The organism is Bacteroidota bacterium (assembly GCA_016195025.1).
In the GTDB taxonomy this organism is placed as follows: Bacteria; Bacteroidota; Bacteroidia; order Palsa-948; family Palsa-948; genus Palsa-948.
Map to the genome: position 1 here is coordinate 1 of JACQAL010000077.1, position 57,671 is coordinate 57,671.

A 57,671-nucleotide genomic window follows, 5' to 3' on the forward strand; every position below is an offset into this window, starting at 1 on the left:
CGTAAGGAAGTGTTCCGCCAACTACGTGGCGCAAACAACCCCACAGCCATACCTTGGTTGCCAGACCCAGGCGAGGTTGGTTGCCCCGACTGCTTGGTCTGGTGCCAGACTTCAGACTGGCGCCAATTGAATCTAACTGCACATTGGCGTCATTGGCGCAACAGCCGAAGGAATCCCTATCTTTAATGCGCCAACGAACGCCAATATGCGGTCGTTAAATACAAGCTGCCCGCGCAACAGCCGGACAACTAAGTAATCGGCAGACAATGATAGCAGACAGACAAAATCATATAACATGAAAAATAAAATAGAAAAAATTATTCTTTCAATATGTATTATATGGCTTTTCATTAATGTAATTATATGGTCATTAAGTGGAACAGAGCCAATTCGTCATACTCAAAAAAGCCGTTATTCGACTACTTATAAGTATGAAGAAAGACGCTATTTGTTTTATCCATTTACTCATTGTAAATTTTCAGATGAACTGGTTGATAAAAATTCCGAATATCATTCTTTATTGCAAGTTTATGATTTTACAGAATTTTTAGTTTATGGAATCAGTCCTTTAATATTATTTGGTGTATATAAATTAATTACTAATAAATAACTTTTTCATAGATAATGATTCTATCATTTAGACAACTCTTTTCTCAACAGACAAGTTCTGATTTTGATAACTTAAATAAACTACTCGACCATCTTTCTCGACAACAAAAACAATGGGTTGAATATTCTGAACTAATGACAATAGTTCCCGAACAAGGACAGCTATTAAATTATATGCAAATCTTAGAAGGGGACAAATTCGTTGAAGTAAAACATCAACTTGGGACAGGTGTTTATTATTGGGCGACACAGACTGGACGAAAACATATTTTAAATGGTGGCTACAAACGCTCTGACAGTTTTTTAGAATGGGCAAAAAGCCCAGACAATTTATGGAAAATAATTTTATTTCTCGCTGGGACAGCATGGACAATTATTAAAATATGTAAATAAGAATCAGACAATAAATCAAATAATAGAAGGTGGCATCAATCGCAGACAGACAATTAAACAAAAGACAAATGCAGCGCGGGCAGCCAGTATAACAGCGGCTTGCTTCTATGCGGGCTGACGTGTCCGTTGGACACGTCCGTTGTTTTATTTTATCTTTGTTCTCGCTGACGGCTTCGTGGCAAAAAAAACAACCATAACAGTAAAAAGCAGAAACACAAAATGAACAGAATAATAATAATAGGACTTACGCAAAAACAAAAAGCAATGCCACAAAAGCACAAAAGCACAAAAAAATACACACCAAAGTTTAGTGGGATTTGGTGCTTTAGTGTTTTAGTGGCGAAACTGCGTAAGTCCTCAATAACAATATCAATTATAACAGTTCTTGCAAGTTGCAGCCCGACAACTAAAAAAACAAACAATATGGAAGACAAAAAAAATAAAACAGACAACCCAACTTTATCTGTTGACACAACACCCAAGGTGACAGGAATTGGCGGCATTTTCTTTTATTCAGATAACCTGAAGGAAACGAAAGAATGGTATACCAAAAATTTAGGGATTAAAATAAATGATTGGGGTTCGTCAAGTTTTGAATCCAGAAACATTAACAAACCGGAAGATACAAATTCTCTTCAATGGAAACCTTTCAAAAAAGGAGATGAATATTTTTCCCCATCCAAAAAAGATTTTATGATTAATTACACAGTTCAGAATATGGAAGCGCTTGTGAACAAACTCAAAGAAAACGGAGTAACCATATTGGACAGCATTGCGACTTATGACTATGGAAAATTTGTTCACATAATGGACGCAGAAGGCAACAAGATTGAACTATGGGAGCCCCGTTGACTGAGAAGTTCGCAACCCTTCATCACTGTTCATCGGTCGGACTTGGAATTTATTTGTCATTTGGAATTTGTTTTTTGTATTTTGGAATTTTCGGAAAGCAGAATGCTTTCAGTATACAGTAACAGTTGGTAGTGTATCAGTTTGGCTGTTCTCTGTGTTCTTTGCGTTGTATTTTCTCTGCGCTCTTGCGTTAAATTGTATTTTAACAGCCGTTCACGCAGAGTACGCAAAGAAACAGCCCGCAGAGTACGCAAAGAAAATTCCAAGAGGAAACTGAGACACTACCTAACAGTTAACCGCTGCGGACTCATTATTCTTTTTTTTCTATCTTTGAAAATTATTCCATGAAACTACTTTCAGCAATTTTATTTTTCTTCCTCATCGCAGCGCATTCTTATTCACAGGAAGCAAACCCCTATGGAATTTTTTCAAGCAAGGAGGCGAAAAAAATTCTGAAGAGAGCAAGAAAGGATACTGACTTCGGCAATTTCAAAGACGCAGAAGATAAATATGTTCAACTTGTAAAATCAGATTCCGCCAATGCAGTTTACAACTATGAACTCGCGGTTATACTCTACAATAATTTCGACCAGATAAAATCCATTCCTTATTTCGAGCGCGCCATAAAATATTCGAAAGACACCATTGGCGAAGCGTTTTATTTTCTTGCATCGTCCTATCATCTTGCCAAAAATTTTGACAGCGCAGAAAAAAACTACAGGCAATATCTTTCGCTGGTTGCAAAGCACGGAACCACTCTTTGGCCCGATGAAGAAGGCGAATTAAGAAATGAACTTCTTCATAAAATAGAAATGTGCGATAATGGCAGAAAACTTGTAAAAACTCCGGTAGAAAAAATTACTATTCATGGAAAGACACATTCCTTTCAGATTGTAAATGCGGGAAAAAACATTAATACCAATTTTGACGATTACGATGCCGTGCTTACTTCCGATGATTCATTGATGTATTTCACTTCGCGCAGAGAAGGAACCACAGGCGGAAAAGTGGATTGGGATGATAAATACTTTGAAGATATTTATGTATCGTCAAAACAAAATGATGCATGGTCATTGGCATCCAACCTTGGCGCTCCAATAAATTCAGATAAACACGAAGCGGTAATCAGTGCTTCTGCCGACAAAAAGACAATTTATTTTTATAAAGGCGTGAAGCAGGGAACATTTTATTACAGCGTTAAAAAAAATAATAATGAATGGTCGAACCCGGAAATCCTGAATGAGAAATCAGATTTGAATACCAAAGCATGGGAAACAAGTTTTTTCGGATTCACGCTTGCGAACAATGAATTGTATGTGGTGAGCGACAGGGCAGGAGGCAAAGGCGGAAGAGATATTTATCTTTCAAAACGGCAAACCGATGGAACCTGGGGACCGTTAACAAATATTGGCGAGCCCATCAATTCTGAATTTGACGAAGATGCTCCGTTCCTCACTTCCGATGGAAAGACAATGTATTTTGCTTCTTCGGGACATAACAGCATGGGCGGCTTTGATATTTTTAAATCGGAACGCAATGGAGATAAATGGTCGGAGCCGGTGAATCTGGGAGCGCCCATTAATACTCCGGGCGAAGATATTTTTTTCACCATCGCAAATAAATCTGACCGCGCGTTTTATTCTTCCAATGATAATAAGCCGGGCGGAACCTGCGATATGGATATTTACATGATTGATTTATGCGATGACATTCCCACCACTACTATCAGCGGTCTTGCTATGGGAATTTCAAAAGGAATAGTGGTGGTGTCTGATAAAGCAACGGGAAAGGAAGTTCATTCTTTTGAAATTAAGGACGGAAAATATTCCGGCACCATTGAGCATGGAAAAAATTATTTATTCACGCTGAAAACCGAAGGGCTTGAACCGGCACCGGTGGAAGTTTATATTCCCAGGCAATGCAAGCGCTATGATGTATACCAGGAACTTAATTTTACCAAAGCAGGCGAACCTTTGGCGGTGAAGAATGCTTTCTTCGATATAAAAACTCAGGCAAACGGAATGAACTATTCCGAATTTCTTGCCAAAGCCGACAAAAGCAAATTATCCGGCTACAGCGAAGCCACTGTGAACACTCACCCCATGATGATTGTAATGGTTGATACAATTAAAAAAGTAACCGCTACAAAAGACACTGCTACCGGAAAAATGAAAATTGATACCGCCACTTCCATTAAAACAACCATTGCATTTAACAATGTGCTTTTTGATTTCAATAAATCAAATCTGAAAAAAGAATTTATGCCTGAACTCGACAAAGCGGTTGCGCTTCTGAAAAAAAATTATCCGCAAGTAAAATTTGAAGTGGCAGGTCATACTGATTCCAAAGGCACTGAAAAATATAATTTGAATCTCTCCAAACGCAGGGCAGATGCTGTTGTAAATTATCTTGCTTCGAAAGGAATCAGCCGCAGCAGGATGAAAGTAGCAGGTTACGGTGCCACCAAACCCATCGCATCAAATTCCACCGAAGAAGGAATGGCGAAAAACCGAAGGACTGAGATTGTAATTATCCAGTAGGAAAAAATAACATACCAAACGTATAAGCCGGATTCTGTTCGCTATGATTTCTCATAACGCCCCTATCATTTATCTATGCTGCCTACCAGCAGATTTTCCATTGAAGGAAGACGAGCAATCGTCTGCTATTCGGCATTGCAACTCCTGAGGTTTGCCTTCAATTACAACATTGCTGTTGAAAAAGCGTGAGCTCTTACCTCACGATTTCACCCTTGCTCCTGCGGTAAACGCTGAGCGGTTTAGTTTCTGCGGCACTTTCTGTATTCTGAATTGCTTCGGAATTCTCCTGAACTAAATCAGGACAAGATGCTCTCTGTTGTCCGGACTTTCCTCCCTGCACAATAAATATGCAGAGCGATAGAGCGGTTTGGTATGTTAAAGAACTTCATGCTGATGAATGTCAGCATCTCTACAAAGATACGGATAAATGTTTAACTAATTTCTACTACAATAGCGCCAGCGCCATATTTTTTATAAGGAGCATCGTACTGTTTTGCGCGCTCATATTTTTTCAGCGTGCGGATAATTTCCTGCTTCAGTGTTCCTTTTCCAACTCCGTGAATGAAAATTATTTTTTTGATTCGATGTGCAATTGCAGCATCCATGCATTTTCTGAAATAGTTTAGTTGATAAAGAAGTTTTTCATAGTCGGTTTTTAAATTTTCGGTTTCGTTTCTTAAATGCAAATCAACCTCCCATGCTTCATTGCTCAAAAGTTTTGGCGGACTTACCTTCTTTTCTTCTTTCTCATCAATCTTTCTTTCATCTATTTTGTAAATAGATTCATCTGCCAGCGGAACAATTTCATCTATGGAAACGGAAACTTCAAAACCATCTTCATTCGTTACCAGCACCCGGAAGTTGCTGAGAATGTTTGTGATTATCCCACTGCTTTTGTCATTCAGAAAAGAAACTTTATCTCCTATATTAAATTTCATGATTTAGGTTTTCAATATACGCTCCGTTATCTATTACAGAATAGAAATCAATGTTTAATTCTTCACATTCTTTTTTCCATTTTTTATTTTTCCATTCCGAATTGGAAGAATCAACAATTATTTTTTTAAAGGTGAATTGCTTTTGCAAATCTTTGATTCGGACTTTTGCATTTTTAGAAAGGATAAGATAATCTACTTGCAGTTTTTGTTTTAATTCATTTTTAAAATAAGGCAGGGAATCAATCACAACAATTTTTTTAGAATCAAACTGCATGAAATTATTGTTCATGAAAAATTTTTCTGTATTGTAATTTGCTTTTTCATTCGTTTCAATAAATTTCATATTCTCCATTCCCATATCATCCCAATTATGCTTCACATGAAATTTTACCGCACTTTGATTATACATAAACTTGGAATTCGATATGAAAACATTTTGCTTTCCTGAAATAAAATCATAAGCCGGTGTTTTCGGAATATTATATACAATAAATTTCTTCTGATTTCTCTCGCGGTAGTTTTCATAAACCTGTAGGAAAAGAATCAGAATTAAAATTCCCAAAGCAGGATAAATAAATCGTTGGCGCTTTTGAAAAAGGAAAATCAAAATGCAGATAATCAGAAAATAAATCAGCCATGTTTCCAGAATGGAAATTGAAATTCCTTGCAGCAGCGAGCCGGGAGTTTTTTCCGTGAGGCGAACCGATTCATTCAGCAGCCAGACAATCCATGAAAATATTTTAGAACAGAAAATTCCAACCACTGCAATTTTTCCAACGGCTAAAACAAAGAGTCCATAAACAAGAATCACAGTTGAAATAGGAATCACAATCATATTTGAAAACAAAAAATAATTCGGGAACTGATGGAAATAAAGCAAGCCAAGCGGAAAAGTTACAACCTGCGCAGCAATAGAAACTGAAATCAAAACCCAAATGTGATTCAATAGCCAATTGGTGGGTTGCCATTTTTCATAGAGCCACGGCTGCACGGCAACGATTCCGAGAACTGCCAAATATGAAAGTTGAAATCCAACTTCCATAATTAAATATGGATTCCAAAGCAGTAACGCGAAACATGAAACCGCAAGAGTGTTGAAAATATTTGTATCGTATTTCCATCCTTTCGCAATAATAATTAAACTGAACATGGCGGCAGAGCGAAGAACTGATGGCGACATTCCGGTGAGAATGGAATAAAACCAAACAATAAAAAGCAAAAGAAAAATTTTAATCGGCTTTCCGAATTTTATTTTATCGAGAAAGAGCAAAAGAAAATTTGCAACAATGAAAATAATTCCCACATGCAAACCGGAAACAGAAAGTACATGCAATGCACCGCTGCTTGCATATGCGTTGATTAAATCCTGGTCGAGTTTATCGGTGTAGCCAAGCACCAGCGCAGAGCCAACTGCGTATTCATCGCCTGTAATTTTATTCTCGCGAAAAATATTCAGTAAATATTCTCTGAGATTATACGATGCGCTGAGAATTGGATTGCCTTCATTTCTTCTTATCAATTTCCAATTTTCAGATGGAATGTATGCCTGCTGATAAATAGTATGGAAGGAAAGGAATAATTTATAATTGAACTCCGATGGATTTTGTGGCGGACGAATCTCGGTGAAGTTTGTTTTCATTACCACGCAATCTCCGTAGCGTAATTGTTTTGAGGAAGAATCTTTTTTGAAGTAACACATTGCTTTCCCTGAAACGCCATTCCACTTTCCATTTTTTCTTTCCGCAAGAATCTGCATGACTATTTTATATGACTTTTCTTTTTCTAAATACAGCTCGTTGCATTTTGCATAAATCAAATCGGGATTTTCAATTTTGATGAAATGATTTGCACTGTATTTTTCCGTATGAAGGTTTGTCAGTTGAAAACCGTTCAGGAAAAGGATTGCAAATACAAGCGTACCGAAAATCCAGGAATAAGAATAGGAAACATTTAACTTTTTAATGAAGACAAAAAAAATAATCAAAAAGAAAATTCCAAGAATGATGTAATTAAAGAATTCAAATTGTAATCCCGAATAAACTGCTGTGAGAATTCCTCCGAGAAAAGGAAGCAGCAATCGGAGAAAAGGCATTTGGCTCCATATATTCATTTTCTTTCTCCAAAGATTAGTGAGCCCACACGAATTAAATTACTTCCTTCTTCAATTGCAATTTTATAATCTGAACTCATGCCCATTGAAAGGGTTTCTAGTTTTGAGTTTCTGGTTTTGAGTTTGTCGAAAAATAGTTTTAGCGATTGGAACTCTTTTCTTATTTGATTTTCATTTTCCGTAAGCGTTGCCATTCCCATTAATCCTGCTATGCGAATATTTTTCATTTCTGAAAATTCTTTTGAGTTCAGTATTTCTTCGGCTTCTTCAAAACTTAATCCGAATTTTGTTTCTTCCTGCGCAATGTGAATTTGAAGAAGACAATCAATCACCCGATTTATTTTTTCAGCACATTTATTTATTTCACACAGAAGTTTTATGCTGTCAACCGAATGAATCATGCTTACAAAGGGCGTGATGTATTTTACTTTGTTTGTTTGTAAATGTCCGATTAAATGCCATTCAATATCTTTCGGAAGGTCATAGTATTTCGGAGTGAGTTCCTGAACGCGGTTCTCTCCGAAAATTTTATGTCCGGCATTATATGCTTCAAGAATTTTTTCTGCCGGAAGTGTTTTTGTAACCGCAACTAATTTTACATGCGAAGGGATTTCGCTTTTTATTTTCTGTAAATTTTCCAGAACAGGCATTTGAATTTATTTTATGTCAGACAAAGAATAAATCACCAGTCCGCTTCTCATCTTCGGTTCAACCCATGTTGATTTCGGAGGCATGGTTCCGCCCGAATCGGCAACGTTAATTACATCACGCATAGTTACCGGATATAAACCAAATCCAACCGATGCTTTTCCGCTGTCAACAATTTTTTTCAGTTCACCAATTCCTTTTGTTCCGCTTACAAAAAATATTTTTTTGTCGGTTCGTAAATCATGAATACCGAGCAAGGGAGAAAGAATTAATTCAGTGAGAAGTTCAGCATCTAACTTTCCTTTTGTTTCATTCTTTACAGTGAGTGAATACCATTTTTCTTCAATGTACAAACTAAAATTTCTATGCCTGTTTGGTTTGTAAGGAGTTTCTCCTTTTTCTTCAATGGAAAAATTTGCTGAGAGTTTTCTTAAGAAAGTATCCTTCGAAAGAAAATTCAAGTCCTTTACAATGCGGTTGAACTCATAAATTTTCAGATTACCCTCAGGAAAAAATGCCGCCATGAAAAAATTATAGAGCTCATTTCCGGTATGATTTTTATTTTTTGCTTTCAGCGCTTTGCCGAGCAGGGCAGAGGAAGCGCTGCGATGATGCCCATCGGCAATGTATATCGAAGAAATTTTTCCAAAAGCAGAAATAATATCATTGATTATTTTTTTGTCGCTCACTTTCCAGAGTTTATGTTCGATTTTATCTGTGGTAGTAAAATCATTTTCCGGAATAGTCGAAATAATTTTCGAAATAATTTTTTCCACCATTGTATTATCCGGATAGCAAAGGCAAACCGGCTCTGCATTGAAATCACAAACCTGGAGGTAATTCATCAACTTTTCTTCCCGCTCCGAAATTGTCTGCTCATGAAGTTTAATCACATTATTAAAATAATCCCAGATAGAAGCGCAGGCGATAATTCCTGTGAAGGCATGATTGTCTTTCGTTTGTTGATAGATATAAAAACATTCCTCGGAGTCAGGAACTAAAATTTTTTTACTGATAAATTGTAAAAACTTTTTCTTGATTTTCTGAAGATGTTCGGCTGAACCCGGTTTTGATTTTAAATTTTCCCTGAACTCAGGTTTGATAACATGAAGAAACGTATAGGGATTTTCAGAAAGTTTGCTTGAGAGTTGCGCAGCGTTATATCCATCCACCGAACGCGAAGCCACCAAATGTACTTTATCTTTTGCCGGGCGAATTCCTTTGAAAGGTTTTATAACAGCCATACACACGAAATGAAATAATGGCGAATTTACTAATTCATATATTCGCATATTCAATTATTATGGATTTAGAATTTAACAAGAACGAAGACAAAATGAAGCAACTTATTTCCGCTATGGAAAAAAAGTTGGAAAAAATTTATTTGGGCGGAGGGAAAAATAAAATTGAGAAGCAGCATGAGCAAGGAAAACTTTCTGCACGCGAGCGCATAGAATATTTGCTTGACAAAGATTTACCTCAAATTGAGATTGGCGCTTTTGCAGGTGATGGAATGTATCTTGAAGAAGTTGGTCTCAATCCTGACAAAGTCGGGAGCGGCTGCCCTGCCGGAGGAACGGTTGTTGTGATTGGATATGTGCGGGGAAAACAATGTATCGTAGTTGCGAACGATGCCACGGTAAAAGCAGGCGCATGGTTTCCGATTACCGGAAAGAAAAATTTGCGCGCGCAGGAAATCGCAATGGAAAATCGCTTGCCAATAATTTATTTAGTTGACAGCGCAGGAGTTTTTCTTCCCAAGCAGGATGAAATTTTTCCAGACAAAGAACACTTTGGAAGAATTTTCCGCAACAACGCAATCATGTCGAGTATGGGAATTACACAGATTGCCGCCATCATGGGAAGTTGCGTTGCAGGCGGAGCGTATTTGCCCATCATGAGCGATGAAGCGCTGATTGTAAATAAAACAGGAACTATTTTTCTTGCCGGAAGTTACCTGGTGAAAGCCGCTATAGGAGAAAATATTGACAACGAAACTTTGGGCGGAGCAACCACTCACTGTGAAATTTCAGGAGTGACGGATTATAAATGCAAAGACGATAAAGATTGTTTGGATAAAATAAAAAACATTGTAGATAAAATTGGCGACTATAAAAAAGCCGGATTCAGCAGAGCAGAAGCGAAGCAACCTGAAAAGAAGCCCGAAGAAATTTTCGGAATCATTCCGGATGCAAGCACAAAACAATTCGATATGCGGGAAGTGATAGAAAGATTGGTTGATGCTTCGGCAATGGAAGAATACAAGGAAGATTACGGCATGAGCATCATTTGCTGTTATGCGCGCATAGATGGCTGGGCGGTCGGTATTGTTGCAAATCAACGGAAAGTTGTGAAGAGTAAAAAAGGAGAAATGCAATTTGGCGGTGTGATTTATTCCGATTCGGCAGACAAAGCCACGCGCTTCATCATGAACTGCAATCAGAAAAAAATTCCGCTCGTGTTTCTGCAGGACGTTACAGGATTTATGGTGGGTTCCCGTTCTGAGCACGGAGGAATTATTAAAGATGGCGCAAAGATGGTGAATGCAGTTGCAAATTCCGTAGTGCCGAAGTTTACTGTGATTGCAGGAAATTCATATGGCGCGGGAAATTATGCCATGTGCGGAAAAGCATACGACCCGCGGTTAATTGTTGCATGGCCCACTTCTAAAATTGCCGTGATGGGCGGAGAGCAGGCGGCAAAAGTTTTGGTGCAGATAGAAATTGCAACGCTGAAAGCAAAAGGCGAAAAGATTACTCCTGAAAAAGAAAGTGAACTCTTCAACAAAATAAAAGACCGCTACGATTCGCAAACTTCTCCCTATTATGCGGCAGCACGGCTTTGGGTAGATGCAGTCATCAATCCGCTCGATACGCGTAAATGGATTTCAATGGGAATTGAAATGGCGAATCATGCTCCGGTTAAAAAGAAATTTAATGTGGGAGTAATTCAAACATGAAGATTCAATAGGAACTCCATCGTATTTATTCCATCCGCATAATCCCAAAGTTCCGGAGATTGCGATTGTCCGAACGCTACCGTTGGTCGGGATTTAAAATCCCGACCAGCAACTATGCACTGAATAGTTGACTTTTCTTTTTCTAATCTTTTCAGAAGCTCTTCTTTGCTTTCATACCGCTCGTAAAATAAATTTGCAACAGGCGAAGCAATCCGTTTATCTTCTTTCAGTAATAAAAAATTATTATCGAAAAACTTTTCTTTGTTCAGCAGGTAAATGCTGCGGTAATAAGTATAGTTGTTGTAATATTTATTGTGATGAATCACATCGCTAAAATCAATAATGGCAGAAAAGAATTTATCCAAGTCGTAATTCTGCGGAATAAAAACCTTTGAAACGTTTCTGCATCCCAATCCAAAATACTGAAAAATATCTTCGCCCAGGTTTTGTAAATCTTCTTTCGTTTCCTTTCCGTCAAGTATGGCAACTGCATTTCTGTTTTTCCGAATGATATGAGGAAAGTTGGAAAAGTAATATTCAAAATAGCGCGCACTGTTGTTGCTGCCGGTGGCAATGAAGGCAGATGTCCTTTCCCTGAAGCCGTGCCTGCCGGCAGGCAGGGGAGAATCAGAGGAAACAAATAGTATGTTGTTTTTGAATTCCGGCTCAATCCCAATCACTATTTCTGAAACTGCCGGCAAAAGAAATCTATCTTCCGAAGAAAGTTTCCCCACGCAACTATTTCCGCTCATCAGCACGCATAAAAAATCGTGAAAACCAACCAAAGGAATATTTCCTGCCATGATAACTCCAATGCGATGGTTGATGGTTGATGGTTGATGGTTGATGGAATAGGATGAAATCCATTTTCTGATTTTATCTTCTGCAAGCATTTCCCCGATAGAATTAATAGCAAGCAAAATATTTTCTTCCGTAAACCAGCCGTTATGTTTTTCTGCTTTATGAATTGCCTGTAACAGATTGTCTTCTGGTTTCTTCCTGAGAATTTCTCCAAGTTTTGCAAAAGCGACAATTCTTTTTTCTAAATTCATAGTGCAAAATTATTTTTTAATATCTTTGTTTCACATTTAATAAATTATTAACTTTCAACTATGGCAATTAAAATAACTGAAGAATGCATTAACTGCGGTGCCTGCGAGCCCGAATGTCCGAATAATGCAATTTATGAAAACGGTGCGGAATGGAGATTTTCTGACGGAACAACTTTGAAAGGAAGTTATACCGGAAAAAGTTCAGGACAAACGGTGGACGCGGAAGCGCCTCAGCCGGCTGTTTCGGCTGATTTCTATTTTATAGTAACTGATAAATGCACCGAGTGCAAAGGGTTTCACGATGAGCCGCAATGCGCTGCGGTTTGCCCGGTTGATTGCTGCGTGCCGGATGAAAATCATGTGGAAACCGAAGAGCAGTTGCTGGCGAAAAAAGATTCAATGCACATAGCATAAAAGTGTTTGTAAAATATAATAAGACCGCGAACGTTAATCCGTTTGCGGTTTTTTATTTGCCCCAACCCTAAAGGGAGTATGAAAGGAAAATTTTCAATATTGTTTTTGTTTCTGTACTTTGTATTGTCTAAATACTCAATACTCAATTCTCAGGTCTTTCTTCAAGATTCCGTTTACAATCTTTTTTTGGATTTTGTTCATTCTTCAAACGAAGTAAAAAAAAATGATAACAGCAAGAAATTTTCTGCCGGATTGAAACTCGCTTTGGAAAAAGATGTAAAAGCGGAATTTACTTTCGACTCTTTGAGAAATGCCAGAGTAATGCTTGAGTCGCCCGACAAGCAGGTGAGAATTTTTACCTGGGATGTTCTTGCAGAAGATGGCACGCATACTTTCTACGGATTCATTCATTCTTACAACCGCAAGTCAAAAAAGTTTGAAGTGTATGAACTCAAGGATAAATCGGAAGAGATGAGGGGAAAAGAAATAGAGAACGCCACGCTTGACAATACAAAATGGTATGGTGCTTACTATTTTCAATTGGCTGAATTCAAATACAAAAAGAAAAAACAATACGTGCTTCTCGGCTGGGATGGAAATAATTTAATGTCGAATAAAAAACTGATTGACGTTTTATCTTTCGATTCGAAAGGTTTCCCGAAGTTTGGCGATGCAATTTTTTCCAAAGACAATGGAAAAATTGTGAAGCGAATTATTTTTGAATACAAGGCAGGAATTTACATGTCGCTTCGTTACGAGGAAGAAAAAAACGCAATTGTGTTCGACCATCTTTCGCCTTCCGACCCGAATCTCGAAGGGCAGTATGAATTTTATGGTCCCGATTTTACCTATGATATGCTTCAATTCCAGGATGGAAAATTTATATTTGTTAAAAACGTGGAAGCGCGAAATCCCAAGGACAGGACTGATAAATATTTTCATATTCCTCATTAGTTCGGATAGCGAATCGCTGCGAATCTTCTAAATAGGTAATCATCTTTTTCATTCGCAGATTCGTAAACATTCGTTATCCGCACAATCAGTTTTCTTATTAAATTCGACCTCGCTTAATAACACCTATTTACAATGGAAACAGTTATGGCTGATGTGAAAAAGAAAGTGCACAACTTTAGCGCAGGTCCCGGCATTCTTCCTCAGGAAGTTTTGAAACAGGCGGCAGAAGCATGCATCAATTTTGACAACCTGAATCTTTCGCTTTTAGAAATTTCTCATCGCAGTAAAAATTACGAAGCCGTGATGCAGGAAGCGCGCGCGCTGGCAAAAGAATTACTCGGACTTGATGACGGCTATCAGGCAATTTTTTTGGGCGGAGGCGCAAGCATGCAGTTCTGCATGGTGCCATTCAATTTGCTTCGTGCCGAAGGTTACGCTGCATACGTGAACACAGGGGTGTGGGCGAGCAAAGCAATTAAGGAAGCAAAAATTATCGGCAATACGAAAGTGATTGCATCGTCAGAAGATAAAAAGTTCAATTACATTCCGCGCAACTACCAGATTCCCGGTGATGCAGATTATGTGCACATCACTTCCAACAATACGATTTACGGCACGCAAATAAAAAAATTCCCCATCTCGCGCATCCCTGTGGTGGTCGATATGTCTTCAGATATTTTTTCCCGCAAGATTGACTGCACACAGTTTGATTTGATTTATGCAGGCGCTCAAAAAAATATGGGGCCGGCAGGCGCAACATTAATTGTTGTGAAGGAATCCATTCTTGGCAAAACCGGCAGAACAATTCCTTCCATGCTCGATTATAAAGTTCACATCAAAGGCGAAGCCATGTACAACACTCCGCCTGTGTTTCCGATTTATGTTTCTCTTCTCACCATGCGCTGGCTGAAAAAGAATGGCGGAATAGATTGGATTGAAAAAATAAATAACCAGAAAGCAGAAACGCTTTACTCAGAAATTGACCGCAACTCATTGTTCACCGGCACTGCTGAAAAAGATTCCCGCTCAAATATGAATGTAACTTTCCTTCTCAACAAATCTGAACTCGAGCCCGAGTTTGACAAAATGTGGAAAGAAGCCGGCATCAGCGGCATTCGCGGACATCGTGATGTTGGCGGTTACCGCGCTTCGCTTTACAATGCACTTCCGCTTGAAAGCGTGCAAGTGCTGGTGGATGTAATGAAAGAGTTTGAGAAAAAGTTTGCATAAAAATTTATGGGACGCATTTTTGAAAAGAGAAAACACACCATGTTCGCGCGTTATGCGCGCATGGCAAAAGGTTTTACAAAAATCGGCAGAGAGATTTCCATTGCGGTGAAACAAAATGGACCTAATCCTGATTCCAATTCCCGTTTGCGTATAGTCATTCAGAATGCGAAGGCAATCAACATGCCCAAAGAAAGAATTGATGCTGCTATCAAACGCGCTTCCACCAAAGGCGAGGGAAACTTTGAGGAAATAAATTACGAAGGATACGGTCCCCACGGAGTTGCAATTCTTGCCGAATGCACTTCCGATAATCCCACGCGGACTGTTTCAAATATCCGCATGCATTTTTCCAGGGGCAACGGAACGCTTGGCAAAACCGGCTCGCTCGATTTTATTTTCGAACGCAAAGGAGTTTTCAGAATTTCTGCCGAAGGAAAAAATAAAGAAGATCTTGAACTGGAATTAATCGAACATGGCGCAGAAGAAATTGAAGAAGCCGATAACGAATTAATCATCTATACAAAGTTTTCTAATTTCGGTGCAATGCAAAAAGCGCTCGAAGAAAAAAAAATAAATATTCTCTCCGCAGAAAAACAAAGAATACCAAACACGCAGGTCGAACTGAATGAAGCACAGCAGAAAGATGTGCGTGAATTAATTGAAGCGCTCGAAGAAGACGATGATGTGCAGGCGGTGTTTCACAATATGGCGGAATAAAATATGTAATGTCATTTTCGAACGAAGTGAGGAATCTCATGAGGAGATTCCTCGTTGCACTCGGAATGACAAATCAAAAATAATATGAGCAAGAAGATTTTAGCGAATGACGGAATTGATGACGGAGGAAAATCGCTTCTCGAAAAAGCAGGATTCACAATCGTAACAGAAAAAGTTGCGCAGGAAAATTTAGCGAAAGCAATCAATGAAAATAATTTTATCGGGCTTACTGTGAGAAGCGCAACACAAGTAAAAAAAAATGTGATTGATGCATGCCCGAATTTAAAACTTATCGGAAGAGGAGGCGTTGGGATGGACAATATTGATGTGCAGTACGCGCGCGATAAAGGAATTCATGTGGTGAACACACCTGCAGCATCTTCGGAATCTGTGGCCGAACTTGTTTTCGCCCATCTTTTCGGAATGGTACGTTTTTTACATGACTCAAACAGGGAAATGCCTGCGAATGGAAATACGCAGTTTGACGCGCTGAAAAAAAAATACGCGAAAGGAATTGAACTCAGAGGAAAAACGTTGGGAATAATCGGAATCGGAAGAATAGGGCAGGCGGTAGCGAAAATCGGAATCGGAGTGGGAATGAAAATAATTGCGCACGATCCGTTCGTGAAAGAAGGAAAAATAAATATGGAAGTTGGTGGAAATAAAATTTCTGTTCCGTTCAAAACAATTTCTTTGGATGAACTTTTTGCGCAGAGCGATTTTATTTCTGTTCACGTGCCGGGCGGAAAACTGATTACAAAAAATGAATTCGCTAAAATGAAAAAAGGAGTGGTGCTGGTAAATGCTTCGCGCGGAGGAGTGATTGACGAACATGATTTGCTTGAAGCGCTGAACTCAGGAAAAGTTTCTAATTGCGCGCTGGATGTTTTCGAAAATGAACCTACACCGAAAAAAGAAATTCTCACGCATCCAAAAATTTCTTTGACACCGCATATTGGCGCGGCAACCATGGAAGCGCAGGAAAGAATCGGAATTGAACTGGCAGAAAAAATTATTGAATTGTTAAAATAAGAACGATAGTTCTTTCAAATTTATGTTGAGCAGAAGATTCATTCGCATTAAAGTCATGCAGGCATTGTATGCCTTTTTCCATTCTGAAGACCGCGAAAAAGCCAAGTATGAAAAAGAAATGTTTCAGAGTTTTGAAAAAACATATGACCTCTATCTTCTTCTTCTTCTTTTGCTGATTGAAATCCGTGAGCAGGGCAGAAATCTAATTGCCATCCGAAAAACAAAACATCTTCCTTCTCCCGAAGACTTACGTGCGAATACAAAATTTATTGACAATAAAATCTTCAGCATTCTTTCCATTAACCGCCAGCTTGCGGCTGAATCTAAAAAGAGAAATATTTCATGGGAGAATGACAAAGACATGGCGCGGAAATTATTTTCTAAAATTCAGGAGAGTTCGGCATATAAATCCTACATGAGCAATTCCGAAAGAAGTTTCAAGAATGATAAAAAATTTCTCAGCGAAATTTATATTGAAACCATTGCACCTGATGAATTGCTCCAGTTTTTCTTCGAGGAAAAAAATATTCACTGGGCGGATGATATTGATTTTGTGAATTCACTTGTGCTGAAAACGATTGCTTACATTCCCGAATCGGCTTCGGACAATATGCCTCTGGCACATTTATATAAGGACGAAAAGGAAGACAAAAAATATGCAAAGGAACTTTTTGAAGAAGTAATTACTCATAGCGCAGAAGAAGAAAAAATGATTCAGTCGAAAACCGAAAACTGGGAACTCGAACGGATTGCATTTATGGATGTGCTCCTGATGAAACTTGCAATAACTGAATTTTTATTTTTTCCTACTATTCCTGTAAAAGTTTCTTTGAATGAATACATCGAACTTGCAAAACAATACAGCACGCCAAAGAGCAGCGTGTTTGTGAATGGAATATTAGATAAGCTTCTTGCCGAATTTAAAAAAGACGGACGATTGCAAAAACAAGGGCGAGGACTCGTTGAGAATTAAAAATTTAAAATTAGAAATTAAAAAGTATTTTTGTTTTCAATGCAAAATATATTCTCTTATACCATATACCTTATATCCTTATTCCTTTTCCTTTCCTGCGGACAAAAGCAAACCACCACTACTGATATGGTTAACATTCCCGCAAGTGCAGAGGAAGGAGTGAATAAAGATAAACTTCCCGCTATGAAATTCGAGGAAGAAGTTTTTGATTTCGGAACCATTACGCAGGGAGAAAAAGTTATGCACGATTTCAAATTTAAAAATGAAGGAGCGAGTGATTTAATAATTTCAAACGCATATGGAAGCTGCGGTTGTACTGTTCCTGAAGTTCCGAAGAAACCGGTTCCATCCGGAGAGAAAAATATTATCCGCGTAACTTTCGACAGCGATGGAAAAACCGGAATGGTGACGAAAGAAGTTACGATTCTTACTAATTGCATTCCGAATAAACAAGTAATAAAAATAAAAGCAAATATTTTTGTGCCTGAAACTAAAAACCCAGTAAAACAATAATCCCATGAATTTATCTTCTATTTTTTTAATGCTTGGCGGACAAGACGGGCAAGGCAGTGGAATGACCAGCATAATTTTTCTTATTCTCATTTTCGGAGTGTTCTGGCTTTTCATGATTCGTCCGCAAATGAAAAAACAAAAAGACCAGCAAAAGTTTCGTGAAGCAATTGGCAAAGGCGATAAAATTATAACCATAGGCGGAGTTCACGGAAAAATTGTGGAAGTGCAGGATACAACTTTTATCATTGAAGTGGAAGGCCAAAACCGCTTGAAGATTGAAAAGAGCGCGGTGTCTATGGAATCTTCGCAAGCGATGAACAAAGACAAAGAGAAAAAATAATCGTCTTGAAACGGACCGAAATATTAAAATTTTTTCATCAGCGGCAGGAAATTCATCTTAACAAAAAAGTTTTTGTATTCATTGTCTGCCTTATTATTTCTTTTTTCACATGGATGCAACTCAATCTTTCTAAGGAGCACACCGATATTCTTCCCGTGCGGATTAACTATGTGAATCTTCCGCAGAAAAAATTCGGAACAACTATTCTTCTCGATACGCTCCTCGTGGAAGTAGAATCCAACGGGTGGGGGCTTTGGAAATATGAAATGAAAGATATTCCGATTGATTTCAAAAAACTGAAGCACGATGAATCCGGAGTTTATTATTTCCTTCCGAATAATTTTGCAAAGACAATTGCAAAACAGATGGGAGAAAATTTCAAAGTGCTTCGGGCAACAATTGATACTGTGCAAATCAATCCCCGCAACAAATGAAAATAGTTGGAGTAACCGGAGGAATCGGCAGCGGCAAGACAACCGTTTGTAAAATTTTTGAACTGCTCGGCATTCCGGTTTTTTATGCGGACGATGAAGCAAAAAAATTATATGATGAGAAAAAAATAATTTTGAAAGTGGTGAAACTATTCGGCAAAAAAATTCTTTCAGGAAAAAAAGTTGACAAGAAAAAACTTTCGGCAATTGTTTTCAATCACAAATCATCTCTCGCAAAACTGAATGCAATCATTCATCCCGATGTGAAACGAAAATTCGAAGCATGGAAGAAGAAACAAAAGGGAGCAAAATATGCAATTAAAGAAGCAGCAATTATGATCGAAAGCAATGCTTATAAAGATGTGGATTATTTAGTTTCTATAACTGCTAATAAATCGCTGAGAATAAATAGAATTATTAATAGAGATAAAATAGATAAAATAGAAATTGAAAAACGAATCAGTGAACAGATTTCTGACAAAGAACGCGCAAAATATTCCGATGCAATTATTATTAATGATGGCAAACATTCTTTGATTAAACAAGCGCTGAAAATCCATCGGCAAATTCTTTCAAAATAATTTTTATTTCCTTTTCAAATTTGTTCTACTTTTGACAAACTAAAATATATTTTTCATGGAACAATCTCAACAACCCCCGATTCCGCAAACTCCCATCGGCATGCAGCCGGCTTTACCGAATGCAACTGCCGCACTTGTACTCGGAATTATTTCCATTCCCACTTGTTTTTGTTACGGTATTATTGGAATGGCTTGCGGAATCATCGCTATTATTCTTGGAAGCAAAGCAATAAAACTTTTCAAGGAAAATCCCGGAGTGTACAATCCTTCGTCCTTTAACAATGCAAACGCGGGAAGAATCTGTGGAATAATAGGAACGATTTTATCTGCATTATACCTGGTTTTTATAATTGTTTATTTTATTCTTGTCGGCTCGTTTATCGGAAGCATTCTGTCCAGTTCATCCTGGGAAAAAATGCATTAAAATATTTTGGAAACATTAATTCGCTGGTTAGAATCACATCCGATACATTGTTTTTATAAATCCGTTTTCGGAATTGAATGCCCGGGCTGCGGTGCACAGAGGGCATTTATTTTTTTGCTGAAAGGAAATTTTTCAGAATCATTTTCAACGTATCCTCCGTTACTTTTTTTTCTCTCATTGATTTTTTTTCTCTCGCTGCATTTGGTTTTTAAATTCCGAAACGGAGGAACGTATCTCCTATATGGATTTATTTTTACCGCATTAATTGTATTGACTAACTTTATAGTAAAGTTATTTTCGTAATTCGACCATTCGTAATTAGTAGCAGCAATGAAAATTTTATCCTCAGAAGAAATAAGAAAGGCAGACGCTTATACCATCAAGCATGAGTTAATAAAATCAATTAACCTGATGGAGAGGGCGGCAAAAGAATGTGTGCGGTGGTTAATCAATTCTTCTGTTCGAAAGGAAGACATCAAGATTTTTTGCGGATTGGGAAACAATGGAGGAGACGGATTAGCGATTGCACGTTTGCTCGCAACCCAATGTTATATGGTGGAGATTTATATTGTTCGCTATGCAGATAAATGTTCAGAAGATTTTTTGAGTAATGAAAAGCGGCTGAAGAATAAAAAGAGGATTAAGGTTCATAACATCACTTCTGCAAAACAACTTCAGTCAATAATCATTAATCAATCATCAATACTCATTGATGCCGTCTTTGGTTCGGGCTTAAATAAGCCGGTGGAAGGATTGGCAAAGGAGGCAATTAACTTTATCAATCAGTCAAAATGTTTTGTTGTATCTATAGATATTCCTTCGGGATTATTTTTGGAGGAGAACAAATATGACAAAGATAGTGCTGTTGTTCGCGCAAATCATACCCTCACTTTCCATGTTCCAAAAATGGCTTTCATGTTTCATGAGAGTGAAAAGTATGTAGGAGATTTTTCCATTCTGAATATCGGATTGAATGAAGCATTTATTTCATCCCTTCCTTCAAAAAATTATTTCGCAACCATTGAGGATGTTCGAAAAATTCTCACGCCACGAAATAAATTTTCTCATAAAGGAACGTTTGGTCATGCACTGATTGTTTCGGGAAGTTACGGCAAGATGGGTGCGTGTGTTCTTGCAAGCCGCGCCAGCATTTCTTCGGGTGCAGGATTGGTTACAGCCCATATTCCCAAATGCGGCTATGAAATTTTACAGACAGCAAATCCAGAAGTAATGGTTGAAGTGGATTCTTCGGAGAAAATTATTTCTGATACCTTTCATCCGGAAAAATATAATGCCATCGGAATTGGTCCGGGAATCGGAACAGAAAAAGAAACTCAAAGCGCGTTGAAAGTTCTCATTCAAAATTCAAAAGTCCCTTTAGTGCTTGATGCCGATGCGCTGAATATTCTTTCCGAAAACAAAACTTGGATTTCTTTTCTTCCGAAAAATTCCATTCTTACTCCGCATCCCGGAGAATTAAAAAGATTAATCGGAGAAAGTGAAAATGATTTTCAAAATTTACAAAAGCAAAAAGAATTTTCAATCAAGCATGGAGTTTATGTAGTGCTGAAGCGCGCTTATACTTGCATTACTTGCCCCGATGGAGAAGTTTATTTTAATTCTCCCGGAAATCCGGGAATGGCAACAGCAGGCAGCGGAGATGTTCTCACAGGAATAATTACCGGATTGCTCGCACAAGGTTACGATTCAAAACAGGCAAGTGTGCTCGGAGTTTATTTGCACGGGCTTGCAGGAGATATTGCTGCCGAAAATCTCAGTGAAGAAAGTTTGATTGCACGGCACATTATAGAATTTCTTGGAGAAGCGTTTAAGAAAATAAAAAGTTCTCCTAATTAATAGTCCACGTTTCTCTTCCGCGCAGCAGCGCATCCAAATCACCTTCGCCTTTTGCTTTTTTTGTTTCTGCAATTTGATTTGCCATTGCTTCTTCGTAAGTGGGTTTATTTTCTATATAGAAAATTCCAAACGGGCGTGGCAGATGTCCTTCTTTCTTGGGGTTATCAAAGAAACGTGTGAGCAATGTTGCTTTCATTCCATCGCGCTCATCGTGAATCCATAAATCATTGGGCGAAACATCGGCAACATTTACAATCACGGGTTTGAAACCATCCAACTTAATTCCTTTTTCATTATTTATTCCAAAGATGAGCGGCTTGCCGTGCTCCATGAAAAGTGTTTCTTCTTTCTTACTTGCTTTCTCGGTGAAAATTTCAAAAGCACCATCGTTAAACACATTGCAGTTCTGATATATTTCCACGAAAGAAGTTCCTTTATGTTCGTGTGCTCTTTTTAAAATTGTTCGCTGATGAATCGGGTCTCTGTCCATCGTTCTCGCAATGAAAGTTCCTCCTGCGCCAAGAACTAACGCGAGCGGATTGAACGGATGGTCAATGGAACCGAACGGAGTTGACTTTGTAATATGCCCTTCGTGCGAAGTGGGGGAGTACTGTCCTTTCGTGAGCCCGTAAATTTCATTGTTGAAGAGAAGAATGTTCACATTAATATTTCTTCTCAGAATATGAATGGTGTGGTTTCCTCCTATGGAAAGCCCATCGCCATCGCCTGTAACCACCCACACAGAAAGTTCGGGGCGTGTTGTTTTCAAACCGGAAGCGATTGCTGCCGCGCGCCCGTGAATGCCGTGCAGTCCGTAAGTTTCCATGTAATATGGAAAACGCGATGAGCAGCCAATGCCCGCAACGAACGCGATGTTCTCTCGTGGAATTCCCAAATCAGGCATGATGGTTTGAACCTGCTTGAGAATGGAATAATCTCCGCAGCCGGGGCACCAGCGCACTTCCTGGTCGCTGGTGAAATCTTTTGCGGTGGGTTTTGCAGATGGCGTTGGTGCTGTTTCTGTGCTCATATAAATTATTTATTCACAATTAATTTTTTCGTAATTATTTTTCCGTTTGAATTCATTCTCACAAAATAAATTCCTTCTTCTTTTAAATTCAACACTTCTGTTTTAGCGTTTGGTTTTTCTGAAATTATTTTTTCTCCTACTGCATTATACACTTCTACATTTTCAACATTGAACAATGAACTCTGAATTGTAAATTCCCAGCTGGATGGATTCGGATAAACAGAAATTGTATTATCAATATGCAGCGATGGAACAGAGGTGGTGAGCGGCTGCGATTTAAAATGCATTTCATCTAACTTTAAATCAGAGCCGACAAACGAAACCGCGCTGTCTTGCCAGCTGGATGACTGCGCGTTTATGGATACTGTATCGGGAACGAAAGGAAGATTGTAGGGGATTTCCACATATTTATATACGGAAGATGAGTTAAGCAAAATACCATTATTCCATTGCTGCGTGGTGTTTCTGAAGTTTACGTTTATCTGTGCAGTGTCCATTCCCATTGGAATATATTTATACCAGAAGCAAAGCGTGTCAAACTGATTAGAGAAAGGATACCCTCCGTAAGCAATACAGGGAGCGGGCGGAGGCAGCGGGCAATTCATTCCGCCATTGTTGATTTGTGCCGATTGCGCAGCAGGATTTCCGTTTCTATCGCCAAGGAAAGTTTTTAATTCCACTGCGTAATTGCCTGCAACTTTATCGGTGGTTTGCATTACTCCCTGTGCTTCCCATGGATTAACAAGCCAGTTGTCCAGCCGTATCATATTCTGTGTCGTCCAGTTTTCAAAATCACCGTTGAAGAGTGCTGGCTGGCTGGAAACTCCTGTAAACGAAACGCTGTCTATCTGCAGCATGCTGCCGTTCCTCTGCAAATTATTATTTGTAAAATCGCTCGAACCGGCAGCAAATATTACCGTGTCGGGAGTTGAAGGAAGAGGCGGGTTGAAAGTATATGAAAACATAGTATAGGTACTATGCGTTCCGTAAAAAGAATAAAGATAAATACTCGTATCCACGCCCGAATGTTTGAACATAACTAAAATTCGCCCTGTATCTGGCGATGCTATGGATGATTTATAATATCCGCGTATGCCGGTCGGCTTTTGGTTATAAGCAAACCCTCCGTACCAGGCAGGCGGACCATTTTTATTGCCGCCTTGATTCGGATTTGTGTTGATGAAATATGCCATTAGCGTGTCTTTGGTGGCAGATACAGTAGTGGTAAGTTGAACCGCATAAGCGCCATGATAAAAATCGGTTGATTTAATTTCATTGTTCGGCAGGTTCTCATAAAATGTTTGCGGGTCGGAACATTCAACATAGTTCTGCGGAATGTCATACGTTCCAGTAGTCCAACTTTCAAAGTTTCCGTTGGGAATTGAACCTTGCGAAAATCCAATTGTGCTGATTAATAAACCAGCAATTAATGTGTAGAAGTTGTTTTTCATTTGATTTGTTTTAGATATGAATTAGCACTAATTGGCTAATTCGTGTGTATTTGTGTTAATTAGTGTTTGTTGAGTTCTTGTATTTTATTTTTTAGTTCTCCTGCAGTAAAAGGCATTCCTTTGATTTTATTAAAGCCGATGGCATCAATCAAAAATTTATCGCGAATGATTTTTGAAAACTGCCCGTTGTTCATTTCAGGAATTAATACTTTGTCAAAATTTTTCAGAATGCTGCCTAAATTTTTCGGAAGCGGGCTCATGTATTTCACCTGCGCGTGCGATACTTCAATTCCATCGGCAATGCAATCTTTCACAGCAGTTTTTATTGAACCGTAAGTGGAACCCCATCCGAGAACAAGAATTTTTCCTTTCTCTTTTCCGTTGTCTAACTTTTGTTCAGGAATATAATCGGCAATCTTATCCACTTTCTCTTGTCTGAGTTTCACCATGAACTCATGATTATCGGGGTCGTAAGAAATATTTCCGGTCTCGTGTTCTTTCTCAATTCCTCCAATGCGGTGCTCCAGTCCTTTTGTTCCGGGAATTGCCCATGGGCGAGAAAGTTTTTCATCGCGTAAGTAAGGAAGAAATTTCTCAACCGGCCCAACGCCATTTTGCACTGTTGCATTTTTCTTGGTAGCAAAAGAAATTTTTATTTCCGGAAGGTCTTTTGCATTTGGAAAACGCCACGGTTCTGCACCGTTTGCAATATATCCATCGGAGAGAAACATTACAGGAATCATGTGCTCGAGCGCAATGCGGCATGCTTCAAATGCCATAGTAAAACAATCGGACGGAGAAGAAGCAGCAATCACGCAGAGCGGGCACTCGGAATTTCTTCCGTAGAGCGCCTGCATTAAATCGGCTTGTTCAGTTTTAGTAGGCAATCCGGTGGAAGGTCCTCCGCGCTGAACATCAATTACCACCAGCGGAAGTTCCAGCATTACTGCAAGCCCGACTGCTTCTGCTTTCAAAGCAATGCCGGGACCGGATGAACCCGTTACTCCTAAATTTCCTCCGAACGCTGCGCCAATGGCAGAGCACACGGCAGCAATTTCATCTTCCGCCTGAAAAGTTTTCACTCCAAAGTTTTTATGCTTGGCAAGTTCGTGAAGAATATCAGATGCAGGTGTAATCGGATATGTTCCATAAAATAAAGTGAGCCCTGATTTTTTCGAAGCGGCAATCAATCCCATTGCGGTTGCCTGGTTGCCCATGATGCTTCGGTAAATTCCCTTCGGCATGGGAGCGGCTTTCACTTCGTAGCGGGTTGTGAAAGTTTCTGTGGTTTCTCCGAAATTATATCCTGCTTTCAGAACTTTTGTATTCGTTTCAATTAGTTCGGGTTTCTTTTTGAATTGCTCTTTCAAAAAGTTGAGCGTTGGCTCCATCGAACGGTTATACATCCAAAGAAGAAAACCAAGCACGAACATATTTTTTGAGCGGTCAATGTCTTTCACGCCAAGTCCGGAACCTTCGAGACAGGCGCGCGTGAGTTTTGTAACATCAATATTGTAAACGGTGTATTTGCTGAGCGAATCATCCGTGAGCGGATTTGCTCCTTTGGGATAATGCGCGAGTTCAAGATTTTTTGCACCGAAGCCATCGGTATTCGCAATAATTATTCCGCCCTGCTTGAGCGCCTTGAGATTTGCTTTCAGCGCAGCAGCATTCATCACAACAAGAACATCGGCAGTGTCGCCTGCAGTATAAATATTCACACTTCCGAAATGCAATTGAAATCCTGAAACTCCTGCAAGCGTTCCCTGGGGCGCGCGGATTTCTGCGGGGAAGTTCGGAAAAGTGCTGATGTCATTTCCCGAAAGTGCGCTCGTGTTGGTGAACTGCGTTCCGGTTAACTGAATTCCATCGCCTGAGTCGCCCGCGAAAAGAATGACAACATTTTTTAATTCCTTGCTTTCAACTTTCTTTTTGAGTTCTGCTGTTTCTGCTGACATATATTTTATAATAAAAGATGGACGAAGTTAATAAAAAATTTGCCCCAATACTAAAAGGTGTTAAGAAAAAATGAAAAGAAGATAAATGATATTTTTGCTTTTAGGGAAGGAACTTCTAATTCACATTATCCCCTCTCAACCTTCTGAATCTTTTTCTCGCTTCCACCGTGTATAAACTTCCGGGAAATCTGGTAAGAAGGTCTTCGTAGTATTCTTTTGCTTTGTCAACGTTATTCAGGTAAAGTTCGTTCAACTCGGCAAGTTTGAAGAGCGCGTCATCACCTAAAATATCGAATCCGTAGTTGTCTAAAAGTTTTTGCAATTGCTCTCCGGCTTCCGGAAATTTCCCCTGTTTCATTTTGATTTGATATTTTTTATAGAGAATATCATCGGCAAGCGAAGTGTTTGGAAATTTTTTCTGAATGGAATCAAGCGTGAGTAACGATTTTTCCAATTCATTTCTGAAGACAAGCAAATCCGCGCGCGAGAATAGGGCAAGCGCAAGTGAGTCGCCATCGTTTTTCAGATTATCGCTGATGGTGAGCGAAAGTTCCATCGCGTCATTGGCAATTAATTTTTCCGTGGAGCCCTTCAGCACATCGAGCTGCGCCTGCGACCATTTGAACTCTCCGCTGTAATAAGAAAGTTTCGCGTTGCGGAGTTTTGCTTCATCGCCCATCGGTTCATGTTTGAAATCCAGTTGCACTTGCGAATACAAAAGCGAAGCATCCCAGATTTCTCCTTTCATTAAAAGAATATCTCCGAGTTCGAGTTTGCATTCCGCCTGCGTGGTTGGATTTATTCCCTGAAGTTTAATCGCGTCATTCAGCAAATCAGAAGCTTCCTTTGTTTTTCCCATGAAAAATCCCTGAAGGTGAGCGAGATTTTTTACAAGAATGGCAGTGCCCGAACTTTTTCCGAGTTCATTCAAGGTGATGTTGAAATTTTTTTCGAGTTCAATCAAATCATTCTGCGTGTAAGAAAATTTTGTCGTTACTTTTTTATACTGCGCATTCAAAAGTTCCATCCGCGCGTTGATGTAATTATAATTGTCTTTTCCTTTTTCAATCACATACTGAAAACATTTCGCAGCTGTTTCATATTCTTCGTTTGAAACGCAGAGTTGACCGAGCGCCATTAAACGTTGTCCGTCTTCACGCAGGCGTTTATCCAGCGCTTTCGACTGAATAAATGCTCCGTTAAAATTTTTTTCCTGGATGAAAAACCAAATCAGCAGTTCGGTGTAAACAGTTTTCTCCGGGCTTGCCTGAACTTTTTTCAGCAATTCTTCTTTAATGATTTCATTTTTCTTTTCGTCTTTGTCCTCTCCAAACGATGGCTGTAATCCATTCTGCACTGTTTGCAACTGGTCATCTCCATAGTCGAGCAGCGAAAGATATTCGCTCACCATGCCATGTATGTCACCTTTCTTTTCATACACAGCGGCAATTTCAGAATTGAAAGGATAAAATCCATTCAGCAATTTTCTGCCGCGCTTGTACGTTTCCACTGCGTAATCCCATTCCTGCAATTGCATAAAAGAAGTTGCCAGATCAAAAATCTGTTTCTGGTCGGCAGATAATTGTTTCAGCGCTTTTTCATACTGCGAATTTCCTTTTTCAGTTTCATTTTCGTCTTTGTAAAGCGTGCCGAGGTGAACCACATAAGTTAAATTCTGCGGATACTGCTTGATAACTTTCTTAATCATTTTTTCCGCCTTGTCATATTGCTGAAGTTTTGTGAGGCAAAGCAGGTAAGGATTGTAATAAGCGATTCCATCTTTTTTATTGAAAAACTTTTCGTAATAAACAATTGCCTTGTCAAATTCTTTGTTCTGCAAATATTGAAATGCGAGTTGCTCGTCAGTAGTTGGCTGCGCAAATGTGCTAATGACAAATGACAAATGACAAATGACAAATGACAAAATCCTATTTCGTATTTTTCGTATCATTTCGTTTTTTGTTTCATCCCTATTTATCGCGGACGAAGATTTAAACTGTCGGCTAAAAATGTGATTTGTGTTTTCATCGAATCCAATTTTGCTGAAGCAATTTTTGCTTTTTCAATTGTGCGCTGAATTACATTTGAAATTTTTCCTGCCGCATTCATTTCGTTAACGATATACTCCTGCGATTTATTTTTCTCAATCAAATCTTCTTTTAAGTCGTGTTTCAAATCGCTGATTCGGTGCTCCGATTCTTTTATTGCTCTTTCCAAATATTTTTTATTATCTAACAAGTTAAGAATATTTCCTGAACATTCAGAAGCATCCGACAAAAACATTGCCGTTTTTTTGTTTATGGTGTCCTTCGCCAGTTTTTCATAGATGGAATGAAGCTGCAGGAAGGAAGAATTATAATTTGCACGAAAAGAATTTGTATCGGCAGATTCTAAAACTTTTTCTGTTTCAGCTAAAATATTATTTGCGCTATCGATCCGTGAAATTTCTTTGGAGTAATCAGTTTTTTGTTTACAGGAAATAAAAAATGCAAGTAGGCAGTAGGCAGTAAGCAGTAGGCAAAAAGAAAAACGAATCGGTGTAATCACTTTTGAGAAATCGGTGGAATCAAAAATTTAATTCGCTACTAATTTTTTCAGTTTTGAAATTCCCTGATCAACCGTATCGGCAACGGTGAAAACGGTGTTGAGTTTTGTGATGACAAGAAGTTCTTTAATTCTTTTTCCAACGTTGGCAATCACCGCTTCGCCACCGGCTTTGCGTGCTTTAGTGAGAATCTGAATGAGAATGGTGAGGCCGGAACTGTTCAGATATTTTAATCCGCCAAGGTCAACCACAAAGTGAATGTGATTGTTGGTAATGGTTTCATTGACTTCCTCAATGAGTTTGTCTGCTTGATTTTTATCAATCAAATCTCCTTTGAGAGTAAGGATATGAATGTTTCCTTGTTTTGCGGAAGTGTAAGTGAAAAACATTTTCTTGGATTTAGTATTAATTTTTTTTGAAGTCACATTTTCCTTTCTCTGCAAGTTTTCTGCAATGCGCATACAAATTTAATGAATGTGATGAAACATTGAACTCTAAAATATCTCCCATCTTATTTCTTATCTGCTGGATGCGCGGGTCGCAGAATTCCACAATCTTTCCGCAATCCTGGCAAATCAAATGGTCGTGCTGCTTGTACTCGTATGCTTTTTCAAACAGCGAAATATTTTTTCCGAAGTGATGCTTCACCACTAAATCGCAATCGAGCAGAAGTTCAATCGTGTTGTAAACGGTTGCGCGGCTCACGGAAATTTTTTTGCTTTTCATTTTTTCATATAGCGATTCCACATCGAAATGCCCGTTGCCGGAATAAATTTCTTCAAGAACGGCATAACGCTCGCCTGTCTTGCGGTGACCGTGCTCCTCTAAATAATTGGTGAAAATATTTTTGACAGTTGCTTTCGTTTCTGACATTGAGCGAAGATAATTAATTTGTATCGAAACGGGAAACTCCCTGCACGCCAGGAACTTTTTTCAGTTTACTCATGAGTTCCAGCAGGTGTTTAGTATCGTGTACGAACAACATAATTTTTCCTTCGAACACGCCATCGTTGCTGTCGAAACTGATTGAGCGCATGTTGATGTTATGTTCATTGGAAATAACTTTTGTAATGTTGTTCACCACGCCAAGCCGGTCAGTTCCTGTTACACGAATTCCCGCAAGGAAAGAAATTAATTCACGGTTCATCCATTTTGCTTTTACAACTCTGTAAGCATAGTTCGCGAGCATTTTAGTTGCGTTCGGACAATTCACGCGGTGAATTTTTATTCCTTCATTGATTGTGATGAAACCAAACACATCATCTCCGGGAATGGGATGGCAGCAAGGCGCGAGTTTATAATCAATCTTGTCCATATTATCGCCAAGCACAAGCAAATCAGATTTTCCGCGCACGTTGCTTACTAATTGTTCAAGGGAAATATTTTCTTTTTTTGTTTCGTGCGTTGGCTTCGTTTTGTCTTTGCGGAAATCTTTTATCTCGGTTGGTTTAATATTTCCTATGGCAAGACGATAATATAATTCCTGCGCATTTGGAAGTTTGAAAAGAGAAACTACTTTATTAATATTCTCTGGCGTTAGTTGAAGTTTAAGATTTCTGAAACGTTTCTGCAAAAGTTCGCTTCCTTTCTCCGAAATTTTTCTTTTCTCTTCCTTCAGCGCTGCTTTTATTTTTGATTTCGCTTTTGCTGTTACTACATAACTCAGCCATTCCTGCTTGGGATTTTGCTTTGCCGATGTAAGAATTTCTACCTGGTCACCGCTTTTGAGTTCGTGGCTGAGCGGAACCAATTTATGATTCACTTTTGCGCCAATGCATTGCTCGCCCACTTTTGAATGAATGTCGAATGCAAAATCAAGCGCGGTGGAATGATTAGGAATTGTTTTCATTTCTCCTTTCGGAGTGAAGACAAAAATTTCTTCCGCAAAAAGATTTAGTTTGAAATCATCGAGGAAGTCCAGCGCATTTTCATCTGCGCTATCGAGCATCTGACGGATTCGCTTCAACCATTCATCGAGTTGAGATTCTTTGTCAACGGCATCTTCTGTTCCGGTTTTGTAACGCCAGTGTGCGGCAAAACCGCGCTCGGCAATTTCATCCATTCGCTCCGTGCGAATCTGAACTTCCACCCATTTTCCTTCAGGACCCATCACTGTGGTGTGAAGCGCTTCGTAGCCGTTCGCTTTCGGAGTGGAAATCCAGTCGCGCAAACGTTCGGGACTTGGATAATAAAAATCAGTAACTACGGAATAAACTCTCCAGCAATCTGCTTTTTCCGATTCATCTTTTGCATCAATAATAATTCGGATTGCAAAAATATCATACACTTCTTCATAGGGAAGATTCTTCGTGCGCATTTTATTGTAGATGGAAAAAATACTTTTCGGTCTTCCGAAAATCCGGAATTTAAATCCGTTTTCAATCAACGCTTCGAGAACGGGTTCAATAAATTTTGTTATATATTTTTTTCGCTCGGGCTCGGTCTCTCTTAATTTTGTTTCAATATCGTGATAAACTTCCGGCTCGGTGTATTTCAAACCTAAATCTTCGAGTTCAGTTTTAATTGCGTTCAATCCTAAACGATGTGCGAGCGGTGCATACAGATATAAAGTTTCCGAAGCAATTTTCCGCTGCTGATGTTCGCTCATTGAACCGAGCGTGCGCATGTTGTGTAATCTATCCGCAAGTTTTATTAGTATAACGCGAACATCATCTGAAAGAGTCAAAAGCATCTTGCGGAAATTTTCCGCCTGGATGGAAAAGTTTGTGGGGTCAATTACTTCTACGCCTTTTATTTTTGTGAGCCCGTCAATGATGGCGGCAACTTTATCTCCGAACATTCCGCGCATGTCTTCGAGCGTCATGTCTGTGTCTTCCACCACATCGTGTAGCAGTGCGCAGATAACCGATGTAGGACCAAGCCCGATTTCTTCTGCGCAGATTTGCGCTACGGCAATGGGATGATAAATGTAGGGTTCGCCAGATTTGCGCCTCGCATTCTGATGGGCTTCCATTGCCACATTAAACGCCTTGCGGATTTGTTCTTTATCGTTCTTCTCTAATTTTCTGCGGCACGATTTAAGCAAGCCGCGGTAACGCCTGAGAAGTTCTTTTTTTTCTTCTTCCTTATCTATAGTGAGGGTTTGGATTTCTTTCGCCATAATCTACTAAATTACTAATCGGCACTAATGCACGAATAGTAATTTGCTTTACAAAGTTAGGAATTTATTAAGCGTATTTACAATTGGAATTGCAAATAAGTTATTTTCTTTCCCTGCGCAGTGAATAATTTTTCATAGTGTGTTTTTATCATTTTAACTTCATCTCTTTCAGAATTTGAATTCCCATATAAATCGATTGTTGAATCCAGAAGTTTTAATTTATTTTCTGCTATTACTTCTAAAGTAAACTCATAAAGCTCTGTGCTGTCTGTCTTTAAATGAATAATTCCATTAGGTTTCAAAATATTTTTGTAGCGGTTTAAAAAGATAGGATGTGTGAGCCGTTTCTTTTCTTTGTTTGGCTGAGGATCAGGAAATGTAATCCAGATTTCGTTTACTTCATCTTTTGAAAAACAACTTTCAATAAATTCAATTTGTGTTCTGAGAAAACAAACATTGGAAAGTTTTTTCTCCTGTGCGTTTTTCGAACCTCTCCATATCCGCGCTCCTTTTATATCAATCCCAATAAAGTTTTTTTTGGGATATTTTTCCGCCAAGCCAATAGAGTATTCTCCTTTCCCGCAGCCAAGTTCCAGCACAATCGGATTTTCATTTTTGAAATATTCCGAATTCCATTTTCCTTTCAACTTAAAATCAGTAAGACGTTCCGTAAATAAAAATTCAAACACATTCTCAAATGTTTTCAGTTCAGCAAACCGTTGGAGTTTATTTTTTGGCATAAGCGCGAATCTACGAATCAAAGACATTCCTAATTCGTAGATTCGCAGAGATTAGTTATCCGCACCATGAGAATTTTAGTCGCACCGCTTGATTGGGGACTCGGACATGCCACACGCTGCATTCCGATTATAAAATATTTATTGGGAAAAAAATGTGAAGTGATTATCAGTGCAGACGGAAGGATGCTTCAACTTTTGCAAAAAGAATTCCCTTCGTGCCAATTCGTGATAATTAGCGGCTATAATATTTCTTATCCGAAGAATGGCTCCATGGTTTTGAAAATGGCTGCGCAGATTCCAAAAATACTTTCAGGAATAAAACGCGAGCATGAACAACTGAAAAAAATAATCAAAGAAAAAAAAATAGATGCAGTGATTTCGGATAACCGGTTTGGATTGTGGAGCAGGGAAGTGCCATGTGTTTTTATTACACATCAACTCATGGTTAAATCTCCTTTTGGAGAAAAATTAATTTATAGGTTGAATAAAAAATATATTTCAAAATATTCTGATTGTTGGATTCCGGATGTGCCAGAAAAAAATAATCTATCAGGAGATTTATCTCATAAATTTTCTTTGCCGAAGAATGCAAAATACATTGGAATACTTTCCAGATTTGCCTCATCAAAAAAAAGATTTCTTGACTCCTCTCGAAATGACATTCTTATAATATTAACCGGTCCTGAGCCACAGCGAACTTTATTTGAGAAAAAAATAATCGAACAAGTTTCGTCTATGAAAAAAAGTGTTCTGATTGTTCAGGGGATTACTGAGAAGAATGAACGAAAGAAAATATCTGAAAATGTTTCAATAGTTTCTTATTTCGCAACTGAAGAATTACAAAAAGAAATTTTTTCATCTGAAATTATTTTATCGCGCCCGGGATATTCTACTATTATGGATTTAGCAGTGCTCGGCAAGAAAGCAATCTTTGTTCCCACTCCCGGACAAACCGAACAGGAATATCTTGCCAAGTATTTTTCAGAAACGAAAATTGCGTATTCGGTTTCGCAGAAGAAGTTTGATTTGGAAGTTGCATTGAAAGAATCTGAAAAGTATTCCGGCTTTATAGAAAATTACTTGGGCGAAGAATTTAAAAATGCAGTGGATGAATTCATCCTTTCTTTAAAGTGAAAGAAAAAACCGAGCCCGCGCCTTCCGTGCTCATTACATCAATAGTTTGCCCGTGCGCTTCGAGAATGTGTTTTACGATTGATAGTCCAAGTCCTGTCCCGCCTTGTTCGCGCGAGCGGGATTTATCCACTCTGTAAAATCGTTCAAACACTCTTGGTAAATGTTCTTTCGGAATTCCAATCCCTGAATCGGCAATCTCTACAATTATTTTTTCTCCGGCATCAGAAATTTTTATTGTGGTCTTTCCGTTTTCTTTTCCGTAGCGGATGGAATTCACTATGAGATTAGCAATCACCTGCCGTATTCTGAATTTATCTGCAAGAACAAAAATCTGCTGAGTGGAATCATTTGCCAGTTCAATGGAAATTTTTTTCTCTTTTGCTTTCATTTCTTCAGAATCAATTGCGTCTTTTGTCAATGCTATTATATCAAATCTTTCTTCTTCAATTTCTAATTCTCCTTTTTCTAATTGAGTAATGGTTTGCAAATCTTCCACAATGGCAATCATTCGGTCCACACTCTTCATAGAGCGCACAAGATAATCAAGGTTGATGGTTTTGTCTTCAAGACCTCCATCTAATAAAGTAGAAATATATCCTTGAATATTGAAGATGGGAGTTTTTAATTCGTGCGAAACATTTCCTAAAAATTCCTTGCGATAATTTTCCAACTCATTGAGCCGTTCAATTTCTTCTTTTCGCTGAGATTTGATTTGTTCGGATTCCTTTTTTATTTTTTCGATTACAAATATTTTTATAATAAACCATACAATCACTATGGAACTAATTGCAGTTAATAAAATGACGATAATCGTATACATAGCAGAAATTAAAACTCAAATTTATATCCAACTCCTTTCACCGTTTGAAAATATTCTTCACCCAATTTTTCTCTTAGCTTGCGGATGTGAACATCAATGGTGCGGTCACCCACAACAACTTCATTTCCCCAAACCCTTTCTAAAATTTCTTCTCTTCGAAAAACTCTTCCGGGTTTTGAAGTGAGCAATGCGAGCAATTCAAATTCTTTTTTCGGAAGAGAAAATTCTTTTCCATTCTTGCCGACTAAATATTTTTCCCGGTCAATTTTTATTCCTCCGATCTCATCAACAGAGGAAGAAGCAGCCCTTCTCAACAATGCTTTCACACGGCTGATGAAAACGCTTGGCTTGATTGGCTTCGTAATATAATCATCCGCTCCCGAATCAAATCCTGAAATCTGCGAGTAATCTTCATTGCGCGCGGTGAGAAAAGCAATCAGAGTGTCTTTTAGCTTTTGATTCTTGCGGAGTTCGCGGCAAACTTCCATACCATTCATTTCAGGCATCATTACATCCAGCACGATGAGTTGTGGAATTTCTTTTCCCGCTATGGATATTGCTTCTTTTCCGTTAGAAGAGGTAAGTACAAAATAATTTTCTTTTCTCAGGTTGTAGGAAAGAAATTCTAAAATGTCGGGCTCATCGTCCACCAGCAATATTTTATACTCAGAATTCACGCAACAAAAATAAACTCATTCCTGAATACAAGAGGAAATAATAAATTCTTAACAATAATTTAATTTATCTCGCAGCTATCATATTTTTTTGTGAAGAAGCGGTAGAGAATATAAATGAATATGATTCCGGCAGCGCTTGAAATTATTTTCAAGTCAATGGTGCTGTTATAAAACATGGCAAGGCCTATTTGCGCGAGGAATAAAATTATTCCTGAAATCGTTTTTATCATAGTTAGAAAAATTTAGTTAATGTTTCCGTTAATAATCCCGCACCGATTCCAAAAATAAAAGTGACTGCGATTAAAATCAACGGCACTTTCAATCCTCCTAACTTTTCTTTTGTGAGAACGAGCGTGAATAATCCAAACGATGGCGCAGTGAAAACCATAGCTGCAATGGCTCCGTTTGAAAACCCAAGATGAAGTAAAATAGTTCCGAGAAGAATTTCAAACATCACGGGAATGGAAAGCAATGTTCCGATGAAGGAAATAATTCCGATGACAATAATTGAATTGTAAGATGTGATGTGCTGAAGAAATTCATTCGGAAAAATTACGCGGAAGATGGCGGTGAGCAGCGTGCCGAGCAACATCAGTGGAATTAATTTCCAGGCGATACTTCCGACAGCAATCAGCCAGTCCTCCGTTGATTTAATTATTGTTTGCGCGAAAGATTTTTCCGGAAAGTAGCAGGAGATTTGATTAAAGAGCGGGCTTTGCACTACTTTTTCTTCCGAAGGTTTTTTTACCCAGCGTGCAATAAACGGCACAACAATTAAAATCATTATCGCGCTGAAAACAATTCTTGAAATCACAACAGCGGGATGAAACAATCCGAACATAGTTACAATGCCGATGAAGTTGAGCAATGCTCCGCCTAAAATTATTCCGAGCGTTGCTTCCGCGCTTCCGTTTTGCGAAGTCATACTCACGCTTGTAACCGCAGAACAATTCGCGCACATATTCAGCGGCATTCCGAAAATGCTTCCAAGTGCTGCGCCTTTAATTCCTTTCAGCGATAAAATTTTCTCGAACTTTTTCCATGAAAGCAAAAGCGAAAGCGCTGCTCCTCCGATTATAATTGCGAAAGTCATTCCGGTTGCGTTTGCTTCCCAGAAGTTCGCGCAGCTTTTCACTGTGCAAATTGCAAAATTGTCGTCAGATAAAATATGAAACCGTTCGTGATAATTTAATTCCCCGTGCTCATCGGGTTTAGAGCATTTCCCTTCGCTGCATTCTGCTTTCAAACCTTCCGCGTGAAAACGGCTTCCGGTGAGAAATAAAACCAGGAAACCAAGCAGTATAAATAGTTTGATGCTATTTTCTTTATTCATAATAAATAATTTAAAAGTTAAAAATGAAAAATACAATTCGTGCCGGTAAAAAATTCCGGTTAACTAACAGAATGGAGGAGCGCGAAGAGAAATGAAAGTCAGCGGTGGTCCGCCACGGCAATTAAATTCAGGAAGGACAAAAAAATCAGAAATATAAATAGGTTTTACATTTTGAAAATTATTTTCTGCTATGAAAACTTTCTGTGATGAAATTTTAATAAATGAATTATCCGACTTGGTCGTTTGCGCGTTTTTCAGGAAATCATAGCAGATATAATGATTGGGATATAAATTTCTCCCTGAAGATTTTTTAATGTGCGCCTGACAATCACCGTGAAATCTTTCCCCGCTGGGATAAAAGCAGTAATGAGTTTTGAAGGTGAAAGAATAAACTCCGAAAACAAAAATCAGCAATATGGATTTGAATGCTCTCATCATTACGTATATAAAGGTACAATTTTTTTATAAAAGAAATCTTAACATTTCCTTAACACAAGAATTCAGTTATTAATCCACCTTTACAAAAAATAAATCAAATGAAAAAGAAAATTTACTCCTCTCTTATTTTACTTTCAGCATTATTGCAACTTAAAGCGCAAGACACGACAAAGGCAAAAGAAGAATTTAAACCATCGGGAAAATTTTCCGGGCAGGTGTTCGGTGATTTCCAATACAAAGCATCGAGCCCTGATTCAACCAACCTGCGCACCTATCCCAGCAAAGCGCAATATGCGTTCGCGAATGGCTATGACAATAAATATTCTTCCTTTGAGTTCCGCAGAATTTATTTAGGATACGATTATAACTTCACGGAAAAATTCAGCGCGCAGTTTTTGTTATCACACGAAAGCAACACAGGACTTGATGCGGCAGGGCAGCGCACTGTTTATATTAAGGCAGCAAACATCCGCTGGAAAAATATTTTCAAAGGAACGGATGCAGTGTTCGGACAGCAGGCAACTCCAACCTGGGGAACTTTCACCGAAGCAATTTACGGGCATCGCTGGGTGGAGAAAACAATTTCCGATATGAGAGGATTGGCTTCTTCAAATGATTTCGGACTTTCTCTGCAGGGAAAATATAAGGATGGAAAAGTTGGTTATGAAGCAATGATGGGAAATGATAACGGTGGAAAGCCCGAGAACGACAACTTCAAACGCTTTTACGGAAATCTGTGGGCGAAATTTTTAAACAAGCGTTTGATTTTAGATTTGTACAGTGATTATGAGCTGACGCAATTATCTCCGAATGGCCCGGGATTAGAGCACAGCACAAAAAGTAAAATGCTCACGAAAGCATTTATTGCGTGGCAGCAGGAAAAATTTTTGATTGGCGCTGAAGTGATTGCAGGCGAATGGAAAAATTATTCTTTTCACCAGGATACTGCAAAAGTTCCCGACCCAAGCAAAAAAGATACGGTTAGCGTGAAGCCGTTTGGAATTTCTTTTTTCGCAAAAGCAAATCTTCTTTCGAAAAAAGTGAATGATAAAAATGTTCCGCTGCTTGGCGTATTTGTGCGATACGATTCATATAATCCTGATAAAAATTTTAATTCCGCTCTGAAATATACCAGCACTTCCTATCACGTTTCAGAAACCTTTTTCATAGTTGGAATAGATTATTCTCCCATTCCGCAGTTTCATATTATGCCGAACATTTGGATAAACAGCTATAAAGAAAATGCTCCGCTGACAACAAGCGCGAATCCGGCAGGCAAAGGAGTGCAGGCGAGCGGAAGCGATATGGATTACCGCGTAACAATGTTCTGGAAGTTTTAATATTTAACATTCGCTTAACACGGAGAACAAAATAAATCAATTCATTTGTAACAGAAAATAAAAATTAAATAATTATGGCAAACTTCCTTCAATTTCTTATCCCTCAGGAAAAAAGATTTTTCACGTTGTTTGAAAAATCATCAGAGAATCTTGTACACATTGCCAAAGCGCTGAACAGCGCGCTCACGCAAACCAATCATGAAAAAAGAAAAGAGCATTTCAAAGAAGTGGAGCGCTTCGAGCATGTTGGAGATAATCTCACGCACGATATTTTCAACGACCTGAACTCTACCTTCATTACTCCCTTTGACAGGGAGGATATTCACTCGCTTGCTTCCGCGCTCGATGACATTGCGGATTTTATTCACGGAGCTTCCAAGCGGATTGATTTATACAATGTGGAGGAAATCACAACACCAATGATAAAATTATCCGAACTTATTATGCAGGGAGTTCAGGAACTGCACGCAGCTATTATTGTTTTAAGAAACATGAAAGGAGTAAGCAAAATAAAGGAAGCATGTGTGAAAATAAACAGCATTGAAAATCACGCGGACGATATTTTTGACATGACCATTGCGCGTTTGTTCGAAGAAGAAAAAGATGCAGTTAAACTTATCAAACTGAAAGAAGTTCTTCACGCACTGGAAGCCGCCACTGATAAATGCGAAGATGCGGCAAATGTGCTCGAACAAATTGTGGTAAAAAATAATTAATCGTTCAGCAGCCAAGATAAACTAATGCAAACAATGCGAACAGATGCGAATACCGCGAATAAAAATATTAGCATCATTCGCATACATTTGTGTTTTGGCATTATTTTATCTGTGCAAAAAAAATTTATCTGACTGTAATTTATATTAACTAATAATTTATGCACATTGAATTTCTATACATAGTCATCGCAATTGCCTTCATATTTGATTTCATTAACGGATTTCACGATGCTGCAAATTCCATTGCAACAGTTGTATCTACAAAAGTTCTTTCGCCATTGCAGGCGGTAATTTGGGCAGCGGTTTTTAATTTTGCTGCGTTCTGGTTATTCAAATTACATGTTGCCGATTCTGTTTCTAAAATTGTAAAATCTGATTCTGTAAATTTAACCGTCATCGCTTCCGGTTTATCTGCTGCCATCATCTGGAATTTATTTACCTGGTGGAAAGGAATTCCTTCTTCTTCATCGCACACGCTCATAGGAGGATTTGCAGGAGCAGGAATTGCGCTTGGAGGATTTAATGCCATCAACCTTGATAAAGTTCTTCCACCGATAGCGTTTATCGTTCTTGCTCCGGTCATCGGGATGATAATTTCCGCTCTCATCTCAGTAATTACAATGCACATTTGTAAAAGATTCAGTCCATCGAAAGTGGATAAAGTTTTTAAACGTTTTCAACTTTTATCTGCCGCTGCATATAGTTTGGGACATGGAGGAAACGATGCGCAGAAAGTTATGGGTGTTATTGCTGCAGCGCTCATCTCGCAAAAATTAATTCCGGATATAGCGCATCTTCCCGATTGGGTGCCGCTTGGATGTTACACTGCAATTTCTTTTGGAACACTTTTCGGTGGATGGCGAATTATAAAAACGATGGGACAAAAAATTACCAAGATGCGGCAGTTCGAAGGATTTTCTGCTAACACTGCAGGCGCCATTACTCTTTTCGGAACAGGCGCGCTGGGAATTCCTGTCAGCACCACGCACGTTATCACCGGTTCGATTATCGGAGTGGGCGCAATCAAAAGATTATCCGCAGTGAAATGGGGAGTGACGCGTGAACTTCTTTGGGCATGGATACTCACGATTCCTGTTACCGGAATTTTAGCCGCTGGAATATTTTATATCATGAACTCTGTCCTCTGAGTTTTCTAAATTATTTTTGCATTCGTTGATTATGAAAAAGATTCTTTTCGTCTGCGTAGAAAATTCCAACCGAAGCCAGATGGCTGAAGCGTTTGCACGCCTCTCCCTAACCCTCTCCGAAGGAGAGGGGACAATACAAGTCTTTAGTGCGGGATCAAAACCTTCTGGTAAAATAAACCCTAAAGCGATTGAGGCAATGAAAGAAATCGGATACGACCTCACTACTCACAAATCAAAATCTTTAGAAGAGGTTATGAACTCCCTCTCCTTCGGAGAGGGTCAGGGTGAGGCCTTTGAATATGTAATCACCATGGGCTGCGGAGATGATTGTCCTTTTATTCCTGCAAAGCACCGCCTTGACTGGCAAATTCCTCAGCCGAAGGATATGGATAAGGATGAGTTCAGGAAGGTGAGGGATATGATTGAGGAGAAGGTGAAGCGCTTAATGGAAAATGTATAAGGTCAGATTGTACTTCGCTTTAGAGGGAAATACATCTGCCATTGTCCATCTTACATCTTCCATAGTCATTGTGTCATACCTTATTAATATCACCTCCCGCCTGTCATATTTCTGACCATTATCATGTCATAATATCCTGAAAAGTTTCTCCTTTGAGCGGTGGCAAAGTAGTTGACTTGCCATCTACCAAATACGAATCATTACTAATGTACCAATGAAAACAAAAACTCTAAATACAAAAACCAAAATGGCTGTTATTAGTAAATTAGTACTGATTGGTAATTTAGTAGGGAAAATAGAAACACAAAACAATTAAAAATTATAATTATGGGAAAGATTATCGGAATTGACCTTGGAACAACCAACTCGTGCGTAGCCGTTATGGAAGGCAGCGACCCTGTTGTGATTCCTAACAGCGAAGGGAAACGAACAACTCCTTCGATTGTGGCGTTCATGAAAGACGGGGAGCGCAAAGTGGGCGACCCTGCAAAACGCCAGGCAGTAACAAATCCAAAACATACCGTGTATTCCATCAAGCGTTTCATTGGCCACAACATGGCAGAAATTAATGAAGCGATGAAACATATTCCTTATAAAGTTGTGGCGGGAGATAACGGAGTTCCGCGCGTGGTGATTGACGACCGCAAATTTTCTCCGCAGGAAGTTTCTGCGCTCATTCTTCAGAAGATGAAGAAGACCGCTGAAGATTATCTGGGGCAGACAGTCACCGAAGCGGTGATCACCGTTCCCGCGTACTTCAACGATTCGCAACGGCAGGCAACGAAAGAAGCCGGAGAAATTGCAGGACTGAAAGTAATGCGCATCATCAACGAGCCCACAGCCGCAGCGCTTGCATACGGACTCGACAAGAAAAATAAAGACAGCAAGATTGCCGTGTTCGATTTGGGAGGAGGAACTTTTGATATTTCCATTCTCGAATTAGGAGACGGAGTGTTTGAAGTGAAATCCACCAACGGAGATACTTTTTTGGGCGGAGATGACTTCGACCAGAAAATAGTGGAATGGCTTGCCGATGAATTCAAAAAAGACGAAGGACTGGACCTGCGCAAAGACCCGATGGCGCTTCAGCGTTTGAAAGAAGCGGCAGAGCGCGCGAAGATCGAACTGTCCTCTTCAACGCAGGCAGAAATAAATTTACCGTACATCATGCCCGTGGATGGTGTGCCGAAGCACTTAGTAAAAACTCTTACCCGCGCAAAGTTCGAGCAGATGTGCGATGACCTTTTGAAGCGCGCACTCGAGCCCTGCAAAAAAGCCATGGCGGATGCAGGAGTAAAAAATACCGACATCAACGAAGTGATTCTTGTTGGCGGAATGACCCGCATGCCCAAGGTGCAGGAGATGGTTAAGAATTTCTTCGGAAGGGAACCGCACAAAGGCGTGAACCCTGACGAGGTGGTAGCGGTGGGCGCAGCGATTCAAGGCGGAGTATTAACAGGAGATGTAAAGGATGTTCTCCTGCTCGATGTTACTCCATTAACTCTCGGAATTGAGACCATGGGAAGTGTGATGACAAAACTGATAGAAGCAAACACAACCATACCCAGCAAAAAGTCAGAAACATTTTCTACAGCGGCAGATAGTCAGCCATCTGTTGAGATACATATTCTGCAAGGCGAGCGCCCGATGGCGAAAGACAACCGCACACTCGGAAGATTTATTCTGGACGGAATTCCGCCCGCACCCCGCGGAGTGCCGCAGATAGAAGTAACGTTTGATATTGACGCGAACGGAATTTTGGCGGTAACTGCAAAAGACAAAGCCACCGGAAAATCTCAGAACATACGCATTGAAGCAAAGAGCGGACTGAGCGATGCCGAAATTAAAAAGATGAAGCAGGAAGCAGAAGCCAACGCGGAGAGCGACAAGAAAGCAAAAGAAGAAGTGGAAAAAGTGAACGCTGCCGATGCAATGATTTTCCAGACAGAAAAACAAATGAAAGAGTTTGGAGAAAAGATACCTGCCGATAAAAAAGAAGCCATACAAAAAGCCCTGAGCGATTTGAAAGACGCGCACAAGGAAAAAGATTTGGCTAAGATTGAAACCACTCTTGCCGCGCTCAACACCGCCTGGCATGCCGCAAGTGAAGACATATATAAGGCACAACAACAGGGACAAGGGACAGGGGACAAGGGAACAAGTGAACAGTCGCATACGAACGGACAAACCAACGGTGAAACAAAAAAAGATGAGGCGGTAACCGATGTAGATTTCGAAGAAGTGAAGGATGATAAGAAGAAATAAATTCTAACAACAGAAACCCCTCTAGTGATAGTGGGGTTTTTAATTTTTTGTGTTCAAAATGGATAAAGAAAAAGCTATTCAAGATTTTTCACAAGGAGATGCTCGGACATATTCTCTTGAGGAGCAGATTCACATTATAAAGAAAATTCCAGATGTAAAACTCTTGGAAAGTAAAGACCAAAAATTAACTTTTACTGGACTAACTAGCTATTTACGAACCGTAAAAGAAATACTTGACGGGATTGATGAGGAAAATATAAAAAATATACCTAAAGAAATCTTGAATGAATTTACTGGAATTTTTTCTGGTTTATTTAATCTATTGTTACGCATTAAACAAACTACTTTAAATGTTAATGAAACGCCACAAAGACAAATGCAGAACATTGTTAATGATTTTGCAGCACATATAAACTCTGGCAGAAAAATTCTTATAGATGCAATACCATTAATAAAAGCTTACGCTCCACAAAATATAGATACAGATTCAAAAAAAGAAGCTGACAAAAAAATAGAAGCACTTCTTCAAGAGCTTGAAAAGCATAAAAAGAATGCAGAGATACGCGCAGCTCAAGTAGAAAAAAGCGCAAAGAGTATTGAGCAATTGGAAAGTAATTTAAGTGACGCTGATAAAAAGTTAAAAGATTTGCTTTCGAGAACAGATATTAGGCAGAAGCAATTTGAATTTTCTGATGAAGCGCTAAATAATAAGAGAAGAGCGAACTATTGGTTGTATTGCGGTATTGTCCCATTAAGTATTATTCTTTTAGGAATTATTGGTCATATATTTTATTGCTTCAAAGGGGAATTTATTGATGTTACATATAATGCTTTTGCTGATAAAAAATTAATTGTAACTGATAGTTTTTCACATACTGTATTGTTGTTTGAGTTTATTAAATCTATATCCATTCGTGTGCTTTTTATTTCATTACTAATTTACTTTTTAGTTCTTGCTGTAAAAAATTATAATGCTCAAATGCATAATTATATTGTAAATACTCATAAGACAAATTCTTTATCGTCTATTGTTGGATTAATTGGAAAAATAACTAGTCCAGCAAATCAGGAGAAGTTTATCGTTCAAGCATCACAAATAATTTATTCTCATCAAAAGAGTGGTTATTCAGGAAAAGAAGTTGGTCCAGGAATATTCAATAAAATAGTAGAGAAGGTTTCTAATTAACCCAGTCCACGCTAATCCCGCTATGGCAGGCAAGAGTGCGGGAGAAGCGCTTTTTTTCACTAAAAACAAGGTTTCTGTGATTTCTCAGCACTGAGAAATAATTTCTCAGCATCGCGGAATGCTTTCTCAGCACTGGGGAACCATTTCTCAGCATCGCGGAATGCTTCCCCAGCATCGCGGAATGCTTTCTCAGCATCGCGGAATGCTTCCCCAGCATCGCGGAATGCTTTCTCAGCATCGCGGAACGATTTCTCAGCATCGCGGAATGCTTCCCCAGCATCGCGGAACGATTTCTCAGCATCGCGGAATGATTCCCCATTATCGCGGAATTCTTCCCCGGCATCGCGGAACGATTCCCCAGCATCGCGGAATGCTTCCCCGGCATCGCGGAACGATTTCTCAGCATCGCGGAATGATTCCCCATTATCGCGGAATTCTTCCCCGGCATCGCGGAACGATTCCCCAGCATCGCGGAACGATTCCCCAGCATCGCGGAATGCTGGGGAAGTGCTTTTTTTCACTAAAAACAAGGTTTCTGTGATTTAGTGACGGGACTAAATGATTTAGTCCTTGGACTGAATGGCTTAGTCCATGGATTAAATGACTCAATCTCTGGACTGAATTGCTGAGTCCTTTGATTAAATGATTCAGTCCATGCAATGAATCCTTTATTCGGTGGACTGAACGGTTTAATCCATTAAATCAATGACTCAGTCCGGATACTGAATGATTTAGTCCCAGTCCGCGCTAAGCTCCTGCTTAGTGCGGGAGAGAAATAATTTTAAGTTTTATTTTGTATCTTTGTTTTAAATTCTTTTACAATGACAACCACAGCCATCCGCAAAAAAGTGCATCAATATGTTGATGAAGCGGAAGAAAATGTTTTGGAAGTAATTTATAAAATGCTCAAACTTTATTCTGGCGATGAGAGTGAAAGCTTAATGTCGGATGAGCAAAAAAAAGAAATGGACAGGCGCAGCAAACTTTTCCGCCAGGGAAAGTTAAAAACATCTTCGTGGGAAGAAGTGAAACAGAGAACCCGCGCAGGAAGGTAAGATGTATCATCTTTTTATTACTGAAAAAGCAGAAGACGAATACTCCAATGCATATTGGTATTACGAAGAAAAACAAATTGGGCTTGGTGTATCATTTGAGAATGAGGCAGACCAATTGCTCAAGACAATAAAAAAGAATCCATTTCTTTTCCAGCGCAAGTATAAAAAGTTCAGGGAAGTATTGCTTAACAGGTTTCCGTTTCTTATCGTATATGAAATTGTAAAAGACAAAATAGTTATTCATTCTTTCTTTCACACAAGCAGAAATCCTAAGAAGAAATATAAACAAACTCCAATCGTATCAACGCTCAACGAGCCCATGGAGCCATACGGCAAGAAAAAATAAGATGGCAAAAGTGAAAGTAAATAGTAAAGGAAAAATTCTTGAGATTGAAAAGGACGGCAAGAAACATGATTTTGAAATCAAAAAAGTTTCTGAGCGTTTATCTATAAAAATTAACACTTATGAAAAAGAAAACTTCCGGCAAAGAAAAAAATCTCACTCAGATGGAAATGGCAGAAATACTTGTGAGCGTATTAGGAATTGAAAAAACAGAAAAGCTCCTTGCGTTTATGAAAAAGCGCAACTTAAAATCAATAAACTTTGGCGAACTACATGAGCATATCCTCAAGAGGAGGAAAAACTCTGCCTCCTCACAAACTTGATTCCTTTTACCGCACTTCTAATTCCCAGTACGCGCTAAGTTCTGCTTAGTGCGGTAGTAAATTGCTCCAAGACCTAAAGCAAGTTTCTTTTTCCATTTACTCTCTTCCCTCGTTTATTATACTTACATTACCAAAAATCAAATAAATCTTTTAATCAAAAAATCAATGAACAATTTATTTTCAGTCGTTTCAATTCTATCGGCATTCGCATGGGGGCTTGGATATTTCCATTATCACGAAGGGCGCTTCATCCATATTTTTCTTGTAATGGCAATTCTTACTGCATCTGTAAGAATTATTCAGGAAATATATTATATGAAAAGACGGTTTGCAAAACGCGCTTTGGTGAAAGCAGCCAGGTAATTTTTAAAAGCAATGAGATTAGAGTTTATAAAAAATATAAACGGCTATGATGAGCATGCTATCCGGCTTTCGGATTTTAACTCTTCGCAGGCAGTAATGTTTTTTGGAATCATCAACCGCATGGTAAGGCATTCCGATTCTCCCATTGACTTAAGTTCCCTTGGTTTTATTCACCCGGTAAATTGTAATCTCATCTTGCGCTCTTCTGCAGATGACGCAGGAATATCCACGGCAGATAATGTAAATTTTTTTTGCGACCTCACCGCAAAAACATACAAGACGATCGAAGGATTAGTGGAACCGTTTTGCAGGAAAGAATCAAAAGGATACCAATGGCTGTATGATATTGATACGCCAATTGGTTTTTTATTCTCTTCCGGAAAAGATATGCCAGCAGAAAAATGAAACATAATTAAAATATAAAAAATGAAAAAAGGAAAACTGAAATTCTATAACCGCTTTAAAGGGTTCGGGCTGATTACCGATTTTGAAACAGGCGCTGAGTATAATGTGAGCCCTTCCGGAATAGGAGATAGTAGTATAAAAGATGGCGACAATGTTATTTTTGAAGTTACCGAAGGAAGGAACGGGCAGAACGCAGTAGAAATACGGCCCGATGTTTTCACGCTGAATACATAGTTGCCTATTGGGCATCTTAAAATACCTGTTCACAATTTATGTTGTATATTTGCCCATTAATTATTAATCGCTAAAATTTATTTTTATGGAAAAAGGAACAGTAAAGTTTTACAATGAAGCAAAAGGTTTTGGCTTCATTAAAAGAGAAAATGGACAAGATATATTTGTTCACTCTTCAGGCATCATAGATAAAATCCACGAGAACGACAATGTAACGTTTGAAGTTGCCGAAGGCAAGAAAGGACCCAACGCAGTGAATGTAAAACTGGCGTAGGTCAATACTGCCGTTATGCAAAATGAAAATAGAGACCAGTACCGCAGAGGTTTTCTTAAAGGAAGAAAACCTGATTGTGGTAAAGTACAAGCCCGATGCTAAAGTTGAGATGAAAGATATGCTTGCCATTCACACGGCTGAAAAAAAACTTTCCGGCAAAAAACACCTGGCGCTTTTAGACGCGCGCGGTTTCATCAGCGTATCGGAGGAGGCGAGAAAATTCGGAGCATCCGAAACGCCCAAACAGTACAGGGCAGCAGCGGCACTTCTGGTTGATTCTCTTGGCGTGAAGATGCTTGGAAATTTCTATCTCAGGTTCAACAAGCCGAAAGTTCCCACCAAAATGTTTTCAAACGAGAAGAAAGCAATTGCCTGGCTCAAGAGCAAGTAAGATTTCTTTTTCAGAAATTAATTTTTGTTTCTCTCTGCCGTTGCCTGAAAACTATTTTCCTCTTGCATTGTTATTAAGTTACCTTTACGAAATTAACCACATATACTATGGCTCTGAATAATATTAAACGAAATCACACGCGCGGAGGAAACAGGGGAAGACCGCCCACAAAACCCGCAGTATTAAAAGACGGATTTTACTTTGAAGTTCGCAACCGCGCCACTGACCCGGGTTCGGGAATAAAAATATGGAAAGCCACCCATGAAGAAATGCTGGAAGCAGCCGAACAATACCGTAAAACCAAACTGGTAATTATTCTTGGCGCTTACAAAAACGGTGCTCCTGTCGCAGAGAAAAGGAAAAAGGCGGCTTAGATTTATTTTTGCATTTTTATCTCTAAAGGTTCGTTTTGCTTTGTGTAAATATTTTTACAAGTATTTTTTTTCAATCATTATTTTGTTTACCTTACTGTAACTTTAAACTAAAAATAATTTTTTATGCAGACAATACAATTCGAAAGAGATAAATCGCAGTTCATGTCCACTCTCCGGAAAAATGTAAATGAATATTTTAAATCAAAAGGAATATCTACAAAAGGAAACTGGAAAACAGTTCTCAAAACAGCAGCAATGCTCGCCATTTATCTTACTCCATTTATTTTAATGTTCACAGTAAATATGTTTGGATGGATGATTTTTCCGCTCGCGGTGATTATGGGAATCGGAATGGCAGGAACCGGAATGGCAGTGATGCACGATGGGCTTCACGGCTCTTCTTCAAAAAAGAACTGGCTGAATAATTTATCCGGCAGCACCATTTATATGCTGGGCTCCACTTCCATAAATTGGAAAGTGCAGCACAACATGCTTCATCACACATTTACAAACATTCATGAAATGGATGAAGACATTGAATCAAAATCAGCCCTGCGTTTATCGGTGCATGCACCATTGAAAAAAATTCATCGTTACCAATACATCTACGCTTTTTTTCTTTACAGCTTAATGATTGTGCGAAAACTTGTAAATGATTTTGCCCAGTTTGCCCGGTACCGAAGGCAAGGATTCATACAGCAGCAAAATGCGAAACCGAAATTGGAATATGCAAAACTCATCAGCTCAAAACTTATTTTCTTTTTCACTGCAATTGGTCTGCCGCTTTTATTTTCCGGCTTCGCTTGGTGGCTGGTCATTCTCGGGTTCATCACCATGCTTTGCACAGGCGGATTTATTATGGCAATAGTTTTTCAAATGGCGCATGTGGTGGAAGCAACGGAGCAGCCGCTTCCGACTTCCGAAGGAAACATGGAAAACGAATGGGCTATTCACCAGTTGATGACTACTTCAAACTTTTCCAGAAATAGTTCCGTGCTGAATTGGTTTCTCGGAGGATTAAATTTTCAGATTGAACACCATTTGTTTCCGAACATCTGCCATATTCATTACCGGAAAATTTCTTACATCGTGGAGCGCACTGCGCTGGAATTTGGTCTTCCTTATAATATGATACCGTCTTTTGCAGGCGCCATTGCTTCCCATACGCGCATGTTGAAAATGCTCGGAAGAAAAAAATAATTTCTCCTGCGTGGATAATAAGAGTATCTTTGCTTGCTTTCTTTGAAGATTGTCCGTAGGAGTCCTACGGAGCGGATTTTTCCCAATCTCTTGTGTTCCTCCCTGACAAAGTAGTTCACATTACAATTTTCTTGAAAAGTTTGGTTCGGATAACGAATCATCTACGAATTTTCGAATAACAACTCTTTGTATTCATTCGCAGATTCGAATTCAATTCGCTATCCGTACAATAAAAAAGTTTAATATGAACAATAAACAAAAAACAAAAAATGACATTTGAAAATTTGAATCTCATCCCGCAAATCCTTCATGCGCTGAAGGCAAAGGGATACACCGTGCCCACTGCCATCCAGCACAAAGCAATTCCGCATATACTGGAAGGAAAAGATATTTTCGGCTCGGCACAAACAGGAACAGGAAAGACAGCAGCATTTGCAGTTCCCATTCTTCAGCAACTTTATTTAAGCAAAGAAAAAAATCAGCGCGGAATAAAAACTCTCATTCTCGCTCCCACGCGCGAACTTGCGCAGCAAATCAGCGATAGCTTTCGTGATTACGGAAAAGGATTGCACCTGCGCCATACTGTAATTTACGGAGGAGTGAGCCAGCGCCCGCAAACCGAAGCGCTACGCTCGGGAGTTGATATTGTGATTGCAACCCCGGGACGATTGCTCGATTTAATGAATCAGGGCTACGTGCGCCTTGACCTTGTAAAATTTTTCGTGCTCGATGAAGTGGATAGAATGCTCGATATGGGTTTCATCAACGATATCAAAAAAATAATTACAAAACTCCCGCAGAAAAAACAAACATTATTTTTCTCTGCCACGCTTCCTGCGGAAATAAAAAAACTTGCCGATGGTCTTTTGCATCAGCCGGTAACTGTGCAAACCGATCCTGTATCTTCCACCGCGGTAAATGTGAAACAGTTTGTTTATTTCGTTCCGAAAGAACAAAAGAAACCGCTGCTCACAACCATTCTCGCCAAAGAACCGCAGCATCACACGCTTATTTTCACGCGTACAAAACGCGGAGCCGACCGTTTGGTGAAAAATCTTTTGGCAGATGGAATGAGAGCCGAATCCATTCACGGAGATAAATCACAGGGCGCAAGGCAAAGAGCATTACAGCAATTCAAGACAAGAAAAATAAATCTGCTCGTTGCAACTGATGTGGCTTCGCGCGGATTGGATATTACAGACATCACGCACGTAATTAATTTTGATTTGCCCGAAGAAGCCGAAGTATATGTGCACCGCATTGGCAGAACGGGCAGGGCAGGAGCAACAGGAACAGCAATTTCTTTTTGCGCGCACGATGAACGTTATTTGATGAAAGACATCAATAAATTATCCGGAAATAAAATTGAAACGCTGCATACTCCTAAACTGGAAATATCTCACAGCCCGCAGAAGGTTTATTCTACATCCGTCCATCATACTTCTTATACTCACGAAAAGCCGGAACATTCTCATAGCAGCCATTCTCATGGTCAGAGAAGCCATCATCCGAAAGAAAAAATACATTCTCATAACGAAGATTCACAACACAGCACTCATCAGAAAGAAGGAGTGCATTCATCCGGTGAAAACAATCATGAGAAAAAGAAATTCTTCCGTCCAAGAAAAAAGAAATGGCATAACAAGTGGCAGGGAAAGCGCAGCAGCCACGCACCACGTTAGGAGGAAAACAAATTTTTATCTTTATCTTCCATGTTCAAACTTTACGAAGATAAATCGCATAACATTGTTGACATAGTTTTGTTTCTTCTCCTGATTTTTGCTAACAGTTGGGCGAGTATGAATTTTCCAAACAGGATTGGCTGGCAGCACAACAGCCATGATGTAAGCGAATTTAAAGGATGGGCACTGTTTGCAATTTTTTTTGGCGCTGTGCCGGGATTTTTATGTTTCTTTTTTCATTCAAGGGGCTCGGCTGTTACGGCAAAAACATGGCTCGGTAATTTTTCAAGAGCAGTAGAGTTGATAGGAATATTTGTAATGGCATTCACAATTTCAGTAATGTGTGTGCTGTGTTTGATGTGTGTTGTTTTCATGATAGTTCCCGCCAAAGGATTTGATACCGCTTTAATTTTTATTTTTATTGCCGGCTTTCTTTCCATATTTATTTTGCCATTCTGGCTAATCAAAATTTATTTAAGTGCTGATAAGAGCACCGTACGGGAAATTAATCCTTCGCTTCGCTATCTCATGCTTGTGCCTGCTATCTTTCTCACTTCTGCCATGTGGAACGCAAATGCCCTTGGAATCTTTCCGGACTCTTATGACGGAACTGCAAAGGGCTGGTTTATTTTTGCAGGCGGAAAAGTTGTCAACTACCTGGTTTTTTATTCTGCTCCGCGTATGTTTGCTACCGGCAAGCCCATTGAATTGAATAATTCCGCCAGTTGGGCAATCGGAAGTGTTTTATATTTTACCGGATTGAGTTATTAAAACAACGTTGCGCAATCTTTTCTTAAATTTGTGCATACATGGTTGAAACAGAAATTTACAAACCCAAAAACAAGCTTCGCATAGTTACTGCTGCTTCGCTTTTTGACGGGCACGATGCCGCTATTAATATCATGCGAAGAATTATCCAGGCGAGCGGAGCCGAAGTAATTCATCTCGGGCACGACCGCAGTGTGAAAGAAATTGTGGACTGCGCCATTCAAGAGGATGCCCAGGCAATCGCTATCACTTCTTACCAGGGCGGGCACATGGAATTTTTCAAGTATATGTTTGACTTGCTGAAACAAGCAGGATGCGGACACATAAAAATTTTTGGTGGCGGAGGCGGAACAATTCTTCCCAAAGAAATTGCAGAACTTCACAAATACGGAATCACAAGAATATATTCTCCGGATGACGGGCGCTCAATGGGTTTGCAGGGAATGATTAACGATATGCTGATGAAATGTGATTTTCCCACTGGCGCAAATGTGAATGGAGAAATCAAAACACTTTCAAAAAAAGAAATCACTTCTATCGCAAAAATAATTTCTGCTGCTGAAAATTTTCCAACGGAAGCAAAACTTATTCTGAAAGAAGTTTCGGAATTGGCAGTGAAGAAAAAAATTCCTGTACTTGGCATTACCGGAACCGGAGGCGCAGGAAAATCTTCTTTGATTGATGAAATCGTTCGGAGATTCCTGATGGACTTTAAAGATAAAACCATTGCAATAATTTCCGTTGACCCCTCGAAAAGAAAAACCGGAGGCGCACTTCTCGGTGACAGAATCAGAATGAATTCTATTTCCAATGACAGAGTTTACATGCGTTCGCTTGCAACGCGCCAAAGTAATCTCGCGCTTTCAAAATATGTTCAGGAAGCAGTCAATGTTGTGAAAGCTGCCGGATACGATTTAATCATACTTGAAACTTCCGGAATTGGTCAGAGCGATACCGAAATTCTTGACCACTCGGATGTTTCGCTTTATGTGATGACTCCCGAATACGGAGCGGCAACGCAACTCGAAAAAATTGACATGCTCGATTTTGCCGACATAGTTGCGCTGAATAAATTCGACAAGCGAGGAGCGCAGGATGCGTTGCGCGATGTGAAAAAACAATACCGAAGAAATCGCCAGCAGTTTAATTTATCGGATGACAAAACCCCCGTGTTCGGAACAATCGCTTCGCAGTTCAATGACCCCGGAATGAATTCACTTTATATGGCGCTGATGAAAAAAGTTTCGGAGAAAACAGGAATAAAATTTGAAACGCACATCGGACATACCGATGAGATGAGCGAAAAGATTTACATCATTCCTCCCGCGCGGATTCGTTATCTCTCCGAGATTTCTGAGAACAACCGCAACTACGATACATGGGCAAACAAACAGGCAGAAATCGCGAACAAACTTTTCGGAATTCATTTATCAATTGAAATGCTGAAGGAAAATAAAAAGCAAAACAATCTTTCCGTCATAAAACAGCTTCAGAAATTATATGATGAGGTTGAATCAAAACTTGACAAGCAATGCAAAAAAAATCTGGATGGATGGAAGAAAAAAATAAAACAATATCAGGATGAGTTCTATATTTTCAAAGTCCGCGACAAGGAAATAAAAATTAAAACGCATACTGAATCTCTTTCACACACAAAAATTCCGAAAGTTGCTGTTCCACGCTACGAAGCATGGGGAGAAATTTTAAGATGGGTGTTGGAAGAAAATTTTCCCGGAGAGTTTCCGTATGCAGCCGGAGTTTATCCGTTCAAGCGCACCGAAGAAGATCCTGCGCGAATGTTTGCCGGTGAAGGCGGACCGGAAAGAACAAATAAAAGATTTCATTATGTATCGCGCGGTTTGCCTGCGAAAAGATTGTCAACTGCTTTCGACAGTGTAACTTTATATGGAAGAGATCCTGACTTGCGCCCGGATATTTACGGAAAAGTTGGCAACAGCGGAGTTTCTATTTGTTGTTTGGATGACGCGAAAAAACTTTACTCAGGATTTAATCTCGCTGACCCGAAAACATCTGTTTCAATGACAATCAATGGTCCCGCTCCCACGCTCACCGCATTTTTTATGAATGCATCCATTGACCAGCAATGCGAGTTATATATAAAGAAGAATGGATTGGAAGAAAAAGTCAAACACGAGTTATCACAAATTTTCACGAAGAAAAAAATCAAACAACCGCAATATCAAGGCGCTTTGCCAGAGGGAAATGACGGGCTAGGATTATTTTTACTTGGAGTTACTGGCGACCAGGTTCTGCCGAAAGATGTTTACGAAAAAATAAAAACCGAAACACTGAAGCAAGTTCGCGGAACAGTGCAGGCGGATATTTTAAAAGAAGACCAGGCGCAGAACACTTGTATTTTCTCTACCGAATTTTCTTTGCGCGTGATGGGAGATGTTCAGCAATATTTCATTGAGAAAAATGTAAGAAACTTTTATTCAGTTTCGATTTCCGGTTATCACATTGCTGAAGCAGGAGCAAATCCGATTACGCAACTTGCTTTCACACTTGCGAACGGATTTACTTACGTTGAATATTATTTATCGCGCGGAATGAAGATTGATGACTTCGCTCCGAATCTTTCTTTTTTCTTTTCGAACGGAATTGATCCCGAATATGCTGTCATCGGAAGAGTAGCGCGAAGAATCTGGGCGAAGGCGATGAAAAATAAATACAAAGGCAACGAGCGTTCGCAGATGTTGAAATATCATATTCAAACTTCGGGAAGAAGTTTGCACGCGCAGGAAATTGATTTCAATGACATCCGCACAACCTTGCAGGCGCTATATGCGATTTATGATAATTGCAATTCACTTCACACAAATGCGTATGATGAAGCCATCACCACTCCAACAGAAGAAAGTGTTCGCAGAGCAATGGCGATTCAATTAATTATCAACAAAGAATTAGGACAAGCCAAAAATGAAAATCCTCTTCAAGGTTCTTTTCTTATAGACGAGTTAACAGAATTAGTTGAAGAAGCAGTGCTGAGTGAGTTTGATAAAATCACAGAGCGCGGAGGAGTTTTGGGTGCTATGGAAACCATGTATCAGCGTGGAAAAATTCAGGAAGAAAGTTTGTATTACGAAACGCTCAAGCACACAGGAGAATTTCCAATCATTGGTGTGAATACTTTTCTTTCTTCCAAAGGTTCTCCTACGATTCTTCCGAAAGAAGTTATCCGCGCAACAGAAGAAGAAAAGAAATATCAGATTTCCATGTTGGGAGAACTTCATATAGGAAATTCTGAAAAAGCAAAAGAACTTCTGCGCGAACTTCAGCTAACCGCTATTCAGAACAAAAATATTTTTGAATCATTGATGGAAGCAAGCAAGTATTGTTCGCTCGGACAAATAACTTCTGCTTTGTTTGAAGTGGGCGGACAGTACAGGAGAAATATGTAAAACAAAATTCAGAATGAAAAAAATATTTATACTATTTATTTTATTTCTGTTTGTGAAAAATCTTTTAGCGCAAACCGATTCATTGCCTAATGCGAAAAGAAAATTTATGCCCGCAATAAAAATAGGAGGAAACTATGTTGGTTTTTTTACAGGCGAAGCCGGATTTCTTTTCGGCATGACAAGAAAAAATTTACACGAAGCATCCAAAGTCACTTCCACAACATGCCATGGGCCTGCAATTAGTTGCGAAATTGGAAAGCCGGGAAACGATTTACTGATTGCTCCCAAATTATCGTATGAATATTATTCCATTTTTTATGGCGCAAGAATTTCTGTAGTGGATTATATGAATGGCAGCACTCACAATATTTATATATGTCCTGAAGCGGGAATTTCAGGAGGTGCTTCCTTTACTATTTTTGCCGGAGCAAACATTCCTGTTTCAGGAGGAATAGGTGAAGTGAAAACGTTTCGCGCTTCGTTAGTGATTAATTTATTCTCCTATCTTTTTAAAAAAGATAAATCCAAAAACTGATTCTTATTAATCCTTCCGAATCAGTGTTCAAAAAACTCATCAACACAGGCGTTCACGAAGGATTAACTTTCAAGGAGCAAAGCAAAATCCGGATTTTTAATTCTTCGCTTCTTACTGTTGCCGCTATTCTTACACTTTATACAGGAATTGGGCTGCTTCAAAAACTTTATTTTACCACTGCGCTCACGGTTGTGGAACTTTTATTCATTGCTGTTAACTTTCAGTTTACACATGCGCGCAAATACAATCTCTCTTTTCATTTCGGAATTTTAAATGGACTGTTTTTCATTTTCGGATTTGTATTTCTCCTGGGCGAAGTAAATCAAACACATCTTTATTTTCTTTTCATGCCCATGGCGGCCATGATTGTTTTTGACAGCAAGAAAACCGTATTAATTTATTTTGCTCTTTCAATGGCAATCCTGCTTTTTTCATTTTACATTTTCAAAAATTATCTTCCTGTTTACAATGTTGCCGATGCAGCCGGCACGTTCAGGTTGATGAATCCCCTATTCACAGGACTGCTTATATTTCTCGGCATAAAACTTTTTAAGAATGAAAACCTTGAGTTCAACGATAAAATAAACCAGCAGAAAAAACTGCTTGAAGAAAAAAATAAAGACATCACCGATTCCATTCAATACGCAAAACGGATTCAAAGTGCGCTGATGGCTTCGGATAATTTGCTGAAGAAAAATCTACCCGAGCATTTTGTTTTATACAAACCAAAAGATATTGTCAGCGGTGATTTTTACTGGGCAGAAAAGTTTGAAAATAAATTTTTGCTTGCCGTTTGCGATTGTACAGGTCATGGAGTTCCGGGTGCATTCATGAGTTTGCTCGGGATTTCATTTCTGAATGAGATTACCAAAGAAAAAAATATTACGCAGCCCGATTTGGTTTTCAATGCTCTTCGTGCAAATATTATTAATGCGTTGAATCCCGAATGGACTATGGAAGAAGGAAAAGACGGAATGGATGCGGTGCTTTGCAATTTTGATTTCACAAAAAAAGAGGTGCAGTTTACTTGTTCAAATAATCCGCTTTGGATTCTTCGCAACAATCAATGGCTCGAATTCAAGCCCGACAAATTTCCCATTGGGCTGCATGGCGAAATAAAACCTTTTACTCTTCGTTCGGAACAACTTCAGAAGGGAGATTTAATGTATATGTTCACCGATGGCTATGCAGATCAGTTTGGCGGTGTGAAAGGAAAAAAATTCAAGTACAAAAATATTCAGAAAGTTCTTCTTGAAAATTCTCCAAAGAGTATGGAAGAGCAGAAAAAAATATTAGACGATGCCATTGAAAAATGGAAAGGAAATTTAGAGCAAGTGGACGATATTTTAATTATTGGAATAAGGATATAGAGAATGGCAGATGTAAAATGTTCCGAAGGGATTGAGACCAAGCAGATGGCAGATGGATGGAAAAAGATTTTATTCTTCTTTCTAATTTTCTCGCTTTCTCACTTTCTTACCTGCTTTTCACAGGAAAACATCTTCACAGCAGGATTCCAATATAAACCAATTTTCCCCAGCGCTTTTTTCAGTACGGCAACAAATTCTGTTTCGCAAAATGGAATTGATTTTTCAATTTCTCAAAAATTCGGTTATTGTGCGGGAATGGTTCTGCGAAGAGGTATCACAAAAAGATTTTCTTTTGAAACGGGAATTAATTATGTGAAGAGAAATTATTCACTCAGCATTACCGACACAACTTTTACGGGAAACTCCGATTTTGCAATCATAGGATATGAAATTCCGCTGCAAGGATTAATTTTTATTCAACTCGGAAAAAAACTTTACATGAATTCTTCTGCAGGAATTTCATGGGATATGTACCCGTCAAACGTTAAAACGGCAGATTCTTACTTCAATCATTATGCTGCGCGGCATTTTCTTTTTCAAAGTTCAGTGCTCGCAAATGTGGGCTATGAATTCCGCACAGTGAAGAGCGGTTACTTTTATATAGGCGGCTCTTACCATCTTCCGTTTTCTTATTTTTATTTATCGGCAATTGAATACACTCCGCAGAAAGAAATTACGCACATGAAACTGCGCGGCAATTATCTTACTCTTGACTTCCGGTATTTTTTTCACGAAGACCCGCTGAAACCGAAGAAGAAAAAGAAATCATAACGGAGTTGCGAATTTTATACATTTGCGAAAAATTAATTCCATGAAAAAAATTATTTCTTCTCTTTTAGTTTCATTCCTGATTTCTTATTCTTTATTTCTTACCAGTTGCGGCAGCGGCAAGGAAGAAGCCGAAAAAGCGCGTGAAGACAGTTTGAGAAATGTAGCTCAGAATCTGGGCGGACAAGTGGTGGCAAAAGATTCCGCCATCTTTGGTTTCATCAGAGCTTTCAAT

General features: G+C 39.1%; 62 protein-coding genes and 1 other RNA gene (1 of these 63 running past the window's edge). 42 read left to right on the forward strand and 21 right to left on the reverse strand.

What is annotated here, in order from left to right; genetic code table 11:
- The first annotated feature begins 295 nt into the window (after positions 1-295).
- The 4 genes from HY063_14840 to HY063_14855 all read left to right on the forward strand — a co-directional run bounded on the left by HY063_14840 (position 296) and on the right by HY063_14855 (position 4,394).
- The gene (locus HY063_14840; protein MBI3503061.1) at positions 296-610 is read left to right on the forward strand and encodes a hypothetical protein; all 315 of its coding nucleotides are present in this window, start codon (positions 296-298) and stop codon (positions 608-610) included.
- Between the two features lie 14 nt (positions 611-624).
- The gene (locus HY063_14845) at positions 625-1,002 is read left to right on the forward strand and encodes a hypothetical protein (protein ID MBI3503062.1); all 378 of its coding nucleotides are present in this window, start codon (positions 625-627) and stop codon (positions 1,000-1,002) included.
- Positions 1,003-1,425: 423 nt separating this feature from the next.
- Positions 1,426-1,854, forward strand: coding sequence for a VOC family protein (locus HY063_14850; GenBank protein MBI3503063.1), 429 nt, complete (start codon positions 1,426-1,428; stop codon positions 1,852-1,854).
- Between the two features lie 344 nt (positions 1,855-2,198).
- The gene (locus HY063_14855) at positions 2,199-4,394 is read left to right on the forward strand and encodes an OmpA family protein (GenBank protein MBI3503064.1); all 2,196 of its coding nucleotides are present in this window, start codon (positions 2,199-2,201) and stop codon (positions 4,392-4,394) included.
- 7 nt (positions 4,395-4,401) lie between these two features.
- Here HY063_14855 and rnpB read toward each other — a convergent pair.
- The 5 genes from rnpB to HY063_14880 form a co-directional block, all read right to left on the reverse strand.
- Positions 4,402-4,768: RNase P RNA component class A (rnpB, locus tag HY063_14860), an RNA gene on the reverse strand.
- 57 nt (positions 4,769-4,825) lie between these two features.
- Positions 4,826-5,332: a Smr/MutS family protein gene (locus HY063_14865; GenBank protein ID MBI3503065.1), complete on the reverse strand. Its 507-nt coding sequence runs from the start codon at positions 5,330-5,332 to the stop codon at positions 4,826-4,828.
- Entirely contained in the window at positions 5,322-7,424 is a 2,103-nt protein-coding gene (locus tag HY063_14870) for a ComEC/Rec2 family competence protein (GenBank protein MBI3503066.1), read from the reverse strand. The genes HY063_14865 and HY063_14870 overlap by 11 nt, the downstream gene beginning before the upstream one ends.
- Positions 7,425-7,438: 14 nt before the next feature.
- Entirely contained in the window at positions 7,439-8,092 is a 654-nt protein-coding gene (locus tag HY063_14875) for a YggS family pyridoxal phosphate-dependent enzyme (protein MBI3503067.1), read from the reverse strand.
- 6 nt (positions 8,093-8,098) lie between these two features.
- Positions 8,099-9,334 (reverse strand): DUF1015 domain-containing protein, encoded by a 1,236-nt coding sequence (locus HY063_14880; protein ID MBI3503068.1) that lies wholly within the window; start codon positions 9,332-9,334, stop codon positions 8,099-8,101.
- A 59-nt stretch (positions 9,335-9,393) separates the two neighbouring features.
- On the opposite strand from HY063_14880, the gene HY063_14885 reads away from it, so the two are divergent.
- Complete coding sequence (locus tag HY063_14885) at positions 9,394-11,049, forward strand: acyl-CoA carboxylase subunit beta (GenBank protein ID MBI3503069.1); 1,656 nt, start codon at positions 9,394-9,396, stop codon at positions 11,047-11,049.
- Here the strand turns inward: HY063_14885 and HY063_14890 are convergent.
- Positions 11,040-12,101, reverse strand: coding sequence for an acyl-CoA reductase (locus HY063_14890; protein ID MBI3503070.1), 1,062 nt, complete (start codon positions 12,099-12,101; stop codon positions 11,040-11,042). The genes HY063_14885 and HY063_14890 overlap by 10 nt on opposite strands.
- Before the next feature lie 60 nt (positions 12,102-12,161).
- Here HY063_14890 and HY063_14895 point away from each other — a divergent pair, with 60 nt between their 5' ends.
- The 13 genes from HY063_14895 to HY063_14955 all read left to right on the forward strand — a co-directional run bounded on the left by HY063_14895 (position 12,162) and on the right by HY063_14955 (position 21,567).
- The gene (locus HY063_14895; GenBank protein MBI3503071.1) at positions 12,162-12,515 is read left to right on the forward strand and encodes a 4Fe-4S binding protein; all 354 of its coding nucleotides are present in this window, start codon (positions 12,162-12,164) and stop codon (positions 12,513-12,515) included.
- 186 nt (positions 12,516-12,701) lie between these two features.
- Positions 12,702-13,469: a hypothetical protein gene (locus HY063_14900; GenBank protein MBI3503072.1), complete on the forward strand. Its 768-nt coding sequence runs from the start codon at positions 12,702-12,704 to the stop codon at positions 13,467-13,469.
- 144 nt (positions 13,470-13,613) lie between these two features.
- Positions 13,614-14,699: a 3-phosphoserine/phosphohydroxythreonine transaminase gene (serC, locus tag HY063_14905; GenBank protein MBI3503073.1), complete on the forward strand. Its 1,086-nt coding sequence runs from the start codon at positions 13,614-13,616 to the stop codon at positions 14,697-14,699.
- Between the two features lie 6 nt (positions 14,700-14,705).
- On the forward strand, positions 14,706-15,416 hold the full coding sequence (locus tag HY063_14910) for a YebC/PmpR family DNA-binding transcriptional regulator (GenBank protein ID MBI3503074.1): 711 nt from the start codon (positions 14,706-14,708) through the stop codon (positions 15,414-15,416).
- Between the two features lie 84 nt (positions 15,417-15,500).
- Positions 15,501-16,448 carry a D-2-hydroxyacid dehydrogenase gene (locus tag HY063_14915; GenBank protein ID MBI3503075.1) on the forward strand — a complete coding sequence of 316 codons (948 nt, stop codon included), beginning with the start codon at positions 15,501-15,503 and terminating at the stop codon, positions 16,446-16,448.
- 22 nt (positions 16,449-16,470) lie between these two features.
- Positions 16,471-17,421, forward strand: coding sequence for a transcription antitermination factor NusB (gene nusB, locus HY063_14920; GenBank protein MBI3503076.1), 951 nt, complete (start codon positions 16,471-16,473; stop codon positions 17,419-17,421).
- A gap of 39 nt (positions 17,422-17,460) precedes the next feature.
- Complete coding sequence (locus HY063_14925) at positions 17,461-17,934, forward strand: DUF1573 domain-containing protein (GenBank protein ID MBI3503077.1); 474 nt, start codon at positions 17,461-17,463, stop codon at positions 17,932-17,934.
- Between the two features lie 4 nt (positions 17,935-17,938).
- Positions 17,939-18,274 (forward strand): preprotein translocase subunit YajC, encoded by a 336-nt coding sequence (gene yajC, locus HY063_14930; protein ID MBI3503078.1) that lies wholly within the window; start codon positions 17,939-17,941, stop codon positions 18,272-18,274.
- 5 nt (positions 18,275-18,279) lie between these two features.
- Positions 18,280-18,708 carry a hypothetical protein gene (locus tag HY063_14935; GenBank protein ID MBI3503079.1) on the forward strand — a complete coding sequence of 143 codons (429 nt, stop codon included), beginning with the start codon at positions 18,280-18,282 and terminating at the stop codon, positions 18,706-18,708.
- A complete protein-coding gene (locus tag HY063_14940; protein ID MBI3503080.1) occupies positions 18,705-19,286 on the forward strand; it encodes a dephospho-CoA kinase in 582 nt (193 codons plus the stop codon). Before HY063_14935 ends, HY063_14940 begins: the two co-directional genes overlap by 4 nt.
- A gap of 55 nt (positions 19,287-19,341) precedes the next feature.
- Complete coding sequence (locus tag HY063_14945) at positions 19,342-19,710, forward strand: hypothetical protein (protein MBI3503081.1); 369 nt, start codon at positions 19,342-19,344, stop codon at positions 19,708-19,710.
- A gap of 6 nt (positions 19,711-19,716) precedes the next feature.
- Positions 19,717-20,013 carry a DUF2752 domain-containing protein gene (locus tag HY063_14950; protein ID MBI3503082.1) on the forward strand — a complete coding sequence of 99 codons (297 nt, stop codon included), beginning with the start codon at positions 19,717-19,719 and terminating at the stop codon, positions 20,011-20,013.
- A gap of 27 nt (positions 20,014-20,040) precedes the next feature.
- Positions 20,041-21,567 carry an NAD(P)H-hydrate dehydratase gene (locus HY063_14955; GenBank protein ID MBI3503083.1) on the forward strand — a complete coding sequence of 509 codons (1,527 nt, stop codon included), beginning with the start codon at positions 20,041-20,043 and terminating at the stop codon, positions 21,565-21,567.
- Here the strand turns inward: HY063_14955 and HY063_14960 are convergent.
- The 9 genes from HY063_14960 to trmB form a co-directional block, all read right to left on the reverse strand.
- Positions 21,560-22,597, reverse strand: a complete 1,038-nt coding sequence (locus HY063_14960; GenBank protein ID MBI3503084.1) for a 2-oxoacid:ferredoxin oxidoreductase subunit beta — start codon at positions 22,595-22,597, stop codon at positions 21,560-21,562. The two genes, HY063_14955 and HY063_14960, sit on opposite strands and share 8 nt — an antisense overlap.
- A 5-nt stretch (positions 22,598-22,602) precedes the next feature.
- Positions 22,603-24,048 carry a T9SS type A sorting domain-containing protein gene (locus HY063_14965; GenBank protein MBI3503085.1) on the reverse strand — a complete coding sequence of 482 codons (1,446 nt, stop codon included), beginning with the start codon at positions 24,046-24,048 and terminating at the stop codon, positions 22,603-22,605.
- Between the two features lie 59 nt (positions 24,049-24,107).
- Positions 24,108-26,006: a 2-oxoacid:acceptor oxidoreductase subunit alpha gene (locus tag HY063_14970; GenBank protein ID MBI3503086.1), complete on the reverse strand. Its 1,899-nt coding sequence runs from the start codon at positions 26,004-26,006 to the stop codon at positions 24,108-24,110.
- 115 nt (positions 26,007-26,121) lie between these two features.
- Complete coding sequence (locus HY063_14975) at positions 26,122-27,909, reverse strand: tetratricopeptide repeat protein (protein MBI3503087.1); 1,788 nt, start codon at positions 27,907-27,909, stop codon at positions 26,122-26,124.
- A gap of 71 nt (positions 27,910-27,980) precedes the next feature.
- Positions 27,981-28,553 (reverse strand): hypothetical protein, encoded by a 573-nt coding sequence (locus HY063_14980; protein MBI3503088.1) that lies wholly within the window; start codon positions 28,551-28,553, stop codon positions 27,981-27,983.
- 27 nt (positions 28,554-28,580) lie between these two features.
- Positions 28,581-28,940, reverse strand: coding sequence for an STAS domain-containing protein (locus HY063_14985; GenBank protein ID MBI3503089.1), 360 nt, complete (start codon positions 28,938-28,940; stop codon positions 28,581-28,583).
- Positions 28,941-28,956: 16 nt separating this feature from the next.
- Positions 28,957-29,424, reverse strand: coding sequence for a transcriptional repressor (locus HY063_14990; protein MBI3503090.1), 468 nt, complete (start codon positions 29,422-29,424; stop codon positions 28,957-28,959).
- Positions 29,425-29,437: 13 nt separating this feature from the next.
- Positions 29,438-31,660: a bifunctional (p)ppGpp synthetase/guanosine-3',5'-bis(diphosphate) 3'-pyrophosphohydrolase gene (locus tag HY063_14995; GenBank protein ID MBI3503091.1), complete on the reverse strand. Its 2,223-nt coding sequence runs from the start codon at positions 31,658-31,660 to the stop codon at positions 29,438-29,440.
- Positions 31,661-31,749: 89 nt separating this feature from the next.
- Entirely contained in the window at positions 31,750-32,412 is a 663-nt protein-coding gene (trmB, locus tag HY063_15000; GenBank protein ID MBI3503092.1) for a tRNA (guanosine(46)-N7)-methyltransferase TrmB, read from the reverse strand.
- Positions 32,413-32,478: 66 nt separating this feature from the next.
- Here trmB and HY063_15005 point away from each other — a divergent pair, with 66 nt between their 5' ends.
- Entirely contained in the window at positions 32,479-33,546 is a 1,068-nt protein-coding gene (locus tag HY063_15005) for a glycosyltransferase (protein ID MBI3503093.1), read from the forward strand.
- Here HY063_15005 and HY063_15010 read toward each other — a convergent pair.
- From HY063_15010 to HY063_15030, 5 genes are all read right to left on the reverse strand, one after another.
- Positions 33,527-34,366, reverse strand: a complete 840-nt coding sequence (locus HY063_15010) for a sensor histidine kinase (protein ID MBI3503094.1) — start codon at positions 34,364-34,366, stop codon at positions 33,527-33,529. The two genes, HY063_15005 and HY063_15010, sit on opposite strands and share 20 nt — an antisense overlap.
- An 8-nt stretch (positions 34,367-34,374) precedes the next feature.
- Positions 34,375-35,043, reverse strand: coding sequence for a response regulator transcription factor (locus tag HY063_15015; GenBank protein ID MBI3503095.1), 669 nt, complete (start codon positions 35,041-35,043; stop codon positions 34,375-34,377).
- 59 nt (positions 35,044-35,102) lie between these two features.
- Positions 35,103-35,273, reverse strand: coding sequence for a hypothetical protein (locus HY063_15020; GenBank protein MBI3503096.1), 171 nt, complete (start codon positions 35,271-35,273; stop codon positions 35,103-35,105).
- Between the two features lie 2 nt (positions 35,274-35,275).
- Positions 35,276-36,376: a permease gene (locus HY063_15025; protein ID MBI3503097.1), complete on the reverse strand. Its 1,101-nt coding sequence runs from the start codon at positions 36,374-36,376 to the stop codon at positions 35,276-35,278.
- Between the two features lie 63 nt (positions 36,377-36,439).
- The gene (locus HY063_15030; GenBank protein MBI3503098.1) at positions 36,440-36,814 is read right to left on the reverse strand and encodes a hypothetical protein; all 375 of its coding nucleotides are present in this window, start codon (positions 36,812-36,814) and stop codon (positions 36,440-36,442) included.
- Between the two features lie 98 nt (positions 36,815-36,912).
- On the opposite strand from HY063_15030, the gene HY063_15035 reads away from it, so the two are divergent.
- The 6 genes from HY063_15035 (at position 36,913) to HY063_15060 (ending at position 43,929) form a co-directional block, all read left to right on the forward strand.
- Positions 36,913-38,154, forward strand: a complete 1,242-nt coding sequence (locus HY063_15035) for a hypothetical protein (protein MBI3503099.1) — start codon at positions 36,913-36,915, stop codon at positions 38,152-38,154.
- A 74-nt stretch (positions 38,155-38,228) separates the two neighbouring features.
- On the forward strand, positions 38,229-38,870 hold the full coding sequence (locus HY063_15040; GenBank protein ID MBI3503100.1) for a DUF47 domain-containing protein: 642 nt from the start codon (positions 38,229-38,231) through the stop codon (positions 38,868-38,870).
- A gap of 164 nt (positions 38,871-39,034) precedes the next feature.
- Positions 39,035-40,018: an inorganic phosphate transporter gene (locus HY063_15045; GenBank protein MBI3503101.1), complete on the forward strand. Its 984-nt coding sequence runs from the start codon at positions 39,035-39,037 to the stop codon at positions 40,016-40,018.
- 31 nt (positions 40,019-40,049) lie between these two features.
- The gene (locus HY063_15050) at positions 40,050-40,478 is read left to right on the forward strand and encodes an arsenate reductase ArsC (protein MBI3503102.1); all 429 of its coding nucleotides are present in this window, start codon (positions 40,050-40,052) and stop codon (positions 40,476-40,478) included.
- 327 nt (positions 40,479-40,805) lie between these two features.
- Entirely contained in the window at positions 40,806-42,743 is a 1,938-nt protein-coding gene (dnaK, locus tag HY063_15055; protein MBI3503103.1) for a molecular chaperone DnaK, read from the forward strand.
- Positions 42,744-42,801: 58 nt separating this feature from the next.
- Entirely contained in the window at positions 42,802-43,929 is a 1,128-nt protein-coding gene (locus HY063_15060; protein ID MBI3503104.1) for a hypothetical protein, read from the forward strand.
- 59 nt (positions 43,930-43,988) lie between these two features.
- On the opposite strand, the gene HY063_15065 is transcribed toward HY063_15060, so the two are convergent.
- Complete coding sequence (locus HY063_15065; GenBank protein MBI3503105.1) at positions 43,989-44,450, reverse strand: hypothetical protein; 462 nt, start codon at positions 44,448-44,450, stop codon at positions 43,989-43,991.
- Positions 44,451-44,750: 300 nt separating this feature from the next.
- Between HY063_15065 and HY063_15070 the strand changes: the two genes are divergently transcribed.
- The 17 genes from HY063_15070 to HY063_15150 all read left to right on the forward strand — a co-directional run.
- Positions 44,751-44,984: an addiction module protein gene (locus HY063_15070; protein MBI3503106.1), complete on the forward strand. Its 234-nt coding sequence runs from the start codon at positions 44,751-44,753 to the stop codon at positions 44,982-44,984.
- Between the two features lies 1 nt (position 44,985).
- Entirely contained in the window at positions 44,986-45,330 is a 345-nt protein-coding gene (locus tag HY063_15075; GenBank protein MBI3503107.1) for a type II toxin-antitoxin system RelE/ParE family toxin, read from the forward strand.
- A gap of 119 nt (positions 45,331-45,449) precedes the next feature.
- A complete protein-coding gene (locus HY063_15080) occupies positions 45,450-45,650 on the forward strand; it encodes a hypothetical protein (GenBank protein ID MBI3503108.1) in 201 nt (66 codons plus the stop codon).
- Positions 45,651-45,815: 165 nt separating this feature from the next.
- Positions 45,816-46,013 carry a hypothetical protein gene (locus HY063_15085; GenBank protein MBI3503109.1) on the forward strand — a complete coding sequence of 66 codons (198 nt, stop codon included), beginning with the start codon at positions 45,816-45,818 and terminating at the stop codon, positions 46,011-46,013.
- 12 nt (positions 46,014-46,025) lie between these two features.
- Positions 46,026-46,418: a hypothetical protein gene (locus HY063_15090; protein ID MBI3503110.1), complete on the forward strand. Its 393-nt coding sequence runs from the start codon at positions 46,026-46,028 to the stop codon at positions 46,416-46,418.
- Positions 46,419-46,439: 21 nt separating this feature from the next.
- On the forward strand, positions 46,440-46,652 hold the full coding sequence (locus HY063_15095; GenBank protein ID MBI3503111.1) for a cold-shock protein: 213 nt from the start codon (positions 46,440-46,442) through the stop codon (positions 46,650-46,652).
- An 85-nt stretch (positions 46,653-46,737) separates the two neighbouring features.
- On the forward strand, positions 46,738-46,926 hold the full coding sequence (locus tag HY063_15100) for a cold-shock protein (GenBank protein ID MBI3503112.1): 189 nt from the start codon (positions 46,738-46,740) through the stop codon (positions 46,924-46,926).
- A gap of 22 nt (positions 46,927-46,948) precedes the next feature.
- Positions 46,949-47,317 (forward strand): hypothetical protein, encoded by a 369-nt coding sequence (locus HY063_15105; protein MBI3503113.1) that lies wholly within the window; start codon positions 46,949-46,951, stop codon positions 47,315-47,317.
- A gap of 107 nt (positions 47,318-47,424) precedes the next feature.
- On the forward strand, positions 47,425-47,691 hold the full coding sequence (locus tag HY063_15110; protein ID MBI3503114.1) for a hypothetical protein: 267 nt from the start codon (positions 47,425-47,427) through the stop codon (positions 47,689-47,691).
- A gap of 123 nt (positions 47,692-47,814) precedes the next feature.
- Positions 47,815-48,891: an acyl-CoA desaturase gene (locus tag HY063_15115; protein ID MBI3503115.1), complete on the forward strand. Its 1,077-nt coding sequence runs from the start codon at positions 47,815-47,817 to the stop codon at positions 48,889-48,891.
- Between the two features lie 269 nt (positions 48,892-49,160).
- Complete coding sequence (locus HY063_15120) at positions 49,161-50,573, forward strand: DEAD/DEAH box helicase (protein MBI3503116.1); 1,413 nt, start codon at positions 49,161-49,163, stop codon at positions 50,571-50,573.
- A gap of 30 nt (positions 50,574-50,603) precedes the next feature.
- Positions 50,604-51,344 (forward strand): hypothetical protein, encoded by a 741-nt coding sequence (locus HY063_15125; GenBank protein ID MBI3503117.1) that lies wholly within the window; start codon positions 50,604-50,606, stop codon positions 51,342-51,344.
- Positions 51,345-51,382: 38 nt separating this feature from the next.
- Positions 51,383-54,763 carry a methylmalonyl-CoA mutase family protein gene (locus HY063_15130; protein ID MBI3503118.1) on the forward strand — a complete coding sequence of 1,127 codons (3,381 nt, stop codon included), beginning with the start codon at positions 51,383-51,385 and terminating at the stop codon, positions 54,761-54,763.
- Positions 54,764-54,776: 13 nt separating this feature from the next.
- Positions 54,777-55,298: a hypothetical protein gene (locus HY063_15135; GenBank protein ID MBI3503119.1), complete on the forward strand. Its 522-nt coding sequence runs from the start codon at positions 54,777-54,779 to the stop codon at positions 55,296-55,298.
- 23 nt (positions 55,299-55,321) lie between these two features.
- Positions 55,322-56,668, forward strand: a complete 1,347-nt coding sequence (locus HY063_15140; protein ID MBI3503120.1) for a SpoIIE family protein phosphatase — start codon at positions 55,322-55,324, stop codon at positions 56,666-56,668.
- Between the two features lie 3 nt (positions 56,669-56,671).
- The gene (locus tag HY063_15145) at positions 56,672-57,439 is read left to right on the forward strand and encodes a hypothetical protein (GenBank protein ID MBI3503121.1); all 768 of its coding nucleotides are present in this window, start codon (positions 56,672-56,674) and stop codon (positions 57,437-57,439) included.
- Positions 57,440-57,479: 40 nt separating this feature from the next.
- Positions 57,480-57,671: the 5' end (the start) of a hypothetical protein gene (locus HY063_15150; GenBank protein ID MBI3503122.1), read on the forward strand. It continues 681 nt past the right edge of the window; 192 of the gene's 873 nt are visible here — the first part of the coding sequence; the start codon lies at positions 57,480-57,482; its stop codon lies off the right edge, out of view.

Excerpts from the sequence above, each read along its gene's own strand:
- HY063_14840 (MBI3503061.1), top strand. The coding sequence starts at position 296 with ATGAAAAATAAAATAGAAAAAATTATTCTTTCAATATGTATTATATGG.
- HY063_14845 (MBI3503062.1), top strand. The coding sequence starts at position 625 with ATGATTCTATCATTTAGACAACTCTTTTCTCAACAGACAAGTTCTGAT.
- HY063_14850 (MBI3503063.1), top strand. The coding sequence starts at position 1,426 with ATGGAAGACAAAAAAAATAAAACAGACAACCCAACTTTATCTGTTGAC.
- HY063_14855 (MBI3503064.1), top strand. The coding sequence starts at position 2,199 with ATGAAACTACTTTCAGCAATTTTATTTTTCTTCCTCATCGCAGCGCAT.
- HY063_14865 (MBI3503065.1), bottom strand. The coding sequence starts at position 5,332 with ATGAAATTTAATATAGGAGATAAAGTTTCTTTTCTGAATGACAAAAGC.
- HY063_14870 (MBI3503066.1), bottom strand. The coding sequence starts at position 7,424 with ATGCCTTTTCTCCGATTGCTGCTTCCTTTTCTCGGAGGAATTCTCACA.
- HY063_14875 (MBI3503067.1), bottom strand. The coding sequence starts at position 8,092 with ATGCCTGTTCTGGAAAATTTACAGAAAATAAAAAGCGAAATCCCTTCG.
- HY063_14880 (MBI3503068.1), bottom strand. The coding sequence starts at position 9,334 with ATGGCTGTTATAAAACCTTTCAAAGGAATTCGCCCGGCAAAAGATAAA.
- HY063_14885 (MBI3503069.1), top strand. The coding sequence starts at position 9,394 with ATGGATTTAGAATTTAACAAGAACGAAGACAAAATGAAGCAACTTATT.
- HY063_14890 (MBI3503070.1), bottom strand. The coding sequence starts at position 12,101 with ATGAATTTAGAAAAAAGAATTGTCGCTTTTGCAAAACTTGGAGAAATT.
- HY063_14895 (MBI3503071.1), top strand. The coding sequence starts at position 12,162 with ATGGCAATTAAAATAACTGAAGAATGCATTAACTGCGGTGCCTGCGAG.
- serC (MBI3503073.1), top strand. The coding sequence starts at position 13,614 with ATGGCTGATGTGAAAAAGAAAGTGCACAACTTTAGCGCAGGTCCCGGC.
- HY063_14910 (MBI3503074.1), top strand. The coding sequence starts at position 14,706 with ATGGGACGCATTTTTGAAAAGAGAAAACACACCATGTTCGCGCGTTAT.
- HY063_14915 (MBI3503075.1), top strand. The coding sequence starts at position 15,501 with ATGAGCAAGAAGATTTTAGCGAATGACGGAATTGATGACGGAGGAAAA.
- nusB (MBI3503076.1), top strand. The coding sequence starts at position 16,471 with ATGTTGAGCAGAAGATTCATTCGCATTAAAGTCATGCAGGCATTGTAT.
- HY063_14925 (MBI3503077.1), top strand. The coding sequence starts at position 17,461 with ATGCAAAATATATTCTCTTATACCATATACCTTATATCCTTATTCCTT.
- yajC (MBI3503078.1), top strand. The coding sequence starts at position 17,939 with ATGAATTTATCTTCTATTTTTTTAATGCTTGGCGGACAAGACGGGCAA.
- HY063_14940 (MBI3503080.1), top strand. The coding sequence starts at position 18,705 with ATGAAAATAGTTGGAGTAACCGGAGGAATCGGCAGCGGCAAGACAACC.
- HY063_14945 (MBI3503081.1), top strand. The coding sequence starts at position 19,342 with ATGGAACAATCTCAACAACCCCCGATTCCGCAAACTCCCATCGGCATG.
- HY063_14955 (MBI3503083.1), top strand. The coding sequence starts at position 20,041 with ATGAAAATTTTATCCTCAGAAGAAATAAGAAAGGCAGACGCTTATACC.
- HY063_14960 (MBI3503084.1), bottom strand. The coding sequence starts at position 22,597 with ATGAGCACAGAAACAGCACCAACGCCATCTGCAAAACCCACCGCAAAA.
- HY063_14965 (MBI3503085.1), bottom strand. The coding sequence starts at position 24,048 with ATGAAAAACAACTTCTACACATTAATTGCTGGTTTATTAATCAGCACA.
- HY063_14970 (MBI3503086.1), bottom strand. The coding sequence starts at position 26,006 with ATGTCAGCAGAAACAGCAGAACTCAAAAAGAAAGTTGAAAGCAAGGAA.
- HY063_14985 (MBI3503089.1), bottom strand. The coding sequence starts at position 28,940 with ATGTTTTTCACTTACACTTCCGCAAAACAAGGAAACATTCATATCCTT.
- HY063_14990 (MBI3503090.1), bottom strand. The coding sequence starts at position 29,424 with ATGTCAGAAACGAAAGCAACTGTCAAAAATATTTTCACCAATTATTTA.
- trmB (MBI3503092.1), bottom strand. The coding sequence starts at position 32,412 with ATGCCAAAAAATAAACTCCAACGGTTTGCTGAACTGAAAACATTTGAG.
- HY063_15005 (MBI3503093.1), top strand. The coding sequence starts at position 32,479 with ATGAGAATTTTAGTCGCACCGCTTGATTGGGGACTCGGACATGCCACA.
- HY063_15010 (MBI3503094.1), bottom strand. The coding sequence starts at position 34,366 with ATGTATACGATTATCGTCATTTTATTAACTGCAATTAGTTCCATAGTG.
- HY063_15020 (MBI3503096.1), bottom strand. The coding sequence starts at position 35,273 with ATGATAAAAACGATTTCAGGAATAATTTTATTCCTCGCGCAAATAGGC.
- HY063_15025 (MBI3503097.1), bottom strand. The coding sequence starts at position 36,376 with ATGAATAAAGAAAATAGCATCAAACTATTTATACTGCTTGGTTTCCTG.
- HY063_15030 (MBI3503098.1), bottom strand. The coding sequence starts at position 36,814 with ATGATGAGAGCATTCAAATCCATATTGCTGATTTTTGTTTTCGGAGTT.
- HY063_15035 (MBI3503099.1), top strand. The coding sequence starts at position 36,913 with ATGAAAAAGAAAATTTACTCCTCTCTTATTTTACTTTCAGCATTATTG.
- HY063_15040 (MBI3503100.1), top strand. The coding sequence starts at position 38,229 with ATGGCAAACTTCCTTCAATTTCTTATCCCTCAGGAAAAAAGATTTTTC.
- HY063_15050 (MBI3503102.1), top strand. The coding sequence starts at position 40,050 with ATGAAAAAGATTCTTTTCGTCTGCGTAGAAAATTCCAACCGAAGCCAG.
- dnaK (MBI3503103.1), top strand. The coding sequence starts at position 40,806 with ATGGGAAAGATTATCGGAATTGACCTTGGAACAACCAACTCGTGCGTA.
- HY063_15060 (MBI3503104.1), top strand. The coding sequence starts at position 42,802 with ATGGATAAAGAAAAAGCTATTCAAGATTTTTCACAAGGAGATGCTCGG.
- HY063_15070 (MBI3503106.1), top strand. The coding sequence starts at position 44,751 with ATGACAACCACAGCCATCCGCAAAAAAGTGCATCAATATGTTGATGAA.
- HY063_15075 (MBI3503107.1), top strand. The coding sequence starts at position 44,986 with ATGTATCATCTTTTTATTACTGAAAAAGCAGAAGACGAATACTCCAAT.
- HY063_15080 (MBI3503108.1), top strand. The coding sequence starts at position 45,450 with ATGAAAAAGAAAACTTCCGGCAAAGAAAAAAATCTCACTCAGATGGAA.
- HY063_15085 (MBI3503109.1), top strand. The coding sequence starts at position 45,816 with ATGAACAATTTATTTTCAGTCGTTTCAATTCTATCGGCATTCGCATGG.
- HY063_15090 (MBI3503110.1), top strand. The coding sequence starts at position 46,026 with ATGAGATTAGAGTTTATAAAAAATATAAACGGCTATGATGAGCATGCT.
- HY063_15095 (MBI3503111.1), top strand. The coding sequence starts at position 46,440 with ATGAAAAAAGGAAAACTGAAATTCTATAACCGCTTTAAAGGGTTCGGG.
- HY063_15100 (MBI3503112.1), top strand. The coding sequence starts at position 46,738 with ATGGAAAAAGGAACAGTAAAGTTTTACAATGAAGCAAAAGGTTTTGGC.
- HY063_15105 (MBI3503113.1), top strand. The coding sequence starts at position 46,949 with ATGAAAATAGAGACCAGTACCGCAGAGGTTTTCTTAAAGGAAGAAAAC.
- HY063_15110 (MBI3503114.1), top strand. The coding sequence starts at position 47,425 with ATGGCTCTGAATAATATTAAACGAAATCACACGCGCGGAGGAAACAGG.
- HY063_15115 (MBI3503115.1), top strand. The coding sequence starts at position 47,815 with ATGCAGACAATACAATTCGAAAGAGATAAATCGCAGTTCATGTCCACT.
- HY063_15120 (MBI3503116.1), top strand. The coding sequence starts at position 49,161 with ATGACATTTGAAAATTTGAATCTCATCCCGCAAATCCTTCATGCGCTG.
- HY063_15125 (MBI3503117.1), top strand. The coding sequence starts at position 50,604 with ATGTTCAAACTTTACGAAGATAAATCGCATAACATTGTTGACATAGTT.
- HY063_15130 (MBI3503118.1), top strand. The coding sequence starts at position 51,383 with ATGGTTGAAACAGAAATTTACAAACCCAAAAACAAGCTTCGCATAGTT.
- HY063_15135 (MBI3503119.1), top strand. The coding sequence starts at position 54,777 with ATGAAAAAAATATTTATACTATTTATTTTATTTCTGTTTGTGAAAAAT.
- HY063_15145 (MBI3503121.1), top strand. The coding sequence starts at position 56,672 with ATGGCAGATGTAAAATGTTCCGAAGGGATTGAGACCAAGCAGATGGCA.